This is a genomic window from Ruegeria sp. N4 (assembly GCF_056531425.1).
Window position 1 is genome coordinate 230,687 of the sequence record NZ_JBQFLT010000003.1, and the last position, 57,671, is coordinate 288,357.

Sequence of the window (57,671 nt, forward strand, 5' to 3'; positions counted from 1 at the left end):
ACATGGCCAGGAAGAGATCGATGCCGTGGTCGAGGTGCTGAAAACATCCACGCAAATGGGCCCCAAAGTGCGCGAGATGCAGCAGCAGGTCTCGGCCCTGTTTGCCAAGCGCCATGGTGTGATGGTCAATTCCGGATCATCGGCCAACTACCTCGCCGTGGAAATCCTTGACCTGCCGAAAGGCAGTGAGGTCATTACGCCTGCGCTGACATTTGCGACAACAGTGGCCCCGTTGGTCCGCCAGGGCCTGATCCCCGCATTTGTCGATGCGGCCCCCGGGACTTACAATATCGATGTGGATGCCATCGAACGGATGATCACACCGAAAACCTCGGCAATGATGATCCCATCTTTGATCGGCAACCTGCCCGATTGGCGCCGTATCCGCGAACTGGCCGATGCCCATGGTCTGAAAGTGATCGAAGACAGTGCCGATACGTTGGGCGCGACAATTGATGGAACCAGCACGGGTGTCTATTCCGACGTCTCAACCACCAGCTTCTATGGCAGCCATGTCATCAACGGTGCGGGCAATGGCGGCATGCTGTGCGTCAATGATGACGATCTGGGCCGCAAAGCGCTGTTGCTGCGCTCATGGGGGCGTTCGTCGTCCTTGTTTGTGGAATCCGAGGCCATCGAGAACCGCTTCAACGTGATGCTGGACGGTATCGAGTATGATGCGAAATTCCTGTTTGAAGACCTCGGCTACAATCTGGAACCGTCCGAGATCAGCGCCGCCTTTGGCTTGGTTCAACTGGGCAAACTGGACAACAATATTCAGGTTCGCGAAAAGGCATTTGCCGCGCATCGGGCGTTCTTTGCCCAGTATGAAGACTGGTTCATCCTGCCCGAACAACTGCCGGGTTCGCGGACCGGTTGGTTGGCCTTCCCATTGACCCTGCGCGAAGGCGCGCCGTTCACGCGCCGCGAATTGCAGATTTATCTTGAGAAGTCGGACATCCAGACCCGCCCCGTCTTTACCGGCAACATCCTGCGACAACCGGCCATGAAGAATGTCACGTGCCAAACCAGCCCCGACGGCTATCCCGCCGCCGATGCGGTGATGCGTGGCGGTATCCTTCTGGCGTGCCACCACGGTCTGGACGACGCGCAGATTGCCTATATGCATGAAACCTTTAACAAATTCGCCGAAACGCATGGCGCAAGGAAGGTCCCTGCATGACCGACGTCAGAGAGACCCAGGTTTCTCCGGAGATCGCCGCGCCTGCTGAGGGTTCAGCAAAGGCGCAGGCGGCACCGAAAGGGCATGCCGCGTCGTTCAATATGACGGTGCATGCCTTTCGGGGCGTAACCTCGCTGATGGTGTTCATTGCCCATCTGGCCGGGGGGACCGCACTGAACGCGTATGCAGATGATCCTTCTGTTTTCGCGGGTCTCGAACACTATTGGAACTTCGGAACCAATGTAGTGTTTTTCTTCTTTATCATCAGCGGCTTCGTTATCCTTCCCAGCTCGATCAAATATTCGCCGGGCGGGTTCGCTGCGCGACGTCTGATTCGGATCTATCCGCTGTTCTTTGCCATGACGATGTTGTTCATCGTGTTGAACGCGGTCACCAACACGGCGCCGGAACTGAAGGACCCGTGGAAGATCTTTCTGGCCTTAACGTTCTTGACCAATTTCACCAATACCGGGCAACTGACCCCCAACGCCTGGAGCATTGTCTATGAGATGTGGTTCTACCTTCTGACTGGGCTGGTCATGGCATTTGCCATCCATCGCCCATCGAAGATCGGTCTGGCGCTGTCTGTACTGGCTGCGGTGGCCTTCACACTTTATTTCCCGGCGACGCTGTTCTTCCTTGGTGGCGTGATGATCCGGCTGCTTGCAGATCGGGGCATGCTTCCAACCGGCAAGCTGGTTCCGGTTGGCGAGATACTGGCCTTTGGTGGCGCGGTCTATTTCCTGCAACTTGGCAAGGTTCTCTATATCCCGTCAGATTTCGTCGATCCGAATGTGACACTGACCATCGTGTTCTCGGTCTTGTATTTCATGCTGGCCATATCACCGGGCAGCATCAGTGGCCGCGTTTTCTCCAGCAAATGGATCTTCTATCTGGGCACGATCAGCTACAGCATGTTCCTGACACATCCCTATGTGTACCTGCCAATGCGCATGGTCTTCGAAAAGATGGGGTGGTTCGGTTCGAACTTTCCGCTGTCGGTTTCGATTTTCATCCTGGTGACAATTCCGCTGGGCGTACTGGTCGCGCATCTGGCGCACATAACGGTCGAAACCTGGCTGTATCAGAAGGTGTTCAAGCAAAAGGTGTTTTGATCCGAAATCATCGGGTCGCATTCGCCGAAAAGGAGGAAAGGAAAAAGACACAAGCACAGATTGGCAATACGCCCCGAAGGCAACGCTGTGTTTGAACCATCTGCTAAGCAATTCTGTGGCGCAGAACTTCCTGAGATACCATTTGCCGGACACATAACCGCAAACGGTACGCAACCTAAAACAGATAGCTGTCGCGCTTTTTGCGCATATTGAATTGAAATGAAGGTAGTGTGATGAATATGCAGAGTGTACGTCCAACATCCCGCACAACGTGCCGGGCCTGTAAATCAGAAAATCTGATGCTGGTATTGCCGATGGGCAATCACCCTCCGGCCAATATGTTCGCCAAAACGCAGGACTTGTCGGAACCGCAACCCGCATTTCCGCTGAACACGCAGGCCTGTCTGGACTGTGGCTTGATACAGGTCGCCGATCAGGTTCCGGCTGATTTCTTCACCGATTACCTCTACGTGCCGTCTGGCGCGGCCACGATGCATACCCATTTCGCAGGGCTCGCCCAAGTGGCGGTTGATCGTGCGCAAGGCGGTATGATCGTGGATATCGGCTGTAACGACGGGCTTATGCTGTCCCACGCAAACGGGCTGGGTGGCAAATGTCTGGGGATCGATCCGGCGGCGAACCTTGCCAAAATCGCGAATGAGCGTGGCGTGCGGGTCCATGTTGATTTCTTTAACCCGGAAACCGCCAAGACTGTGCGCGAACAGGAAGGCCCTGCAAGCGTCATCACGACAACAAATACCTTTAACCATATCGACGACCTGCACGGTTTCACCGCCGGTGTCCTTGATCTTTTGACCGACGATGGTGTGTTCATCATCGAGGTGCCTTGGGGCAAGGCCATTCTGGAAACCAATGAATTCGACAACGTGTATCACGAGCACGTCTCGGAACTGAGCTTGTTGTCCATCGTCAAGCTTGGGGAAGCGGTGGGTCTGGACGTTGTCGACGTGACCAAACTGCCGGTCCACGGCGGTTCGATGCGGGTGTTCATGCAGCGCGCGACTTTGAACAAAACGCCTGCGCCCATCGTGGCCGAAATGCTGGCCGACGAAGCGGCGGCAGGTATGACCGACCGCGCCAGTTACGAAGAGTTCGCCGACCGCGTGCACGAGCTGCGCGACAGCCTGCTGAAAATTCTGGCCGACCTGAAAGCCGACGGCAAGACAGTCGCAGGCTACGGCGCACCGGCCAAAGGCAACACACTGTTGAACTATTTCGACATCGGGGTTGAGACGCTTGATTTCCTGGTCGACCGCAACCCGCTGAAGCAGGGGCTGTATTCGCCCGGCAAGCTGATCCCGGTTCTGCCGCCCGAAGCGGTTTTTGAGCGCAAGCCCGATTACCTGCTGGTGCTGGCCTGGAACTTCTTTGACGAGATCCGCGAACAAATGGCCGAGTTCGAAGCTCAGGGCGGAAAATTCATCGTCCCGCTGCCAATGCCGGTTATCCTTCCCTGAGGATCCGGCGATGGCACGTGTCCTCATAACAGGCGCATCAGGGTTCATCGGATCGCACCTCACTCGGGCCTGTCTGGACCGGGGGGACGAGGTTGCGATCCTGACACGGCCGGGATCATCGCTCGGCCGTCTCGGGACTGCTGTGTCAGACGTTGCGACGTATCGCTGCGCCTATTCTGACGAGCACGCGCTGCGCGACTGCTTTCAGGATTTTGCTCCGGACACGGTGTTTCACACAGCGGCACGAACACGGTTTTCGAACGCGCCAGACCTTTCGGACTTGGATCACAGCATCGACGAAAACCTCAAGAGTTTGACCCGTCTGATCAAGGCGGCCGCGACCTGCGCGTCGCCGCCTCGGGCCTTTGTCCGAACCGGTACCATCGCAGAATACGGTGATGTGCCCTTGCCTTTTGCAGAAACAGAGCGGGAACATCCTATAAACGCGTACGGAACATCTCTACTAGCGGGCACGAAATACCTTGAGATGGCGGCGTCCAGATTGCCCTTTGTCGCCGTGACCGCACGTCTGGCGTTGACCTATGGGCCGGGACAATCAGAAGATTTTCTGATCCCTCAGGTTATTGAAAACCTGCTCAGCAACAGACCCGTTCACCTTCGGCGGCCCCATGACAGGCGGGATCTAATCCATGTGGATGACGTCGTTCAGGGCCTGACAGAAATTGCAGACGCCCCTGAAAAGGCGGGCCCGGTCATCAACCTGTGCACGGGCCATGCGCCCGAAATGTCCGAGGTGGTTCAGCATCTAAGATCTTTGGCCGGAGCCGGTGAAAGCATGCTAAAATGCGATGCACCGGTTGATGAGCCAAATGTCCTGTTGCCCGACGCAAGCCAGATGAAGGCGCGATATGGTTGGCAACCCGCGATTTCACTGTTGGACGGCCTGACACGCACTTTTCAATGGGCAAAGCAGTTTAAAGCATCATCAGCGACGGCGGGAGCGCGCGCATGACACTGGTATCCATTCTAATTCCGGCCTTGAATGAGGAAGACAACGTCAAAACGGCCTATGACCGGGTTGTCAACGTCTTCGACAATCTGCCCGATTACGAGCCCGAGATCATCTTCACCGACAACCATTCGACGGACCGCACCTTTGACATTCTGTCCGAGATCGCAGCCGAGGATCACCGGGTCCGTGTCATCCGCTTTGCCCGAAACATGGGGTATCAATCGTCGGTTCTGACTGCGTATCGGTCTGCCAACGGCGCATGTTCGATTCAGCTGGATTGCGACATGCAGGACCCGCCCGAATTGATCCCGATGATGTTGGACTTGTGGCGGCAGGGCAATCACGTCGTCTATGGCATTCGCCGCAGCCTGCCCGACGGTCCGATTGTGGCCGCAGCCCGGCGGGGTTTCTATGCGTTGATCGACATGATCAGCAATGACGATCTGCCCAGAAACGCGGGTGAGTTCCGCCTGACGGATCGCCGCATTCTGGACGAGCTGCGCCTTGTAGACGACCGCTCGCCCTATGTGCGCGGATTGATCAGCGGCATGGGATTTCAGCAGGTCGGGTTCGAATATGATCGCGATGCCCGGACCGCAGGCGAGTCAAAATTTCCGTTCAAGGCAATGCTGTCGCTGGCCATTGACGGGTTGATCAACCATTCGCTGCTGCCGTTGCGACTGGCCTCGATGATCAGCCTGACCGTGGGCCTGATGACCTTTTTGCTGATGATGGGCTACATCATCGGAAAACTGTTCTTTGGGCAGGATTGGCCCGGCGGTTTTGCGACGACAACGATCCTGTTGCTGCTGTCGATGACCCTGAACGCCATGTTCCTTGGTATCCTGGGCGAATATATCGGCCGGATCTTCCTTCAATCCAAGGACCTGAACCGTCCGTTGATCGAGAAAGAGGTGAACGCGCCCCATCCGTTGCACACCATCCCGGACACCCAATCGCAACACGCAGATTTGCCAGATAGCGGAATAAGTGGCCGTCTGCACAACGCGGCTGAGTAATCCATCATGAAGTTGTTAATGGTTCAAGGCGGTTTTGGTGCAGGTGGGGCGGAAAAAAACATCGCGATGATCGCCGAGCATCGGTTGAGCCTTGGGGATGAGGTGCATATCGTCGGGATGGCAACCCCCGACAACAGTTCGTATTTCGACTACCCCGAGGCGACGAACCTGCATGTCATTCACCCCGGCCACGGATTCTCAAAGCTGGTGCAATTTCGGCGGTTGCTTCATATCCGGCAGACTGTGCGGCAGGTGCAACCTGATCTGATTATGTCGTTCCTGACCAAGATCAACGTGCTGACCCTGTTGGCAAACACGGGTCTGAACGTCCCCGTTTTGGTGTCAGAGCGTAACAATCCGCAAGCGCAGCACGCCCATCCGATCTGGTTGAAAGGGTTCAATACGCTGGCCCGCTCGGCCACGGCCATCGTGATGCAAACCGAACGCGCCCGTCAGGATTTACCTGACGCTTTGGCGAACCACACACATGTCATTCCCAATCCTTGCGCGCCTTTTTCGGATGTCACGTTGGGGGAGGGGGCCGCAAACATGGTCGCCGTGGGCCGGTTGGAATGGCAAAAGGGGTTTGACCTGTTGCTGGATGCCATGCCCGAAATCATCAGCCGGGTGCCTGACGCCAAATTGACGATTTTTGGCGATGGCCCAAAACGCGATGAGCTTGAGCGTCAGGTTCAACGGCTGGGTCTGACCGACCGTGTTCAATTGCCCGGATCAAGCGCGCGACCCGGCGCGTGGATGCAGGACGCAGATGTGCTGGTGTTCCCGTCGCGGTTCGAAGGGTTTCCCAATGTGGTTGCCGAGGCAACCGTTTCCGGCTTGCCGGTTGTGGCCTTCGATTGCGCCTACGGCCCGCGAGAGATTGTCCGGGACGGAGAGAACGGTATCCTCGTTGCTCCGGAGGACACTCCGGCGTTGGCGAACGCAGTGGCAGGGCTGCTGACGGACAAAGACAGCCTTGCGAAAATGCGGCAATCTGCGGTGGAAAACCGGTACTGGCTGAAACCCTCTCGGGTGCTGAGTGACTGGGATCAGGTCATCGATCAAATTGTTCCAAGCCACTCGATATTTCAGGAAAACTCGATCACGTCCGGCAACTGATCGAAGTCAATGATCCTTACCTGCGCGGCATGCGCCTGATCCGGTGGGTTGGGATCATGCACCGCGCCGTCTCGCAAAACCTGCACCGTTTGCCATCCCATCGCGTTCGGCGTCACAAAGTCTTTGGCCGGATTATCCGCGACATAGACCATTTTTGACCCGCCGGGGGCCAGGCTTTCCATTTCTTCAAATGCGCGGGGATGCGGTTTGCCAAACCCCTCGGGCCATGCGCCGGTGGGGCGAATATGTGCGATGTGCTTTTCCAACCCCAGCGCGGCGATCTTGTTGCGCTGCATCCGTTCCGGCCCATCGGTAATCAACCCCATCGGATGGCTTGCGGCATTCAGAAACCGATCCGCGTCCGGGCTGAGCTGAATTTTTGGAACGTGAAGCCGGTATTCCTGCACCAGCCGACCAATGAAGTCCTGAGTGTCTGGTAGCCCAAGCAACGCACAGGCGGTATTGAAGATTTTCCGCCTGTCTCCGTTTTCAAAAGTGTTCTGGCAGGCGGGTGCAAATCCTGAAACGCCGTAATGTTCTGCGACCCAACGTTCGAGATGCGCAAACCCGCTGAACGCAAAATCGCGTTCAAGATACAGGGTATCGTCCAGATCAAAAACCAGCATCAATCGATATACACGGCGCTGTCATATCGCATCATGCGGACCCCGTCGCGCCAATCGTTATGGGGGGACGATGGCAATCCGCCCACCTCTTCCAGCAGCCATTGCGCAAACGGCGCGCCTGCATGGTCTGCCAGCGGGTATCCACCCCCAAAACGCGCGTTTATTTCGATGACGCATGGCCCCAGTTTCGGGTCGTCAATGATCTGAAAGCACGCCACCCCTCGCAGGTCGGGCAGCGCGTGCACAATACCCTCGGCAATTTTGTGCAGGTCAGCGCGGCGTTCCGTGCGGCCCTTTTCGACCTCGCCCGCCCTGATCTGGATCCGTTTGTGCGGTATCACTGTTTGCAAGCGGCCTTCCTGATCGACAAACATGTTAATCGTGTATTCCGGTCCGCTCAGATTATCCTGAAAGATCATGGGTTCGGGGAAAACGGCGGGCACTTCGTCTATTGAATTGAAAACCTGAAGCCCGCGGCTGGCGCTGCCACCGCTTGGTTTCGCGAAAGCTGGCCAGGACACACCGTCTGGATTTTCAAGAATTCCCGCGTGATCCAATGTGCGCGGAACGGGCACTCCGGCCGCTGCCAGAACGGCAGAGGTTTGATGCTTGTCCCGAACAACCTCGATCACATTCGGGGGCGAGACATGGACATGCGCGCCTGCGGCGGCGAATTCGTCCAGCGCCACGGACAGGGGCAACAGTTCGGGATCAATCGTGGGGACCACCAGATCCACACCATGATCGCGCACGATCTGTAAAACAGCAGGGATGTAACCGAGATCGTCGGTTCTTGGCACTGCAAATGCCTGATCAGCCAAAGTGCAGGCGGCGCTTTCATCCGGGTTCAAATCACATGCAAGAATTTCGAGATCACACTCAAGGCGTTCGGCGGCCGCACGAAAGCAGTTCAGCAATCCAACGCGACGACCAGCGGAACAAAGAAGAAGTTTCAAGGCGCGACGAGCCATGTTTACCTATAAAATATCAAACAACTACGCAGACCTACAGTTACATGGTTAAGGTAATTCTGTGAACGCTCATCGCGCCGTTGAGGCGAAATATTTTGCGCCCGTGCGGTTGTGATCAACCGTCGAAACATCCCGCCACCCTACCGGCATGTACCGAACCGGCCAATAGGTTCGGATGACCGCGAAACATAGTGCAGATCGGCCAAAGAACCGACTTAAATGCGCACATAAACAAGCACTTGACTAGAATTTTACCGTTTCTACGGGATTCCCCTAATTCTCGTGCAGGGTTTATCTGTGTAAATTGAGGCCAACAAAGTTTTACAACCGGTGAGGCCGCAAGGCTAAATCACTCACTCGTTGAATGGCCAGCATTTGGGGTGCTGGCCATTTGCTTTTCCAGCACCAAAAACACGCATTTCTGGCTTTTGTATACTTGCCTGCGCAGGAAGGCACGCAAGGTCGCTGGGGTTGGCTGTGACCATCCACTTGCACGATCCGAATGGCCTGGAACTCGGCGGGCACGACCGGGATTCCAAAACAAAAAAAGGGCCGGTCTCAGGACCGGCCCAGTGAGTTCAGCTGAACCGAGGGATCAGTTCGAAGCTGCGTTCAGTTTTTCGTTCTGCTCGCGCAGCGAGTCCGAAATGATTGCGTACCATTCGCCGGACTCGCGCATTTCGTTCAGACCCTTGTTCATCATCGCGATGTATTCGCGCGCGAACGGGTTGGTGCGGTGCGCCAGGAAGCTCATCGACGACAGGGTCGAAACATATGGGTTTTCGATGATGTCAGCCGAGGTCAGGCCCATGTCGTTCATGGTGGATGCAAACAGATCAACTTCGAACGCCGCCACATCCGCGGTGCCGGTCAGAACCGCATCCAGACATTCACGCGCAGAGCTGGGCTGAACGACGGTTGTGTTCTCACGGTTCAAGCCAACTTCTTCCAGAACAACCATGCTCCAACCCGCCATCCGGCAAATGGTGGACCCTTCAAGATCGCTGAAATCCGTTGCGCTTGCATACTGGCTTTCAGGCAGAGTGAAGAAGCCGCCGACGACGTCGTAGACCGGAACCGACGCAACAAACTGGGTGCAGCGCGCCGTTGTTTCAGCCGACCATTCGTATGTGCGGTTTGTGCAATCCGGAACGGTCCAGGCGATCGAGATATCAAATGCCCCAAGCGGCAACAGGGTCTCCAAGTGCGAGCTCCAGTCGTCTACGAAGCTGACCGAATAATCGCGGCTGTTGCCAGCCCGCTGCAGGCTGGTGGTTGCCAGACGGGTCATGATGCCGCCGCCGCTCAGCGCCTCGGTTGTGAACGGCTCCCAGCCGTTACCAGCAACCATTTTGATCGGCGGGGCGTAGACGTTAGAACGCTTGACGCTGGCCGCACGCTGTTCTTCCGCTGCGATGATTTCCTGCGCCGATTGGCCGTTTGGCAGGCTGCCATCTTCACAGGGCAGAGCAAGAACCAGGCCGGGCTCAAGCGCGTTGGGGTTGTTGATGATGTTGCGGTTCGCGTTGAAGATCGGCTGATAGTTCGAGGTGCCATAGGCGGCAATCGCGATGGTCGCCATCGTGTCGCCGTCTGCAACGGTGTAGTTGGTGCAGGCCTCTTGCGCAGCGGCGGCACCCGCGCTGAGCGCGGTAACGGCGCCGGCCGACATTACAACTTTCTTCAGATTAAATTCAAACATGTCCACTTCCTCCAGACTATTCGTTTGTCAGGCCATTTGGGGCCTTAGCCATTTTCCATTTGATGCCGCAGTGCAGACGACACGATGTCGCGCCATTCGCCGGATTGCTGCATGATTGTCAGACCCTGATTCAGCGTCTCAAGGATCGCTTCCCCATCAGGATTATCTTTGTGGGTCATGACGTTAAGCGACTTGATCGCCGCAAGGTTGGGGTTTTCGATGATGCGATGCTCGTAGCCCAGCCGCGAGATTGCCTCGACCGCCAGATGGGCTTCGATTGCGACGATATCCGCGCGCCCTTCGATGACCGCGTGAAAACAGTCATCCGGCGAAACGGGACGCATCAGGCTGATGACCGGCTCGTACAGACTGACGGCATCCATATGCGACAGCGACCAGCCTTCGGGGCGGCAGATGGTCGTGCCCGCGAAATCGGAATAGGTCAGCGTTTGTTCGTAGCCCGATCCTTCAAGGGCAAAGAACGTATCCACAACTTCGTAGAACGGGTTCGAGAAATTGTAGGTTTCACAGCGTTCACGGTCGCTTTCAGACAGGGCTGCCGCCTCTTCGCAATTGGGGCGCGACCATGGGAAGGTTCCGTCAAAGGCCAGCGTTGGCATCAGCAGGTCCAGATGCGAGGACCAGTCGTTGACGAACTGAATTTTATACGCCTGCTCGGGCGCGGCGCGCAGCATCGCAGTTTCGACCAGACGAGTGTAAAGCCCACGGTTCGGCAATTCCTCGTCGGTGAACGGCGCGTAGTTGCCGCCTGTGATCAGCAGAATCTGCCTGTCGCGGATCTCGGGGCGGTCGTCCGACCGGGCCTCTCGGATCAACGCGGCACCTTCGGCGCGGGCCGCTTCAATCTCTTCCACCGCCGACGCTTTGGCCGCCGAAACGGCGTCTTCGCTGGCTTTCTTGGCTTCGGCCTCGGCCGCTGCAACGCGGGCTTCGGCATCGGCAATCGCCTTCGCGGCACGCTCTTCTGCGGCTTTCACCAATTCCGATGCCATTTCGGCGGCCAGACGTTCCGCCTCGGTTTCTGGCGGCGCAACCGCACGGCCGACTTCTTCGAGGCAGGGCAGGTTCAGAACGTCACCGACACGGATGATGTTGGGGTTGGACCCGATGACATCGCGGTTTGCATCGTAAATGATGCGAAAATCCTCGGTCGAATAGACCTGGATCGTCAGCTCTCGCAGGCTGTCGCCGCGCTGAATCTCGTAGGTCGAACATGCCTCTTGCGCCGAGGCCGCGCCGGTGGCGGCGGCAAGGGCAAGGCTTGATATGATTAGGTGCTTTCTCATGGGTCCTGTTGCTTTGCCTGTTAGGGTCGTGTCGGTTTCGCGATTGCGATTGTCAGGTTGTCCTGATCTGGATTGGCCTTGGCCAGAACGGCCCGCAGCAACGCGTCCGCAATTTCCTGTGCCAAAGCGGTTTTGTGTTCGCGCAGAACAGCTTCGATTTCGCTGTCCGAGAGGGTCTGCAACCCGTCGCTGCCAAGGATCACAACATCACCCGAGCTCAGCGTCAGCGGCGTTTCAGGGCAGTCAACCTTGGGGATCGCACCACCCATGACAACCGAGGTCAGCTGATTGCGATCCGGATGGGACTGCGCCTGCGCTTCGGTCAGCTTCCCTTCGGCCACTTGTGCATCGATCACGGGGGCCATCGAATGGTCTTCGTTGACCTGTGTCAGAACACCTTCCCGAAACAGATAAAGCGGGCTGTCACCGATTGAAATCCAGTACATCCGCTGGTCGAGGAAAAGCGCGCCCAGCAACGTTGACCCCATATTGAAGCCGCCGCCTTTTTCTTCGTTGTGGTTCGCAATCGCCGTGTTGGCCAGCATCGCAGCCAAGGGCAATGCATCAACCGCTGCGGGCTCGACCAGGGTTTCACCGCTCAGCTCCGCATCCAGCGACTCGCGCCAGGATGCGATTACCAGCTCCGAGGCGACCTCGCCCGCTTCGTGACCGCCCATGCCGTCAGCAATCACGATGTAACCCGCGTCGACCGCATCGAACATCCGCGCAGCCACGGCATCTTCCTGCGTGTCTCGCTGACCCTGGTTCAGGATCAGCGCAATATCATATGCCGGAGTCGCCAGCATCTATTACGAATCCCGCCAGTCAAAGCCGTCGTCGCAGAAGGCTGCAAACCGGATCGAGGTTTCGCTGATGCGGATCAGGTCGCCGCTGGACAGCGCCACAGTGCTCAGCACCGGCTTGCCGTTCAGGCGTACAAGGTTGGCCTTGCCGCCATGGCCCAGATAGCATTTGCGATCTTCCGGATCATAGGCAATCACCGCGTGGTTCGAGCGGGAAATCCCCGTATCGCCAAAGTCCAGCTGGATCGCCTGATCGTCGTTGCGGCCAATCTGCATCAGGCCTTCTGTCAGGGTGATGCTGGCCCCACGTCCGGGCCCCGAGGTGACAACCAGCCACCCGACAGGGAAGATCTCTTGCGGGGCCTCGGTTTTAGCCACCGGCTCAGCGGTTTCCATCAGGTCCTGAACATGCGTGTCGGCACGCTCGAACCCAAGGAACGTGGTCTTGACGCGCGAACGGCGGTCCTGTGCCGGGGCGGGCTGTGGCGCTGCCTCAACTTCCTGCGCGACTTCAGGCGTGGCTTCAGCCACCGGGGCAGGGGTTTCAACGACCGCTGCCACTGGTTCTTCCGCGACCGGTTCCTCAACGGGGGTCTGCACCGGTTCCTCAGCAATCGCTTCCGGCTCAGAGGGTGCTTCTTCGATTGGCTCAACCGCGTCTTCGGTGGTCAGACGCAGGGTCACGATCTGCTCGTCCGCGACCGGGGCGGGCGTTTCTTCCTCTGCACCCATATCAGCCGTTTCGGCCTCGTCTTCCACGAAGATCGACTGCTCAACCGGTTCCTCAACCTCTGCAGCATCTTCCTCAGCAAAGTCCGGCATCTTTTCTTCCGGCATCAATTCATCCGTTTCCTCATAGGATTCGGATGACATATTCCCGCCAGCCAGCGCCGCGCGCAGGGCGTTGAAATCTGCGATGGGCTGTTCCTGCTTTTCCTCGATGGGATCTTCGCTGGCCACCGCTGACGTGGTTTCCGTGGTTTCGTCTTCTTTGGCTTTGCCGGCGCCTTCGAGAAGCCGGCTAAGAGGGCTTTTGTATTTGAACATGGCGTCGACACCTTCAATCTCTTGGCACGCAACATGTGTGCCGGGGCCTGCAACATACCTCTGCGCAAGACAGCACAGCGGCGTTCATCATATTGAAAAACCTGGAAAACTCTTACCTTCTGCGGCGGGCCGGTCCCCGTCAGGATGGCCTGAAACGCGGCCATCCTCAGCAAATACACACTGGCAGATCACATTCGAACCGGTCAGATCACTCCTGCGATAGCGGCATCACAGCGGCCGTTTCACTTCCGTTCCGTGTCACAGTGAAACGGGCCTGGGATTTTTCTTCGGCAACAAGCGCGGCCAGCAACTCGTCCAGGCTCTCCGAACCATTGAGTGCGACACCACCCTGCGCCTCGCTCAGCAGAACATCGCCTTTCTGCAGGTCGCCCGCAGTCTCGGCTGGAACGTCTGACACAACGGTCTGCCAACTCTCGTCACCCGTGCTGCGGATTGTGAACATATAGCCGTTCTCCAATCCGACCGAGCGGATGGCGGGCAGGGCCAACAAACCGTTCTGCGCCCGTGTTTCACCCAAGGGGCGATACCGGGCCGCAACACGGATATAGCCGTCCGGGTCAACATTGAGGTTGTCGAGAACATGCGTTGCAAAGGACGCATCACCCCGAACCGGGCTGCCATTGAGCGTAAAGATCGTCGAACCGCGCTGAACCCAATCACCGATGACCGACATGTCCTGATTCTGATCAACGCTGGTTATCGAAAACGTATGCCCGGTCGACGCGCGACGGCGCGAGATCGAGAAAGGAATATCCACATCCCAATGCGAGAACGCGATCTGGTTCTCGGCCAGATCCACCGGACCAGCCGGTTCCGCAACAGCGGTCTCGGCGGGGGCCGGATCATCGACCGCCGCGTCCGGTTCTGCGGCGGCTGCTTCTGTGGCAGCCGCTTCCGCAGCGTCGGAACTTGCCTGCTCGACAGGCGGCTCTGAAATTTCTTCTGGTGTGGGTGCGGCCACCGTTTCGGAGGCGGCTTCGGGTGTGTCTACAACCGTTTCCTCGGCGGGTTCAGACTCAACCACTGCTGGCTGTGTATCTGTGGCAACCGCAGACGCAGTTTGCGTGTCATCCGCTTTGTCGCCACCCGACAAGACAAAGAAGCCACCAGCGGCAACTGCCAATGCAACCACAGCCACACCGGCCAACAGCTTGCCACTGCCGCCAGACCCGCTCTGAACCACGGTGTCCACCGCGACCGGAGTGTCTTCTTTTGCGGCGAACTTGGCCCGTTCATCGTCTTTTTTGTCTTCGTTCCCCAGCGCAATATCGGCATTCCCAGCCAGCAGCGCCGTCACGACCGCTTCGGCATTTTCGGTCTCGGCCTTGATCCGGGCTTTTTCCGCCTCTTTATCCGTGCGATCCATCCCGACGATGACCGAAACCGGGCGGTAGGCAAATGTATCGAACATCACACCGGGGCCACGGAACATCCGCAACCAGTCCAGCGCGCTTTGCAGGCGGTCGGTGGCGTGAACCTCCATCGCCTTGTCGATTGCCTCAAGGAACCCTTCGGGGTAGCCGTCAAACCGACCGGCCAGCGGCGCGTAGGGATCATCCTGCCCATTGTTGAAGGCGTTCAGGCGGGATTGGCCATCAATTGGGCGCTCTCCGCTGATCGCGTGATACAAGGTCGCGGCCAGAACATAGAGGTCACTGCTGGGGCCTTGTTCGGCCCCGCGCACGTAGAACTCGTGCGGAGAGTATCCGTCCTTAATCACCCGCAAGGTCAGCAGCGCCGCGGACTTGTTGGCCGCCTGTTCCCGTGCGGCGCCAAAGTCGATCAGAACCGGGTCGCCATTTTCGTCAATCAAAATGTTGTCCGGCGAAATGTCCCGGTGCAGCATGCCGCTTTGGTGAATGAACGACACCGCCGACAGCATCTTTTCGGTCACCTGAACGATAAAGTCCGGGCCGCTTTCGTTTTCGGGGTTCTCGACGTAATCCAGCAGGTCACACCCCCGGATCAGGTCCATCGCGATATAGGCGGTGTCGTTGTCTTCGAACACCTGATGCACATCGACGATATTGGGATGCACAAGCCGCGCGTGGTTGCGGGCTTCCTGAATGAACAGGTCGATGATGGCGCGCAGGTCGTCTTTGTATGCCGGATCGTTCGGCGCCACCAGATCACCGTTACGGCGGCACAGGGCACCGGGAAAACACTCTTTGATCACCACGTCACGCTCCAGGCTGTCGCGCGCCAGATAGGTGATTCCAAATCCACCATTGCTGAGATATTTCAGGATTTCATACTGCCCGCGCAAAAGCTTTGCGCCGGGTTGAAGTCCTTCGATCTGAGGTTCGTCGTGCGATGCACCGACCGCCTGGTTGTGGCTCATTTCATTCCGCCCGTTCTACTCGTTTTGCGGTACAATAACCGGGCAAATCGCCCACGAACTCACAACCAAAAACAACCGCAGGACACTTGAGAACGGTTAGACGTTTCAAATTTGACTTTATTGGGGCCGCCTGATGGCTTCACTATGGATCGTTTTTGCGTGATATCTATATTTAGATGCCGCACTATCCCCCAACACAATATGTTGCCTCTATGGCTAAGAAACATGAAAACTGACGCCCCGATTTGAGACGCTTGGTCTACGATTTCGAAACAATTAAGAATCGGTTTTCGCTGTTTTCGAATCGCCGCAATGCAGCTCAATCTATGCGAGAACGGCTCAGGTGCCGGTTTTTGGCTGCGCCGCAGCAACCGTGCTACCAGCCCAGGCGAGGTTATCGCCCAGCTGCACCAGAATGCTGATCGCATCCTTCAACGGCGCATCACCGCTTTCGAATTGCAGCAACAGCAGCAGGTCCGTGGCCTTTTCGAATTCGGCCGGAATCCAGTCAGCCTCGGGGTCGATTTCACCGCCTTGCTCCAGCCGTTCGGCGAAATCTTCGACGATTTCCTGACAGCTTTGCAGAAAGGCCGCAGGTTCAATCGATGAGGACTCGCGCAGGTCTTCATAAATGCTGGCAATTGCCGCCAGCCAATCTTCAAGAATCGGATTGTTCAAGGGCGGCAGGGCAGAGCCCAGCGTCGCTTGCATCGATGGCGCGTCTGACTGTTCAGGCTCGGCATCAGGGCCTTGCAGGGCTTCGAGATAAGGCAGGAAGTCCCGTTTCAGATCGTCGCGCGCAGCGTTCAGGTCGTGTTTGCGTCGGTCCGAGGCAGCCTCGAGAACCTGTTCGGCCAGATTCTGACCACCACAGGTTTCCCACAGGTCAAAGTCCGGCTCGGGCTCCTGCGCCATGGCGCGGACCGCGACCGGGGTGCCAATCGGAACAACCGCGCGGAACAGGCCGTCCTTGTCCTTGTTCAACCGCGCCAAAACCCGGTCCAGCGCGTCGCGCACGGGCGGCAGGTCGGCATGGGTCACGGCAAGCAGGCTGTTGTCGCGCAGCTCGGCGGGAACCTGTGCCCACAAATGGCGCTCGGTCTCGCGCCAGGCGTTGGTTCCGTTGGTGCACCAGATCGCGCAGTCCACGAATTTCAGCAATTCGAGCGTTTGCTTGTACGTATCGTCCAACGCGCCCGATCCGGGCAGATCAAACAGTGAGATTTCCTTTAGGGCAGGGGTGTTCAGCCCAACCGAGATGAAATCAGGCTCATCCGCTGCCGCCTTTTCCAGCGCGATGCCGGAGTAGGTTTTGGGCTGCCTGTCCCACCATCCAACGGTTGTCTCGGGCACGTCCGCATAGGCAACGATCACCAGCGGCAACTTCAGGTGCTGCGGACCCGTGGGCAGAATATCCGCCCCGGCCAGCATATTGGCGAGGCTGGATTTACCGGCCCCGAACTCTCCCGCGAAACCGATATTGACCGCATTCGACAGACGTTCTGCATGGGCCAGGGCGCGCGCGCGCATATCTTCCAGCGCGGCATCGGGCTCCATGTTTTCTGTCGCGGTCAGAAAGCGCCCAAGCTGGCGCACTTCCTGTTCGGTTCCGGGAAAGTCGATCATTCCGCAGCCTCTGCCTGTCTTTCTTCCGCATGGCCGGGTCCAAAGATGGTCTCCAGCTCATCCCTGATGCGCCGCGCCCGGTCAAAGGCTGTTTGCGCCTCGGCAACGGCATTGGTTTCGCCTGCGCCGCTTCTGTGTTCAAGATGCCCGGCCAACAGGGCCAGGTAGTGATCCAGAACGGTGTTCAGCCGTTCCAGCAAATCATCCCGCGTGGTGTCGATCAGATCGTCGCCGATCAGTTCGAACTCTTGCACAATCATCCGCTCGGCCCGTGACACCACGCTGTTGCGCGAGATCAGGCGCGACAGCCAGTTTACACGCAACTCAACCGTGATGCCACGGGTCAGCGCGGTTGTGTCCGGGCGGAACCAACGCACGGCACTGGTGTTCATGCGATTGTCGACCGGTTCCTGCCAACCGGGCAGGGCGCGCAGCGCCGCATTGCACCGCATGTCGATGGCGTAAAGCTCGCTGAGCATCCGTTGACGCACCACTTGCGAGGCCCCCTGAACCAGTTCCCGCATCCGGTCGCGCAGAGGGGTAAAGTTCAGCTCGGTATCGCCTTTGGCCAGCAAGGGTGACTTCCCCTCGGGACCACGCACAACGACCGAGACCGCCTCGGCCACGGTGTCATCCATCACGCCGCGCAAGTTCGACAGGATGTCGTCCATGTCGCGGGTAATGTCCTGTGTTTTTTCTGCGATGAGACGGCGCAGTTCGCCAAGAGTCTTGTCGTTTTCATCCGCACTGGCCGTCGCATCGCCGGTTTCGTCCTCAAGCGCGCGCAGATGCGCCTGCGAGCGTTCGAACTCGCCCTGCGCAAAGCTGTTCAGGTGCTGCCACGCCATGCGCAATTGCTCATCCCGCGGCCCGTCAATCAATGCCTGCGTCACGTGACGGCGCAGGTCCGGCAGGCCCGATGCGATCATGGCCGCAAAGCGCAAGACAGCCTCGCGACTGATCGGGCCGGGGCCTTGCTTGATCTCTTCCACCCCGTCCAGATACTGCCGCATCTGTTCGGGGTGCGCGCGCAGCCAGGCCAGAACGGCATCGTGGTTGACGCCGGTTTCATCGCCTGTCAGCGCGTAGTGCGCCCATTGTGCGCTGCCCATCAGCACATCGATATTCGAGTTTCCAAGCGCCTGTTCCAACCCGTCCAGAACGTCGGCGCGGACCTTGGTGGCATCGTCGGCACCCCCACCCAGTTCATCCACGCGGTTGATAAAGACCACGATCTGCCCAAGCTCCAAGGCCTGCATCAGGCGGAACAGTTTCAGATCGGCACGCGACAGGGCCTGATGAGCCGACAGAACCACCACAAAGAAATCGGATTCCTTGAGGTACTGGCGCGAGATTTCTTCGCGGATCAACAGCGGGTCGTTGACCCCCGGCGTGTCCGTCACCGTGAGTGGGAAAGGAAAGTGACCGATATCAAAATAAACCTCGGCCTTGCGGGTGATGTCGCTGTAAAGACCCCGGTCGCTGCCGGGATCCAGCGGGCCATCCTCGGTCGGGTCATCTCCGGCGCAGACATAGCGCGCCAGATCGTCCGAGGTCAGCTCTTCCAGATCGTGATGCTGGCCCAAAAGCTGTTCGTAGCTGTCACCCAGACGCCGCTGCGCGCGGGTTTTCATCGCCTCGACCTGCTCTTCGATCATCTCGCGCTTATAGCTGTCCTCGTCATCGGGGAACATGTTGCGCAGCTCTTCACCCTCGGCGATCAGCGATTGCCACTGGTGATTGTCGAAGAAATGAAACTCGGCCCCTTCGGTCCGGCCCGAGGGGTGGCCAAAGTGCATATCCGTGATCACCGTGGTCCACGGGTTCACATCCGAGGGCAGATATTCGGCCTGCCCGGTGAACCCGTTGATCAAACGGGATTTGCCCGCCTTGATCTGCCCGACAAAGGCAATCGACGGTTTCAGATTGGACAGATCGCCGACAATGCGCGAGATGAACTGACGGGTCTCGTCATGGCTCGTCTCATTCATGTCCTCGGCTATGCGGATTAACTCGCGACGATTGGATTCACTCATACTCGTTACCCTGATAAAACTACACGACTTGAATTATTAGAAAATTTGAATGTTTTGGAGGCGATCATCCGTCCGCCTCCTGCAACGCAGTCCAAAGATTGACAACCGCCCCAAGTTTTCGGGCTTCATGCACGGCGATTGCGATCTGCTGACCGTCATTCACAACGGCCAAACCAGCACCCTTGCCGCCGGACGGGCGCATGACGATCAGTTGGGGATGATCCAGCGCGGGCTGAGTGTCCTTGTCCCATCCAGCCAAATCGGCCGCAAACTGCGCCAGCAGCGCCTGATCCGGAGACAACGGCCCGCCTGGGGCGCACTCTTCGGCCATGTGAGAGATATCGCCGTCCTGCGCCGAGGCCAGAACGGACCCAAGCGCAAAGCGTTCTGCGCCTGCAAAAAACGTCTGGGCGAGTGTGCCGGTTGATTGCTGCTCGGGCAGTTCGGCAACAGGTTCTGAGTCATCGGGTACCACCGAAACAATCGGTTCCGCCGGAAGATCGATCTTGGCACAGGCGTTTTCGATTTCCCGCAGGGTGACGCCGACATCGTCAGCCTCCAGCGCCCTGTCCGGTTGCAGAGACAGCAACTCCAGCGGAGCAGGGGCAGATGCAATATCCGTCACCAGCCGCGCCATGTTTTCAATCAATTCGTCACGCGCCGCTGTATCGAAGTGGGGCACGGGGCCCGAGACAACGCGGAATACATCGGTCACGCGCGAGCTGTTCACCTCGATCGCCAGACAATCGCCATTGACGGCCGTGAACTCCAGACGGCGTGGCAGAATCGTGCCACGGATCACCCGCAAGACCTCGGCCCGGCGCGCAGCAGCCGTGTCCCCCGCGATCACCACCGCCGGGGACAATCGGGCAACAGACGACCGCCCGATATCTTCGAGCATGTCGAGTATGTCCGTGTCCATCATGCCGTGACCCCCTCTGGTCCCGTTCACACTGCGGCCGCAACCGGCCCCAGGCTTAGATGCGATTTCGTCAACGCCAGCCCGACATTCGCGCTGTTGCGACAGATGTAGCAGACCACATGATCGGGATATTCCCGGGTCCGCAGAAAGATGTTCAACCGGTCTTTCGAGAACACCGCGATTTCCCCAAATCCCGGATTGTCCTCGTCTTCTGTTCCAGCCTGACGCAAAAGCGCCTCAAAACCCGCCACCCCGCGCCCCTGAAACAGGTTCGCCACGGCGATTGCCAGTGAATCCAGATCAACCGCGCCGTCTGGATCGGCCGTGCTGGTGCCCAGCAGCATCCCCGTTTCCATGTCGATATACCCGGCTGCAATGCAGTCGGGTATCGTTTCAATCGCGGTGTTCAAGGCAGCCTGAATTGACATTTAACTAACTGTTTTACCTCACTAATAGGCGGTTAGCCCAATCCGTTTTCGATTACAAGACATGCCATTCCGCCCCGCTGTTATCGCTGGTTTTAGGGATCGAGCGCAGCGTTTCCCTGGCTTGCTTAGCATTATGCTCGACCGCGATCTGATCGAACTCGGACAGGAAGGACTGAAAGACCTTGATCAAGGCTTCTGCGTCCGTGGGTAGATCCTCGTTTTTGGTCACTTCCTCCCACATGGCTGCGGCGCTTAAGGGCGCGCCAACCGCCACTTCGGTCAGATCATTCAGATCGACCACATGGGCTTCGGGACCATTGACCAAATCGGCTGATGCCTTGATCTCGACCAGACCGCTGGTTTCGGGCTCGGGCTCGTATTCCTCTGCGCCCTCGTCCTGTTGTTCGGCCATCAGTGCCGTGATCGAGGATACCGAGACCTCGATGCTGCGCTCTTCAGGTTGCGCCTGATCTTGCGCAGGGTCTGCAATCGCTTCGGGTGTTTCGTTCAACGTATTCGTCAGTGATGACAGCAGATCCTCGGACTCATCCGATGCGTCGTCTGCCAGGATGTTTTCAACTTCATCATCCAGTTCCGCGTCATCCAGAAGATCATAGTCTTCCAAATCGGCCTCGGGATCGGGAACAGCTTCGATGTCCAGCGGATCATTGGCCGTGTCCCGGAAATAGGCGCGCAGCTCGTCCTCATTGCTTTCGTCAATCTCGGGCGTCGACTCGGGCACCATTTCGGCGCGCAAACGCTCGGCCTCGGCTGCGTCGATACGTGTGCGATCCGCATCTTCGGGGCGACGTTCCACCCGCGCGGGACGAACCGGGAAGCTGGTCACGACCGAGGCATCTTCGCCCGCATCCGTCAACGGGTTCACAAGTTTGAGCGGGGCCGAAGCATCGGGCGCTGCCGTTTCGGTGGTCTTCGACGGGCGCAGCGGCTGCACCTTGGGCGCGTCGGACAGGCTTTTGTCGATCTGATAGCGCGCCAGTTGATCGGCGCGGTTGTCCATGATTTGCTCGGTGATCTCCAGAAAGCTGTCGATCATCTTGCCGCCGCCGCTGCGCGACCACATCTCGGCATCCCCCGTCTTGTCGCGCGCTTCAATCGCATCACGTGCGGAAAACAGAATCGAGCGGTTGAACAGATGCCCGGCCTCGCGGTTCACGCGGCGCAGAACCTTTTGACGGTCTTTGGCGCTTAGCGCATCTGCCCGTGTCACCAGCAGCAGCGAATTGTGCTGCAACCGTTCGGGCAAGGACACCCAGGTCGCCCGTTCGGTCTCGCGCCAGGCCTGCGTGGCATGGGTACACCACAAAACCCCATTGGCCTGACCAACGGCACGTTGCCATACATCGGTCGAGATCTTGGGGTCCGAGATACCGGGCGTATCGATCAGATCGACCGCCTCCAGAATGTCAGCCTCAAGGAAGATGCGAATGAACTGCGCATCGTTGACGCCGACGGTTTCCAGCTGATCCAGTTCGATTTGTTCGGTGCTGCCATCATGCCGTTTGACATAGGCCGGACGATTGCCCCAGCTAAACCAGACCGGAGGCAACTGCGTTGCCGTCACCTGCGTCGGCAGGGTGTGCGTGCGCAGCAAAAAGTTCATCAGGGTCGATTTCCCGGCGCTGAATTCGCCCATTAAGGCGAAAACCGGCTTCCGGCGCGACCAATGCTCGATACGCTCCCATGCCTTGGGGGAAACGAAACGGTTATGTGTGTCTTTTGCCATTTTTCTACTTATGCCGCTTCGTTGCTAAGGTCTTTCAGGATGTCGCCCAGAATCTCGTCCCGCGATTTCTGCAATTGCAGATTCGCCATCAGAGCCGGAGTCTGCCCGCCTTTTTCAGCCGAGGCCGAGATATTCAGCAGAGTCTCTTTCTGCTCGCGCATGAAATCAGCCAGCCCGGCGCGGACGTTTTCCAGAACCGCTGCGATCTGGTTTTCCTCGATATCCTTCGTGATCGAGTTCGCCTCGGAGGCGATCAAACGGGTATAGTCGGCGGCATAGGCCTCGAACCCTTTTCGGCGTTGCCACCACCTGCGCCACCAGGTGCTTTGCAAGTCCAGCGCGATGGTGCGACCGATGCCCAATGGGGGTGGCACGCGGGGTACGATGGGCGCTTCGATACTGAACTCACCCAGATGGTTGCCCAGCAGCTTGTGATACAGCGCCTCGACATCCGCTGTGGCCGCGGAATAGAGCGCCCCGGCCTCTTTCTTCATGGACCGGGCAAAGCTGAAATAGGCCGCCTTTTGCAGCGTTCGCAGACCCGCCGGATCGTATTGCCAGGTGCCCTGTTCGCCATTCTCCTCAAGATGCGCGATCAACGAGTCGGTGGCGCGTTTGACAAAATTGGCCTCAGCCGCGTTCAGACGTTCCAGAACCTTGTCGCGCAGCGAGGCGGTCAGGTCGGCGACTTTCTTTTCATATTCCGAGGCCACAGTGGCAATGGCGTCCTCGGGCGAGGCCCCATCCAAATCGCGAACAACGCCTTCGCCACCCGACAGGGTCTTGGCAACGGCCGTTGCGCGGATCTGGCTGGCGATGTTGCGCGCGCGGTGGCGTACCCGGTCCAGCAAACGCGCACCTGCGCCTTCGGCGATGCGTTCATTCATCGCCAGCAGCAGGTCCGGCAAGCCAGACAGCGCCCAGATCTTGTCCAGCGAGGGGGCCTGATCGCCAAACCCGGCAGCCAGATAGAACGTGTTCAGTGTCTGGCGGGATTCTTCGGTCAGAATGTCCGGGTTGCCGGTCAAAGCAGCTTCGGCCCACAGGGCGCTGCCGAACACAACGCTGGTATTGGCGTCAATATTGTTCTGTTTCAGGGTGTCCTGAATGCGATCCCGAATTTCAGGAACCTGATTAACCGGGTCCGCCAGCTCATCGATCCGGTTCACAAACAGAATGATCTGGCGGTTTTCGAACTGCGCGATGATCCGCATCAGCGCCATGTCCATGGTGGTCAGCGCCTGGCTGGCGGCCAGAACCACAACACAGACCTCGGACCCGCGCAGGCTGCGCAGGGTGATCTGTTCGCGCACCATGAAGGTATCGTTCACACCGGGCGTGTCGCACAGCTTCAGCGAGATCGGATATTGCGGGATATCCATGAACAGCTCGGCCGATTTTGTCACATCGGCAAAACGACCCGTTTTCGGGTCGATATCCGGATCGTCCTCGTCGCCCAGACAGACATAGCGTTGGATCAGTTCTTCGTCGAAATAGTCGTATTGGTGGCTTTGACCCAGAATCAGGTCGAAATGCTTGCCCAGACGATCTTCGGACTTGGCCTTCATCTCGGCGATCTGACGGCGGATATCGTCCATCTCGTCATCGGCACCGGCCCGGTTCGCCAGCTCACCCAGACGGCCGCCACTGACCATCAAATTGTCCCATTCTTCCTGCTCGAAGAACGTGAACTTGGATTTCGTATCACCGGGGGAGCGCGTGTTGATATTCAGCGTCGTCACCACCGAGGTCCACGGGTTCACGTCCGACGGCAACAGCGCAGGGCGGCCTGCCAGAATATTCACAATCGAGGACTTACCTGCCTTGACCTGCCCAACCATGGTGATGCTGGCGGTGAAATTCTCCATCCGCGTCTTGAGCGTCGCCAGCCGGGCCGAAGACCGCGCATCGGCCACCTCTGTCAATTGGTCGATCTGTGCCGTCAGAGACGACATTGCCGAGGTCATCGGCGCAAGGGCTTCGTTTCCGACAGACAAAAGGTGGTCATTGCGCGCCATGGGTCAGCCTCCGGTTCCGGTGGCAGCAATCTGCGGCTCATGCGACATGCGGCCCGCAGGAAGGCTGGTCAGGGTGTCGATACGGGCGATCAGGTCCAGCGCGTTCCCCAGAATCTCGGCCTCGGCGCGAGGGGAAATTGTTTCATAAGCCACGGAATCGGCCAGAACTTCGATGGAGCTAAAGCGGTCGCCATTTTCAAGGCAGGCCACGCGCCGGCCCGTCGGGAACCCGTCGGACTTGGCAGCGGGCAGGGGCATACGCGCGTTGGCCAGCAGGTAATGCTCGCCCGAATGGGTGCGCAGGGAAATGCCAAAGCCTGTATCGGGATGATCGCGGTTCAGGGTCTTGAGTTCACCCAAAAAACTTTCACGAGCAAAAAAGATCGCATCTTGCTCGGCGGCAGCGGAGTTGTTCAGATTGGTCACGGCAAAGAACCTTGTACTGGAGTTGAGCGGAAAACTCGTACGGTGCCAAGGCGGCGAAAAAGACTCATTAACTCCTGCGCTCAACAAGCCCGGCCAAGGCGGTGTTAATTTGACGCGAATAAGATTTTTTGGTGCTTGAAATGTGGCGCAAATGTGATGCGGCGTGCGCAGGAATGCTTCAACCTTTGAGTGTATTACGGGGTTCCGAAGATTTTTTCGGCCGAGTAGAACGCTGCTTTCAAACCTGACGCAAGGTGAGGTGGAAAAGATGCGATTGGAGTTTCAATCATCTTAAAATATTGTTTTATTTATATTATTTCCGGCCACGTCGAATTTTCTTCGCCCAAAGCCCTGGCAGACAACACCGCTCTGGGCTGGAGGCTGTCCGCGACTTAGGGTGAAAAGACGTTCCGTTTTGCACCCTCAGTGTTGACTGACACAACGTAAACGCGTTTTCCCAAGGCGAACACTGACGAACCATTGTGTCGCCGATCAGAACAATTGTGGCACCCGGAATCCGTCGGCTCATCGACATCAAGATACGTTCCAAATCGTGGAATTTCTGCCAGAGAAACTTACTCAGCCGTCGCTGGGATCGAACGCCAAGCAGTGTCTTTCGCGGCCAAAACCCCTGCCAATCAGAGGGGTTTGGTCCGATCATGACAAACTTGCCTTCGGATCAAATTTACCCCTCGCACTCGGCCACAAGCTTTGTTATGCAGCGCCTCAGTCCGGCACGCAGGTGCCCGGTTGCGGGTGTGGCGAAATTGGTAGACGCACCAGATTTAGGTTCTGGCGCCGCAAGGCGTGGGGGTTCAAGTCCCTCCACCCGCACCATCAAAAATCGAAACAACAATCCGATACGGCCGTCCTGAATTGCCTTCGTGCATGAAATCGCCGGGTGATCACCGGATCTGCAACACGCCGCAGCCCTAGCGCAGGGCAATCTCGGACAACCCAAGCTTGCCCAGCAGAATTTTAACAATACCAACCACGTCGTATTTGTCTTCGACGCGGGCCCGTGACGCCGCGCCCATCTCGGGGACAAGGCTTTCATCTTCGACAAACCGAAGCATCGCCTGCGCCAGATCATCCGGGGAACGTACCGGAGTGACAAATCCCGTGACGCCTTCGACAACCGGATCGGGGCATCCCGGCGCGTCAGAGGTTACGATGGCTCGCCCGGTGGCCATGGCTTCCAGCACCGTCCGGGACAATCCTTCGCGGTAGGAGGGCAGCACAAACACCGAGCAAGCAGCCAGATACGGGCTCACATCGTTTGTTTCACCAAGGTATTCCACGATGCCTTCCGACCGCCACATCTCAAGATCCTGCGGCTGAACCGAGGCGGGGTTCGCATCAAGGGGACCCAGCAATTGACACCGGATTTCCGGATGGATGGCGCGCAGCTGTCTGGCAGCCTCGACATAGTCGAAAACGCCCTTGTCGCGAAGCAACCTTGCGACCATCAGAAATACAGGAGGTCCTTTCGGCGGAGGTGAGCTGGGAAAGTTTGAAAGGTTGACGCCGGATCCGTGAACAATGGTCACTTTGGTCTCAGGCCCAACCAAGCGTTTGGATCTGAACTCGGCCGCATCATCCTGGTTGTAAACAAGAACCTCTGGCACGCGTTTCAGCGCATGTCGGTACAGACGCACGGCACCGGCTTTCAGAACCCGCTTGTGCAGCTTGTGTTCCAGATCCACAAACACATAGCCCAACCCCGTACACATCGGCAGAAACTGTTTCACGCCCGCCATGCGCGCGGCCAAACCACCGTAGATGATCGGCTTCATTGTATAGGCAAACACAGTGTCCGGAGAATACGAGCGCATCGCCCGCACCAATCCAAGCAGTGTCTGCACATCCTTTGCGGGGCTTGTGCCCGTTCGATCCATCGGAACGCGCAGAAACTCGACCCCAATCTCGGACAGGCGGGCCTGCGTTTCGGGGTCATCATCAGGCGCGCAGGCCAGAACGTCCGCACGCTTGGCCATTTCCTTCAACAGATCAAAGCGGAAATTCACCAGTGAAGATGTCAGGCTGGCAATCACCATCACTTTGGGCAGTCTTCCGCTGCGGCACTGGCTCTGACCGTTGGACGGATCCATCAGATCCGAAACCGCAACCCCGGACTGCTGGGATATCGCAGATGATTGACTTATTTTCCGTGTCAAATCCGGCATTCCTGTCGCCCCATCAACCCGCAACCGGTTCTGTTCTCAGGGCAAGACTGGCCGCGTCCGCCATCGTCAAAGATGGCCAGTCATACTCGGATTTCAGTACTTCATATTCGCTCAGAATGCGACTGAGCATTAAGATGTTGTCTTCGGTGTTCACGCCAAAATTGTGGGGGTGAAACCAAAGATGGAACAATTGCCCACCCTTGGCCGCGCTGCGCATTTCGCGCCGGATTGCGCTGGTTTGCAGCCGCGCAGCACTGGGAAATCTGTTTGAATAGGGTCTTAAAAACCGGCTGGCCGGAACGTTGCACAAACCAGCCTCGCGCTTTGCATCGACCGACGTTGTGTGCGGTCTGGGGACATAGCTGTTGGCCAACCTTGATGCGCGGCGCATCAAACCTTCGTCGCGTCGCGCGCTTGGTGTATCAAAGCCAAACGGGCCCGGACCGCGGAACACATCGATGCCTCGGTCACGACAGACGTCCAGCGCCTTGTCACAAACCTGATTTCTGGGAAACACGATGCTTCTGGGGCGGCTCTGCACCCGGGCCGAGGCTGCAATCGACGCATCTAGATCGGCCTTGAAGGCATCCTGATCCAGCGGTTCTTCCAGACAGAAGTAATGCGAAAATGTGTGCGTGCCAATTTCCTGACCCGGGCAATCAGCGACCTGCCGGACCAGCGACAGGCCAAAATGATAGGGGTCCTTTTTTTCGTTTTCGCCCAGCTGTTCGAGAAAGGAATATGTCGTGTTTCTCTTGTCGCGAAATTTCGGCTTGCGCTCGGGCAGGGCGGCCAAAAGCTCATCCCGGTCGTCAAAAAACAGGAACCCGACGGTTGCCCAGGTGGCCTTGATCCCGAAGCTGGAAAACAAGTCCAACAGTTGCGGGACAACGTTTCGAACGCCAAGGACGTTGGCGCCGTAGCTTTCCACTGTTTGCGAAGGATAGACGCCCCACATCAACTCAAAGTCGAGTGAAAGAACAAATCCCCCGTTGGATTGTGACCCCGATAACACCAGCTTTTTACCCGTTTAACTTTTACTAAAATACAAAATCGTTCTGATAACCGTCGGTTGATAGACGCGACACAAGAACGCCTAACACGATTAATTGCTAACACGGCCCGGAAAAACTTGCTATACATTCCGAAAATGAATTTTAACCATTGCAATAGTTAAGAATGTCCAATTCACACAGCGACAGCACAAGCATCCCCGATACGATTATCATTGGCGCGGGCCCGTCGGGCCTGAGCGCGGCGTTGGAACTTCAGGCAGCCGGGCAATCATCGATCATTCTCGAACAAGGGACCGAGGTTGGCGGCCTGATGCGGTCCCCCCGCTGGGGGGACTTCATTCTCGATTTGGGGCGTAAAGAGCTATACGCCCGGTTTCCCGAGATTGATGATCTTTGGAGCCAAATGCTTGGCGATGACTACAGGGATTACCCCCACCGCGTTGGCAGCTTGTACCAGGGCAGGATCGTTGAGATGTCTGGCGGGTATCGGGGCGCAACGCGCGGCATGCCTGTAACATGGCTGGCGACGGGCGGGGCTGCGATGCTGAAGGGTTGGGTCAAGGGAATGGTCAAACAACCCCAGACATATCAGGACTTTTGGTATTCCCGCGTTGGCAGCAAATTCGCAAAATTGCTGGCCCAAGGGTATTGGGAAAAGTTCCGCGGTGCCCGATGGGCTGACATGCCGCCACCCGAGGCGGATCCAACCGGGAACGGCACCAAATCCGGGCGTTTGGCCTCTGTCAAACAGGCTTTTACGATGGCGCGACGTGGGGGCGTTTCAAAACAGCTTGCCTGGCGACACCCGTATTTCGGCACCGGTCAACTTTTTGAAAAGCTTGCGGCCACCTATGACGATAAAGGCGGCCAGATACAGTTCGGAGCCACGGTCACCGATCTGAAACCGATCAATGGCGAGCAGGTGCTTGTCCGTTGGATCCAGGATGAGGTCGAGCACGAAGCGACGGTTCGCAACGTTGTGTCCAGCATGACAATCGAAAACCTGTGGGGCATGCTGAAAAAGCATGCCGACAGTGAAGTCCAGACCCCACAGCCCAAGCCCGAGGCGGATCGGTCAGTGCTACTGGTCTACCTGTTCCTGAAGGCACCTCACAGTTTTCCGCACGCGTGGCTCGAAGTGAACGATCCCAATCTGGATTGCGGGCGCATAACCAATTTTGGGGCCTTTGGTGGCGGGATGGTTCCCGAAGGGCAGGGCGTTTACTGCGTTGAGTATTTCTGTGCCGCGAACGCGCCCATCCTGCAGCTCAGCGAGGAAGATCAGGTCAAAAAAGCGATCTCGGAACTCGAAGGCGCAGGCCTTGTGAAATCCAGCGACATGCTGGGCTCAAAAGTGATTCATTTCCCGCGTACCAATGCGGCTGCCAGTTGGCGTGAACAACAGACGAACTACCGAACCGCCGTGTTTCAGGAAGTTAAGAAGTTTTCTTCAATCTACCATGTGAACCGTCCCGGAGCCGATTGGGCCAGCCTTACCGGCATACAAGCCGCCCGCGCGATTTCCTCGCAAGATCGCAACGGGTTTGATCTGATCGCTGACCCGACCATTCGGCAAACGGATAACATACCGACCGAGGCCACATCTTCACGTGTTTAGGGTGTTCTGGCTGCAATCTGTCTGAATTTGTTACAGCAACGGCTTTGTTTTTGTCAGTCCAAGATAAATTAACATAATCCTAGTTATAAGTCTTTCAGACCAACTCAAGATTACCCAACAGAATTGACGTCATGTCCGCCTCGATCACCCCATCAATGGCGACCACATCCACACCTGTTTCATAGTCGACATTGGACGCGGTAATGCCGGAAAGATCCGCGTCGGCATCCAGGAAAACCCATTTCGCGTCATGTGCTGACGGTTGCCCAACAGCCACTTGCAGAATCGCCAGCGCATCCAGCGCGTTGATCGTACCGTCCTGTGTAATATCAGCAGCGATCAGGTTTTCCGGCGCGGCGGGCCCGAATGTCGGTTCAAGCCCGACCGCAATCCGCAACACCTGAAGCGCGTCCAGCGCTGTGATTTCGGCGCTGGCGGTCGAATACCCTTTGGTGATGTCCAACTCGCCAGCGTAGGTCCCTGCTGGCAGGCCCAAGTCGAACCTGCCATCCTCATCCGCTGTGGTGCTGATTGTGCTGTTGCCGTCGGGTGTGAAATGCAGTTCTGCATCTCCAAGCCCCGGATTGGGCCCCCCGGAATTAATTGTAACACTGCCCTGAATACCGTCGGAACTTGGCGGATCGGTCACACCAAAATCGCTGAAATCGACGGGGATGTGGTCCGGCCCGCCAAAACCGGCACCAAAGATTTCATTGCTTGTCAAAGGACCGCCCGACGCTGATGTGAGTTGCACAACCTCGTCGCGATAGGTGATCTCGGCCCCGTCGGCGGTTGAGGTGACGGTCAGCTGCGCGGGGGATCGCAGCAACAGAAAATCAAACAGGTCCAGCCGATCCACACCCGCCTGAAAATCCGTGATCGTTGTCGGGCCGCTGCCCGATTGCATGACAAAGATGTCGGCCCCTGCCCCGCCCGCCATGGTGGTCGCCCCTGCCCCGGCGATCAGAATGTCATCACCCGCACCGCCCGACAGAGTCGTGTTCAGTATGCCACCGCTCAGCATATCATCCAGCGCGGTGCCAGTAACGGTTCCAAAACCCTCGCTCACCTCGCCCAGATCACCGACGGACACCGTAAAAAGGTTCACGCCCGCGTCGATCTGGCTGGTGACAAGAATCTGTAACTCATCCCCAACATGCGCAACGCTCAGGCTTTCGACGTTCTGCAACCCGCTGTCCAGAGTGTCGGCGAAACTGTCCAGATGCACCAATTGCCCGTTCGGCGTCATGGTGAACAATGTGATGCCGTCATCACCGCCGCCAGCAACCACAAACACCCGCCCGTCCACCTCGATCACCGACAGATCCTGTACCGAGGCGAACCGGGTATCCAGCGAATCCAGCACATGGTCGGTGGGAATCAGACTGCCATCGCTGTGCAGCTTCATGACGCTTAGTGAGTTGCTGCCCGACCCGGCAACAATCACCCAGGATTCGCCAAAAGCTTCGACAACCTCTACCGCCGTTGGCGTCGCGATGCCCAACGTTGCCGTGGTCGCACTGTTGTCGACAGCGCTCAGCGTACCGGTCCCTGCGACCGTGTATGTTGTGATGCTGTTGCTGGCGGCGTCGGTGGCGGTCACGATCTGCTCTGCCCCAACCTGAATCGCCTGCATCGAATCGGCAACCCCTGTGATGAGACCGGCAAGGCTCAGAGTGCCGTCGCCATTGATGACATAGGTCCCGATCTGGCCGGTATCCTCATGCGCCATCGCCAAAAGGTCGGTCGCGCCGACGGATAATTGCACCAAAGCCGACAGATCCCCTCCGCCGCTCAGGCTTCCTGTTTCCTGCAGATCACCGATGGTGCCATCCGGGTTCAGATCATAACCCACAAGCCCCGTGGCGGTATCTATATCCAACGCCAATTGGTCGGTTCCAGCCAAGGAAACAGGCGTTCCCGAGCGCCCCACCTGAAACGTGATTGTGCCGCTGTAATACTCGGTGTCGACCAGCTGAGGGATGGACCCATCCACCAGGTGCCAAACCGCGATCCCCCCTGCCGGGCCCGTCACGGTGTAGAGATACGTGTCCCCGTTAAACGTTTTTAAAGCCGTATCGCCGATACCTGAATCGAGCGCCGTGCTCCCCGTTGCGACCAAAGTTTCGAATTGCAGCATCATTGCCATCACCCCACCGCCACCCTTGGCGTTGCGAACAGGATCAACTGATGCCCGGACCGAAACCAAAGCAGGAATGTGGTGAAAACGAGGAGTTCGGCTTCAGTTTAGTTCAATTTTTTCGGGTTCGATCGCCGCAGAAACCAAGGGGAAAGACAGATGAGCAAAAGCCTAAACGGGGCGCACTGTCCCCCTTCCGAAACCGCGGAAAACACATGTGAGGGTAAGATGACCAAAGCACCTGAGTCCCAATCTCATCCGGGCGCAGATCGCAAACAGCACATTCGTCAGTGGATCGACGGCAAGATGAAACGCTGGGCCGGGCGCGGTCTGGCGGGCGGTCTGGGTTCCACGCTGATGGCGCTGCCCGCCCTGTCTCAGGCCACGATTGAAGAGCTGTACGCCTTTCAGTTTGCCGAAACCATCCCCGGCGTGCAGTCGGCCAAGCTGTTGAAAAACGGCGACGTCCTGCTGAAAATGGCGGATGGCCGCAGCTTGATTGTCACCGCTGAAAACGTTCAGATTCTGGACAGCGGCGCGATCATGATTGCCGAGGCAACGGTTGCCGAAATCGCTCAGTTCAGCATTGCCGAGGCTGGCGGCGCTGCCGCAGGCGGCATCAGTGGCGCAGGGGCGGCCTTGGGTGGTCTTGGCCTTGCCGGAGCCGCCGCAGCAGCGGGCGGCGGAGGCGGCGGCGGCGGCGACGACACCGAACCTGCGCCAACCGCCCCAACTCCTGCGCCGCCGCCTGCACCCAGCTACCCAAGTCTGAATCTTGCCGATTTGCAGGGTACGGCGCTCAATAGTGCCAGCACCGACGTCACCGCGCCCGATGGGACCAGCACGGTCGAGGTGACAATCGGATCACTGGTGACAACAGCGACACCCAACGCCGATGGCAGTTGGAGCATTTCCCTGACCCCATCTGAGGTCAGCGGCCTGCCGCAGGGGGTCTCAGAGATCACAATCCGCAACCTGGATGGCACGGGTGAGGAATTGTCGACTGAGACCGTCACATTCGACATCGATACCGTGCCGCCCACCGTGTCGGTGACCGGCTTCTCGGACGGCGCTGTTCTGAACAACGCCGAGCAGGCAACGGACTTGACCATCACTGGTACAACCGATGCAGAAAACGGACAAACCGTCACGGTTTCCCTGAATGGGCAAACCTACACCGGCACGGTCTCTGGCGGCACGTGGAGCGTCACCGTTCCTGCGGTGGACCTCGCGTCGCTTCCAGACGGTGCGACGATTTCGGTCACAGCAGATGTCTCGGATCAGGCCGGGAACCCCGCGCCTCAGGCCAGCAGCAGCTTTGATACTGATTTCAGCGCGCCAACCTTGACACTGGATCCGGTCGCCGGGGGATCGATTGATCTGGTCGACACAACTGGTGATCTAACCCTGACGGGCGCCACCACAGCCGAAGATGGCCAGACCGTTACCGTCACGCTGGACGGACAGACCTACACCGGCACAGCGACCGGCGGCGGCTGGAGCGTGACGGTCCCTAACGCTGACCTGTCCAGCCTGACCACAGGCGTTCCCGCCGACATCAGCGTGACGGTTGACGATACAGCGGGCAACCCTTCTGTCCCCGTCACGGTATCGGTACCGGTCGATCTGACAGGTCCATCAATCAATATCTCACCTCTTGCCGTTGGGTCCGTTCTGAACGCAGTTGAGGTCGGGTCGGATCTGACGATTTCCGGCACAACCGGGAATGTCGGCGACGGTCAGACGGTTACGGTCACATTGGACGGGCAAACCTATACCGGCACAGTCTCTGGCGACACCTGGAGCGTCACTGTCCCAACCGCAGATCTGACGGCACTGGCGGACGGGGGCGACTTCACCATCACGGCTGATGTTTCGGACGCAGACGGACTGGCCGCCCCGCAAGCGGATGTAAACCTGTCGAAGGATGTCACCGCGCCGACACTGAGCATCGACAGTTTCTCGGACGGGGCAGTCATGAGCGCTGCGGAACAAGCCACAGACCTGACCATCTTAGGGTCCACATCAGCTGAGGATGGGCAAGTCGTTTCGGTCACTCTGAACGATGTGACATATACCGGAACCGCCTCTGGCGGAGGGTGGAGCGTCACAGTTCCCGCAGCCGATCTGGCAATCCTGTCGGACGCTGCGACAATTTCCGTCATAGCTGACGTGTCCGATGTTGCGGGCAATCCGGCGGTTCAGGCCAGCAGCAGTTTCGACACGGATTTTACTGCGCCCACGATTGCAATATCCACCCTCTCTGACGGGGCCGTTGTGAACGCCGCCGAACAGGGAACCGATCTGAGCGTATCGGGAACATCCGACGCACCTAATGGAACCGTCATAACCGTAGAGATCGCCCGCCCCGACGGCACCGTGGACGTAAGCGGCACCGCAACCGTGTCCGGGGGGAGCTGGACCTTCACTGCCCCGGCCTCCGATCTGAGTGGGCTGCAAGACGCTGTGACCTATGACGTCACTGCGTCGGTCGAGGACGCGGCTGGAAACGGCAACCAAGCAACCACAACCTTTGCCACCGATTTCTCGGCACCGTCCATCACGATGGATGCCCTGCCGGTTGGCGCAACGCTGGACGTGATCGAGCGCGACAGTGACCTAACCATCTCGGGCACCACAACGGCTGAGAACGGCCAGACCGTTTCGGTCACGCTGGGCACCGAGACATACACTGCAACCGTGACCGGGGGCACCTGGACCACAACCGTCCCGGCCTCGGACCTGGCAGCCCTGTCGGATGCGGGGACTTTCCCAATTGCGGCAACGGTGTCGGACGATGCCGGGAATGCCTCAGCCCCGGCCACAACCTCCATCACCACGGATTTCCGACCGCTTTTGAACCTGAATTCACTTGGCACCAACGGCTCTGTTTCGCTGGCCGACGCGCAAACATCCGGCCTTGTTGTCAGCGGCACGTCTGTTGGGCTAAGCGCGGGTCAATCGGTTGACGTCTTGCTCGGAAACAGCTCTGTCGGAACCGCAACGGTCGCTGCCGACGGGACCTGGTCTCTGACGGTTCCGGCCGCCGAGTTTTCGGGCACCGAGGCCGGTGATGACCTGAGTTTCACCGCTCAGGCAACTGTCTCCGGCGGGCCTGATCCTGTGCCCGCAACCGGCGAGACAACGGCGCATGTTCCCGCGGCGTATGTCATCTCGGAAATCGGGCAGTCCGGATCAGTAGTGACCTTTGCGATTTACGCCGACAGTGATCGCGATATCTCAAGCGGTCTGGCGATGACTGCAGATCTTGAGTTTGACTCGTCCGTTGTCACATACGACACCGGATCGGATACCGAGAATGGTGAGTTCGACCTGTTCCTGGCCAGCCCGGGAACCGGCGACGTCATTCGATTTGGCGGCGCGGCAACCACGTTCACGGACCTGTCGCAACCGCTGGTCACCTTCACGATGACGGTGCAAGACCCGACCCAACCCATTGAACTGACGATCACCACCCCGGATGGAGGACCGACGTTTTTTCAACTGGGAACAAACGGTGCCGATACCCTGACCGCCGCAGGCATCGACACAATTGTGCGCGGAGGCGACGGCGATGACATGATCGACCTCAGCGATGCGGGTCGCGATGTCGTCGTGTTCGAGGCTGATCCGGCAGAAAACGGGGTTGATACGATCACCGGGTTCTCGCTTGGCTCAGAGGCCGATGTCTCGGACGCTTTGATGTTCAATGGTTTGGATGTGCTGACGTTGCGCGGCAACGGCACAAATTTCGAAACCCTTGCGACAGGCGATGCTTTGGGCGCGGATACCGGGTTTGTCGGCCTGACAACAGTTCTGACAGATCTCACTGCTGGTTCCATCGAAGCCGCAGTTGAGAGCTTTTCGGGCGCGCTGGCGGGGGATGAGCTCTATGTGCTGGCAACCGACGGTACCGACAGCGCCTTGGTCAAAGTGGACTATTCGGCACCGGATACAGCCTCGGTTGAAACTGTTGCGATCTTTGACGGGCTGGACGATCTGAGCGGGCTGACTGCTGACAACATCCTGCACACAGACCCCACAGGGGCGACCGCATAGGTCGTCCCCGCAGGGCACAAATCTCGGCAAAAGGCTGGAAACCAAACAGAACGAGGGGGCAGTTATGGTGCAGAACGGCTTAACTCCGGTCACGCGTCTCAACTTCGGGCATCAGTATTGGCGGCGATTCACATCCTTTGAATTTGCCCGGCATCTTCCTGAATGCCCGGTGGTTGAGCCGGAAATCCTTCAGGCCGCGGCCGCTTTTCCAATCGCGTTTCGCGTCGTCTCGGGTGAAGTCGAAACAGTTGCCTTACTGTCTTTGCACGCCGAGGGGTCAACGCCATTTGTGTCGGACGAAGGAACCTGGTTGGCGCAATATTTGCCGTCAGCACTCCGCTGCCCGCCGTTTCAAGTAGACCTGACAGACGCGCAGTCCGAACCCCAACCGGCGGGTTGCCTGATGGTCGACGAAACCCTTGGGCTTGTCACTGACGACCCGCGCGACGAGTGTTTTTTTGAAACGGACGGCAAGCTGACACCCGAGTTGGCAAAGGTGCAGCGTTTTCTTTGCCAACGCGCCGCCGCCAAGCAGAACACACTGACTTTGTGCCGGGTCATTCAGGGTATGCATCTATTTAGACCCTTGGATCAGCTTACCAGTGTCGAGTGCCCGGATGGTTTGCTGGGCGTCAGCTTGCAGGCCGTGCACTCTCTGCCCCAAAGCCACAAATCGCTTCTGACCAATAGTGGTGCCTTGCGGCTGATCCATGCTCATCAGGTGTCGCTGTCTCACGTTGCCTGGCTGACGCAAGCACAGCGTCAGATGGTAGATCGCGCGAGTGGGCGCGCCTCATCCGAGATTTCCGGATTTTTGGACGCTGTTGTCGGTGCGCAAGCCAAAGAACACGCTTTTGGCCTTAATCAACCGGAAGGTGTCCAAGCACATGTTTAAATTTATTGTTCAAATCGCTGGCTGCATTCTCATCGCACTCCACGTGTCCGGCTGCACGCAGCCCCCCGATTTGTCGGGCGTTGAACTTTCGTTCTCCGGGGGCACCGCTGGTGCCGGGGCGACCAAACCCTCTGCCCCGCTGACGCAAAGCGCCTTCGGCCAAAGGATTCGAAACGCCGTCGAAACAAGCCCGACGCTGGCGCAAAGCGAAACGCGAATGGAAGTTGCAGCCGCCAATCAGGATGCGGCAAGGGGGGCGTTTCTGCCTCAGGTCTCATTGGGCGTGAACGCGCGGTCCGAGCGGATCGACTCGGACATTGCGGATGTATCGCCTTATCTGCGCGTATCGCAACTGGTGTATGACGGTGGCGCAGCAAGGGGTGAACTAACCGCCGCCAAGGCTCGGGTTTACGAAAGCCATGGCGATCAGTTGCAGACGGCAGCAGCTACCGCGCTTGCCGCCATCGAAGCCTATGTGGTGGTGCTGGACCGGCGCGAAATTCGCGACGTCAATTCGCAGAATGTCACCGCGCACGAAGATCTTGTCCGCCAGATTTCTGAACGCGCGGCCAGTGGTGCCGGGTCTAACGCGGATGTGTTGACGGCCCGTTCGCGCATGGCAGATGCCCGCACCCGCCTAGCCGATGCGATCGCCCAAGTTGACCGGGCCGAAGCCCGGTTCCGCGAGGTGTTTGGGACCCCGGCCGGGCCCTTGCCGCAGCCCATTCCGGCACCCGATCTGAACCGGACCGATGCGCAGATCGTGATGAACAGCCCGCAGGTCCGCCGGGCAGACGCAAGCCTGTTGGCTGCCAAGGCAGAATGGACCGCCGCGCAGGCGCGTCGGCAGCCTGACATTCGGGTCGCTGCTTTTGCCAATCAGGACACGGATCGCGACGCAAATTTCGGTGTGGATCTGTCCTTCAACTATGAACTCGACAGCACCGGCCAAAGGCGCGCCGCCATCAAAGCCGCGCAAGCTCGGGTCAAAGACGCAGAATTCGCGCGCGAAGCGCTGATCCGGGAAATCACGCGCGAGCTCGGGTTCATCCGCTCGGACCAGAAAGCTGGGGCCGAACGATTGCGCGCGGCCAGAATCGCGGTCGAGGCAAATGCCGAAAGCGTTCAGGCAACGCGGGCGCAATTCACCATAGGCCGTCGCAGCCTGATCGAAATCCTGGATGCGCAAAGGGATTACGTGAACGCTCAGGAACGTCTGATCCTGGCCGAACAGAGCTTTTTCCTGACCAACTATGCCGCGCTTAGCCTGACAGGCGACATACTCGACCTGCTGGGGCTGTCCTTCAACACTTGGGGCACACCATGATGGATCACAGCGACAGGCCATCGACCCAAGAGCAGGTATCGGCAATTGAAGCCTGCATGCTGAACATCGCCGAAACGTTAGAGCGGCCCATCACTCTGGCCGCACTTCATTCGGCGCAATCCGGACAGAATGGCGATTTGAGCGTGCGAGACATTCTCAGCGTTGCCCAACGGGCCGGGCTGCAAGCGGGATACGGTGCCCAGAACCTCAAAGCCTTTGACGACACCCTTGTCCCCGCGATGCTGTTACTGGATGGGGGCAAGGCCGTCACCTACCACGGGCGCGCGCCCGGTGGGGCCTTGCTTATCTTCGATCCCGAAATCGGTACAGGCCTGTGCGAAGTGGCCGAACAGGCTCTTGCAAAAGCCTATACCGGATACGCGATCCTGTTCCGGCGCGATCACAAGGCGGAGTTGAGCACAAACACCCCCGGCCGTGCCGGCCACTGGTTCTGGTCCGCTCTGGCGGCCAACCGGTGGTCTTATATTCAGGTAGCCCTTGCCGCAGCGCTGGCCAATCTGCTGGGCCTTTCGACTTCTATATTTATCATGGTGGTCTATGACCGCGTTCTTCCCAACGAAGCAACCGAGTCCCTGATCGCATTAACCATCGGCGTGGGCTTGGCCTTGCTGTTTGACTTCATTCTCAAGCTGCTGCGGGCGGGTTTCATTGATCGGGCAGGCCAGAATGCCGACCTGTTCATGGGGCGGCGCGTTTTTGATCACCTTCTCAACATCCAGATGAAATCGCGCACCGGTTCGACCGGTGCAATGACAAGCACGGTGCGCGAATTTGAAACGTTGCGCGAGTTTTTCACCTCGGCCACGTTGGTCGCTGTGGTGGACCTGCCATTCATCGGCCTGTTCGTCTTTGTCATTTATCTGGTGGGTGGCGATCTGGCGCTGATCCCTGCGCTTGCCGTCCCTGTTGTGTTGCTGACCGGGCTGGCCGTGCAACCGATCCTGTCACGCATGGCCGAAAAAAGCCTTAAGGATGGACAATCAAAGCAATCCGTATTGGTCGAGGCCGTAACGGGTTTGGAAACCATCAAAACCACGGCCGCCGGACGGCAGATGCGCAATCGATGGGAACAGGCGATTGAACGGCAATCGGCGCATGGTGCAAAAAGCCGGGCGGTCACTCAGTTCGCTTTGAACCTGACGGGGTTCACGCAGCAGGCGGCTCAGGTTCTGATCGTGTTTTATGGTGTTTTCCTGATCACCGAAGGTCAGGCCAGCATGGGCGCCTTGGTTGCATCCGTCATGCTGACGGGCCGCGCGTTGGCCCCTTTGGGCCAACTGGCCCAGACGCTGACACGGGTGAATCAAGCGCGCAGCGCCTATCGCAACCTGAACGCATTGATGCAGGCCGACAGCGAGCGGCCCGAAGGCCGCAGCTGGATTTCCCGAACCAGCGTCAAGGGTGCCATTTCCTTCAGCAATGTTCACTTTGCCTATCCCGATCAGAGTGAAGACATCCTGAACGGCGTATCTTTCACCGTGAACCAAGGTGAAAAGGTCGCCATTCTGGGGCAAATCGGCTCGGGCAAAAGCACGATCGCGCGGCTGATTTTGGGGCTCTACACGCCCCGAGTGGGCTCGGTCATGCTGGACGGTCTGGATATCCGCCAGATTGATCCCGGTGACCTGCGCCGCAATGTCGGTTCGGTTTTGCAGGATGTGTGGTTGTTCTCAGGCTCCATTCGGGACAATATTGTCAGCGGATCGATCCGGCCCAGCGACGCGGACCTGATCGAGGCTGGGCGTGTTGCCGGGGTAGAGGATTTCGTCGCGCGCCACCCCGGAGGATATGATCAACAACTGGCAGAACGGGGCGAGGGTTTGTCGGGCGGGCAAAAACAGGCCATAGCTCTGGCGCGCGCGCTGATCGGCAAACCGCCCGTATTGCTGCTGGACGAACCAACCAGCGCGATGGATGTAAAGACCGAGGCGCAGGTAATCCAGCGTATGAAAGAGGTAACCAAGGACACGACTATGATCATTGTCACCCACCGGACCAGTTTGCTGGAACTGGTCGACAGGGTGATTGTGATTGAGGGTGGCAAGATCGGCGCGGACGGACCCAAAAGCCTGCTGGCTCAGCACGCGCGTCGGGTGGGGAGGCATCTGAATGTCGCAGCATCCTGATCTGGCCCAACTCGCGCGTGAAATGCGCGGGCGCTCGCCGTTGCGCGGATCATTGTTGCTGATCGTGATCCTGGCCTGCCTGCTTGCGGCGGGGACATGGGCCTATCTGACAGAGCTCGACGACGTCACGCGGGTGGACGGGCGCATTGTGCCGTCAGGCGATCTGCAAATGATCGAAGCGACCGAGCCCGGGGTGCTGCAGGCGCTTCACGTGCGCGAAGGTGAGGTTGTCGAAACAGGCACTTTGCTGATGGAACTCGACACCACGCAGATCGAAAGCCAGCTGAGTCAGGAACAGCAGCGTGCCTATGGTCTCATGGCGCGCGTGCAACGTTTGCAGGCCGAAATCGAAGGAACAGATCTTCGTTTTGACGCAAAGCTGATCACTGGTGCACCAAATGTCGTGAAGTCGGAAACCGCCTTGTATCAGGGTCGCCAAGCTGAACTAAGCGCCGAAGTCGCGATCCTCGAACGTCAAAGGCAACAAAAACATCAGGAATACGAAGAAGGGCTGGTCGATCAGGTGACCGCGGACGCAACGCTGAAAGTGTTGGCCGAAGAGCGGGCAATCATGGCCCCTTTGGTCGAACAACGGATGGAACCTGCCACCACCCTGCTGACCTTGCGCCGCAGCGAGGCGGAATGGCAGGGTCGCAAGGTTCGGGCCGAGGCGGCGACAAGCCGGTTGAAAACCGGGCTGGACGAAATCGACGACCGTATCAAAGCCACGCGCAGCCGGTTTCGAACCGCGGCCCTGACTGATCTGGCGCTGGCCACAGCCGAACTTGCGGCGCTGGAGCCTGCCCTTCCCGCCCTGCGCGACCGGGCATCGCGGGCGCAGGTACGCTCACCCGTTCGGGGGATCGTAAACCGTATTCATCGCACCACGATTGGCGGTCTGGCCCGAAGCGGCGAGGATCTGATCGAAATCGTGCCGCTGGATGACTCGTTACTGGTCGAAGCCTATGTTCGACCCGAGGACATTGCCTTTCTGCACGCAGGCCAGCCGGTGAAAGTGAAGATCACTGCCTATGATTTTGCGCGTTATGGCGGCCTGGATGGGGAAATTCTTCGCATAGGCGCGGATACAATCACCCGGTCCGAGCGCAATGACGAAGAGGTATTTGTTGTTGAGATCAGAACCAGCAGCACCATGCTGGACGCGCAGGGTATTGCGGTCGAGATCATCCCCGGCATGATCGCCGAAGTGGACATCCTGTCCGGCAAGAAATCCGTTCTGGACTACATTCTGCAGCCTGTTGTGAAGATCAAAGATCAGGCGCTGCGAGAGTAACTTGGGTTTCGTTAAAGACGATGGTCGATTGCGCCATTCCCCTCCGGGGAAATGGAAGTTATTTCCAGGTTACATCACCCACAAAAATATATCCCGCGCCGTAGATAGTTTTGATCAATCGCGGGTTCTTGGGGTCCTCTCCCAGCTTGGTCCTCAGCCGAGAGATACGAACATCCATGGCGCGGTCGAAACTGTCACCGGCACCGCCACCCAGCGATTCCTGCATCTGGGCGCGGCTGATCAAACGTTTGGGGCTTTCCAGAAACAGGCGCAGAACCTCGCCCTCGGCATGGCTGAACGGTGTCTCGACGCCTGAGCCATCCTCAAGAACATAACGATCGAAATACGCCGTCCATCCGTTGAACGTCGCGACGTCGGAATTCGGCGCCTGCCCGCGCGGAGACCGCAGCCGGGCGCGGATGCGCGCCACAACTTCGGTCGGGTCGAATGGCTTGGTAATGTAGTCATCCGCCCCAAGTTCCAGCCCCGTGACCCGGTCCTGTACCTGAGCCCGGCCCGAAATGATGATGACCGCCGCCCCTTGTTCAAGCGCCAGCCTGTGGACCAGTGCCAACCCGTCCGTATCCGGCAGGGACAAATCCACCAAACAGACATCCGGTGTGACGCGTTTCAACGCAGCCTCGAACTCGCGTGCGCGGGAAAAGCTTTGGGTGCGGAATCCGGCCTCTTCCAGCGCATCGGTCAGGATGCGACGGATCTCGGGTTCGTCATCCAGAATGGTCACCAACGGCTGGGTCATCAAGCGGCCTCGGTTCGGATAAGCGCGGACAATTGCGCCTGCGAGAAGGGTTTACTCAGCACGGGCGCTTTGGCAAGGGCCTGCCGATGCAGCGGGTCGGAATAAGGCAAAGAAGTCATGAGGATACAGGGCAATTCCGTTGGAAGCTGCGCCAGCATGTCCAGGCCCGTAGCGGGCCCTTCAAGCCGAATGTCGGACAGCACCATGACAATCCCTTCGACATTTGCAGTCAACGCAAGCGCCTCATCGGCCGAGGTCGCCTCGATCACCGAATGGCCAAGATCGATCAGCATATCCCGGAACTGTCCGCGCAGGTCATCGCTGTCTTCGACCAAAAGCACCAGACCATCCTGTTCAGGGGGGGCAGGCCGGTAGGGCAGCCGCAGCACGACCGATGCGCCAGAGGGCGTATTGCGCAGGTTCAGATCACCGCCTGCCAGCTTAACCGTGTCGTAAACCATCGGCAGACCAAGGCCCGAGCCATCGCTGCCTTTGGTGGTGAAGAACGGGTTCAGCGCTTTGTCCAGCGCTTCTGACGAAAAGCCGGGACCTGTGTCTGACACCGTGATCTCGACCCAGATATTGCCGACCGTGTGGGCGCTGATCGTGACCTGACCAGACGTGCCGCAAGCATCCCGCGCGTTCAGCACAAGGTTCAGCAACGCGTCCTGCAACATACCCGGATCCAGCATAAGGGCCTGATCCGGCAAGGTATTGACAACCGACAGGCCAACACCGCGCGGCAAAGACGGGGTGGCGACAATCCGCAAATCCTCGAGCAGACGGCGCATATCGGTGGCTTTGGGCTGCGGCGTGCGATTGCCCGTCATATCGGCGATCCGGTTCAGCAACTGACCACCCCGCCGCGCCGTTTTCTGGGTTGCGGCGACCAGAGCGCGGGCGTCCTCGGGCAGGTCCATCTTGGTCAGCTGGGACTGCATCCCAAGGATGATCGTCAGCAGGTTGGAAAAGTCATGCGCCAGCCCGTTGGTCATCTGCGCGGCCATCTCGCGGCGGCGGGTCTGTTGCAGGGCAACGCGGGCCTGCGTTTCTTCGGTTATATCCACCGACATGACGTAAACACCCCCTGCCCCGTCCGGCGTGAATGAGACTCGGATACGGCGGGAATCCTGATCTTCGGTGAATTCAAAAACAGACGTATTGCCGTCATACGCCCTTTGCAGATGGCTTTCGACGCGGGCAAAGGCGCTGGTCCCCAATGCCTGCGAGATATGCAGACCCAGAATATCCGATGGCCGCCCGGGCATGACCGAACTGAGACGCCGGTTCGAGTAATCGTATCGTCCTTCGGTGTTCAGATGAGCAATATGGGCCGGCATCATTTCGGTGGTCATCCGCGTGCGGGCTTCGATTTCGGTCAGCTCGCGCTTGGCCTCTTCCAGCGCTGTGATCGTGGCCGCCAACTGGCGGTTGGTGGCTGACAATTCCTCGGCGTGGGTCAACAATTGGCCGGACAGTTCCTCGGATCGGGCGCGCAGCAGGTTTTCAGCGCGTTTTGCTCCGGTAATATCCGTGTAAACGGCCACCCAACCACCTTGCGGCAATGGCGCACCTTCAATCGAGATCACCTGACCATTTGGACGCACGCGCTCCATATAGTGCGGTTCGAAGGCCAGAGCCTGATTGACCCGCACCTTGACCATTTCCTCGACGCTGTCCTCGTCGCCGTATTCCCCTCGACTGGCCAAACAATAGATGGTGTCGCGGAACAATGCGCCCGGTTGCACCAGTTCGTCGGGAAGGTCGAACATCTCTTGAAACCGGCGGTTGCTGAGAACCAGCCGCAACTGGCTGTCATAGATCGACAGGGCCTGACCAATCAGGTTCAGCCCGGCGGTTGTCATCGCCTTGATGCGTTGTTCCGAAATGTCCAAAATCACCCTCCCCCGCAGGTTATCCGTAGCACCAGACAGCCCGCAGGTGTAGGGGGCTGATTACCCGTGCAGGGGTTTGTTGTTGGCGGCCCTGTAGGCTTCGACATATCCACGCGCGACGGCCCGGACGGCGCGGCCAATCTGCGAATAGGCCTCGTCCGGAAGGTTGGCAAAGGACACGCGCGCCGACCAGCCCGGGGCGTCAAACCCGCTACCGTTCAGCAGGACGATGCCGTGATCCTCGGCCAGTTTGAACGCAATATCCAGCGGGTGGACGTTCTGCTTGATCCAGTCCACGACCTCTTCGCCGACATATTTCCGCAGCCAGAATTCGAAGTCGATGATCCCGTAATAGGCGTCATAGTTCTCGCCTGCATCGACATCGATGCACAAAGCCTCGGTCAGCATTTTGAAGCGGCGATGGACCAGTTCCATGCAGGCGGCCTGATAGTCTTTCTTGGTATCCACCAGCTCGACCAGCGAAAACAAGGTCATCATCACCTGCTGCGGCAGGGACAGCCCCGCCGTGTGGTTCAGCGCCACATCCCGGCTGTCTGCGACCAGACGGTCGATGAACCGAATGTCGCGCGGCGTCAGGCTGAGCGTGCCATAGCGTTTGTCCAACGTCTCTTTGATCTCATCAGGATGGTCAGACAGTTTCAAGTCAAAGATATTGTCCTGCGCGACCGCGATCACGCCCAGTCGCCAACCAGTACAGCCGAAATATTTCGAGTAGGAATAGACCCCGATCGTATTGCGCGGCACGAATCCCATGACCGAGGTGAAATCGTGCACGAAGGTGCCGTAAACATCATCGGTCAGCATGATCAGATCGGGTCGGTCATTTTCGACCAGATCCGCCAGTTTTTGCAGCGAGGCCTTGTTCAATGCAACCGATGACGGATTGCCCGGATTGACCAGAAAGAAGGCTTTGACCTTCGGGTCCTTCAGCTTTTCCACCGCTGCATCGGTCAGTTGAAAACCGTCCTCTTCATCGGTTTCGACATGCACGGATTCGAGGCTGTAATCCTCAAGCTCGGGCATCTCCAGATATGGCGTGAAGATCGGTGTGCACAGGGCGATGGTGTCACCGGAGTTGAGCAACCGGTTTGCCTTGAGCGTTTTGAAAATGTAGCACATGGCCGCCGTGCCGCCTTCGACCGCAAACAGATCGAATTTCGCATCCGGTTGATGGCCGGAACACATGGCCCACATCAGGTATTCATGCGCGATGATCGCGTTGTGTTTCAGGATGCGATCCGGCACCGGGTAATTGTCGCCGATGATGGAATCCGTCAGCTCATGCACAAACGCATCCGCGTCAAAGTCGAAGGCGAAGATCGCGTGTTTGACCACCTCCAGCAGCGTATCGACGCCCGGCGTTTCGGCGTGCGCTTCGGCCCATTTCAACAGACGCTCATGGCATCCGTTCTGCGCGGGCATCCCGCCCAAACCCGCTGGGTGGTTCATGACGCGTTTGGCTTCGGTCACAGCGAACTGACCCAGTGCAAAAAACGCCTCGCGCGGGCGGGTGGCGATCCAGTTGGGGTTGCCACGGCCTGCGTTCAGAAAGGCCGAGTTCGACTTGTGCGCCTCGTCCGAGGCCAGTTTGATCAGCTCATCCTTGATCTGAAAGGGGCTGAGCGCTTCGTAGTCATGCAGTTTCAGTCTGTCCATGAATCCAACCTTTCCAAATCAGCTGAGGATCAAAACGACGACCATACCAAAGATGGTCAGCAGCGTGTTTCCGATGGCATAGGGCATCCCGTATCCCAGCGCGGGAATTCGGCTTTGGGCCGCTTCCTGTATCATCCCCAGCGCCGCCGTGGTGGTACGCGCCCCGGCGCAGGCCCCGAACAGGATGGCCGGGTGAAACTTGAAGACGTAATGCCCGACATAGACCGAGAAGATCATCGGCAAAGACGTCGCTACGATCCCCCACAGCAGCAAGGCAATACCCGCCTGTTGCAGCCCGGCGATAAAGCCCGGCCCGGCGGTGATTCCGATCACGGCAATAAAGACATTCAGGCCTAAAGTGTTCATCAGCCACAATGACGGGCCGGGAATGCGACCAAATGTGGGATGCACAGTCCGCAACCAACCCAGCAAGAGACCTGACAGCAATGCGCCGCCCGTGGTCGACAGGCTGATCGGAAACCCGCCCATGGTGATGGCCAGCGTCCCGACCAACCCACCGAGGAAAATGCCCCAGCCGACAAAGGCCAGATCAGTTGTATCTACGGGCCGGTCGGCATAGCCGATTTCGCCAATCACAGCCTCGACATGACGTTTGCTGCCCAATACCGTCAGAATGTCACCGCGATGCAGCACGGTGCCCGGCAACAGAGGCAATTCAACCATGTTGCGCATCAGCTTCGAGACATAGACGCCGCGCGCCATGGACAGCTTGCCCAACTCCTCCAGCGTTTTTCCGTGCACCTCTTTGTTGGTGATCAGAACATCCAGCTTTTCGGACGGGATGCTCAGCAGTTCCGGCGCGTCAGCCTCTTTCAGCTTGGCTTCGAGCAATCCCACAAGGTCAGCCCGTCGGCCCGAGAACATGACCGTGTCGCCCGCCTGCAGGATCGTATCATCCTCGACCTCGACAATCTGGGCGCCACGTTTGATCCGCTCGGCATAGATGCGGACGCCGGGCATAAGGTCTTTGACGGGTTGGCCCAGAAGATCGCTGCCCTCGGGGATCACGAAGGCGCGGGATTCGATGGCGCGATAGCCCGAAACGATCCCCTCGCCCGTGTCCACTGCTGCCCCACCGCCCAGCTTGGCCTCGTATTCCTTGCAGGCGGCGACCAGATCGACGCCGATCAGACGCGGCCCGATCTTGGCCAGAATGATGGCCGAGCCGATGGTGCCGTAGATATAGGTGACCGCATAGGCAATCGGGATCTGGTTGGCATAGGTTTGCGCCTGCTCGGACGACAGCCCCAACTGGTTGATCTGATCCGTCGCCACCCCAATCGCAGCCGAGATTGTCTGCGATCCAGCATAAAGCCCGGCGGCAAAACCAAGCTCCAACCCGGCAATCTTGGCGGCAAAAACCGGGACGATCAGGCACAGGGCCAGTACGCTGAGCGCAAACAGAACCTCGCGCGCGCCATCGGCCTTGAGCCCTCGGATAAACTGCGGCCCGACGCCGTATCCGACGGCAAAGATAAACATGATGAAGAAAGTGGATTTGACGGCAGAGTCGACCTCGATATGCACCTGCCCGATCACGACAGCAGCCAGCAGAGTTGCGGTTACGGTGCCCAGACTGAACCCGAACAGCTTCCATGGACCAACCAGAAACCCGATGCCGATGGACAGAAACACCGCCAGTTCGGGGTAGCTGCGCAACACATTCACAAACCAGTCGATCATCGCCCATCTCCTGTAACCACGTCACCCCAGAGGCCGGGATACCGTTCATATGAGAAGCCGCAGGCCTTCACACAGGACAATCAACCAATCAAACCGTCACGCTGCCTGGCGGAAAAGAAATCAAATGCATCAAGTCAAGGCGACGATATCGTAAGATATGAATTTGTCTAGGATTTTTCCGAACTCCGAGGCTTAGTACCTATTACGGGACCTTGCGCCCTCATGCGTGATGGAATGCAGCGAAAGGGTGTGATCCATGTTCCGCATCCGATGCCGCAGCATCTGCCGACACAACCGGGCAAGATCATCTGCATAGGCCGTGTCACCGGCGACGTTCTCGAACTCACCCTTGCCGTGATGGTCGAACAGGATCGGCGGCAGGTCGGCTGCAAACTCAATCAACGTGAAGCGATCATCGCGCAGGATGCCCAGACATGAATCGCTGTTGCCCGTCCCCAAGCGCTGTTGCCAAAGGGTCGGGTTCTCTGGCTCGGAAAAATCAAGCTCGCTGAAGGAATAGTTTCGCCAATCGTCGGGCACATTGCCCTGCAATAAGGGTATCAGGGACCGACCGTCCATCTCATTCGGGGCGGATTGCCCGACCCATTGCAGAATGGTCGGCGTGATGTCGATGGATTCAGTGGGAACCGTCACCTCAGCCCCCGCCCGCGCCTGATTTCCGGGCGTCCGGATCATCAGCGGTGTGTGATAGGCCGCGTCGTAGACCGTCATTTTGCCCCAGCTGTGCCGGTCGCCCAGCATCTCGCCATGATCCGCAGTTAGTACGATCAGAGTGTCGTCATATTGTCCGCTATCTTTGAGGTACTGGACCACGCGGCCAATGTGGTGATCCACCTCGGTCGCCAACCCAAAATAGATCGAGCGCAGGGTCCGGATGTTCTCATCCGTTGGTTCGACCGCGTCAAAGCCGTGAACAAACTCTTTCTCGGTGTAGACGTCCAGCTTGGGGCCAAAGAACGGGTGCAGGGATTTTTCGGCCTCGGGCGTGGCCAGCCGGTCAGGCAAAGGCACGCTGTCCGGGTCATACATGGTGTTGTACGGCGCTGGGGCCACCAGCGGAGGATGCGGGCGGATATAGGTCAGATGGGCAAACCAGTTCTGATCGTGATGCGACGCGATACCTTCAAGAAACGCGTCGGTCAGAAAGGCCGTGTCACTGTCCTCGGCCCGATACATCGCCGGGTCGTTTAGTTTGGGCGGCCCACCCGACGGCGAAACCGGCTTGTAGACGTCCATATAACTGTCGAACGCATAGCCCTTTTTCATCAGATGCGCGCGCCAGGGATAGGATTCCTCCAACCGCATCTCGACAACTTCAAGGAAGCCTTCCATCGACTGTTCATAGGTCCGCAGGATCGGATCATTCGGGTCGTAGGCACGCGGGTCTGCCGGGGTGTCGGTATAGCCGAACAGCATCGGCAGATAGCCAGCCTTGCGCATTTCGGTCGCGATATTGGGAATATCGTGGCGCAGCGGCGTACCGTTACGGACCGAGCGGTGGTTCATCGCGTATTGCCCGGTCAACAGCGATGCGCGTGACGGGCCACAGGGGTTGGTCACCGAATAGTGCCGTTTGAACGTCACCGCCTCGGCCATGAAGGATCGCAGATTTGGCAGGTTTACGTGATCCGCCAACGCTCCGAACAGGCAATCTGCCCGAAGCTGGTCGATGATGATGAACATAACTTTCCCAGCCTGACCCATGTCGCGCACCTCGATTCCGCACCCGAGTTTCTGGTGCGGACTGTGTCGCGGAACGACTGACCTCGCAAGAACTTAGTCGAGCTCGTACTTGGTCTCGTAATTTTCCCTCAGCGCCGAGTCCTGATCTTCTTTGCGCAACAGGCAGTTGCCGATCGACAGAACCTCGATATCCGTACCCATGAAGCAGCGGAACGCATCGGTCGGAGTGCAGACAATCGGCTCGCCCCGCACGTTGAACGAGGTGTTCACGACCAAAGAGCATCCGGTCAGGTCTTTGAACTTGGAAATCAGCGCGTGATAGGCCGGGTTCGTGTCCTGATGCACGGTCTGAATGCGGGCAGAGTAATCCACATGGGTCACCGCCGGGATCTCGGATCGTTTGACGTTCAGCTTGTCGATGCCAAACAGATCGTTTTCCTCATCCGTCATCTGGCGGCGGATTTTTTCCTGAACATCGGCCACGATCAGCATATAGGGGCTGTCGCCGTCCAGCTCGAACCAATCCGCGACGTCCTCGCGCAGGACAGACGGCGCGAAGGGGCGGAAGCTTTCGCGGTATTTGACCTTCAGGTTCAGGGTTTTCTGCATCGACTCGGATCGTGGATCCCCCAGGATCGAGCGTGCGCCCAAGGCGCGTGGCCCGAACTCCATCCGACCCTGAAACCATCCGACCGCTTTTCCGTCCGCCAGCGCCTGCGCAGTCTGGTCGACCAGTTCACCGTTTTCGTAGGTAGTGAATTTGGCCCCCGCGCGGGTCAGTTCCTTGGCAATCTCATCATCTTCGAAACGTGGGCCCAGATAGGCCCCCTGCATCTGATCGCCCGAGGTGACCTGTCGTGGGTTCCCCAATTCCTGATGCCACGCAGCACAGGCGGCCCCTAGTGCCCCGCCTGCGTCCCCGGCGGCAGGCTGAACCCAGACGTTGTCAAACGCGCCGTCCCGCAAAATCTTGCCGTTTGCCACGCAGTTCAGAGCCACACCGCCCGCCATGCACAGATTTCGGATGCCGTGTTCGCGCGCCAGATCTCGGGTGATACGCAGCATGATCTCTTCGGTCACGGCCTGAACGGATGCAGCGATATCCATATGAAACTGCGTCAATTGATCGGTTTCGGGCTTGCGCACCGGCTGGCCAAACAAATCCTCAAGCGCCTTGCTGGTCATGGTCAGACCGGCGGTATAATTAAAGTACGTCTGGTTGAGCCGGAACGAGCCGTCCTCTTTCAGATCAACCAGATGTTCGAGGATCAGATCCTTGTATTTCGGCATACCGTACGGGGCCAAACCCATGACCTTGTATTCGCCGGAATTGACCTTGAACCCGGTGTAATAGGTGAAGGCGGAATAAAGCAGACCCAGCGAATGCGGGAAATGCAGTTCCTTGACCATCGTCAGCTCATTGCCGCGCCCGATGCCAACCGTTGTCGTGGCCCATTCACCGACACCATCCACCGTCAGCACAATCGCCTCTTCAAAGGGTGAAGGGTAAAACGCGCTGGCGGCGTGGCTGACATGATGTTCCGAGAACAGGATCTTATCGACGGTAAAATCGGGATCGATTTTGCGAAGCTGCTTGTTCAGCAAATCCTTCAGAAAAAGCTTTTCGCGCAACCAGACCGGCATGGCCATTCGGAACGAATTGAACCCGCGCGGCGCGACTGCGATGTAAGTTTCGATCAAACGTTCGAATTTCAGAAACGGTTTGTCGTAGAACACAACATTGTCCACGTCCGCCAATGTGATGCCTGATTCGGCCAGCACGTATTGGATCGCCTTTTCCGGAAATCCGGGGTCGTGTTTTTTGCGGGTAAACCGCTCTTCCTGTGCGGCGGCCACGATCTGGCCGTCGCGCAACAATGCTGCGGCGCTGTCGTGATACAGCGCGGAAATGCCCAAAATGTACGTCATAAGATCAGAACAGCGTGTAGACGAACGGCGCAATGGCCGAACCTTGGCTAAGGACGATCAGCCCTCCGAATACACCCAACATGACAAAGATGGGCAGCAGCCAAAACTTCTTTCTGACCCTCAAAAACGACCAGAGCTCGGAAACGAATGTCACGTCTGGTACTCCCTTCTTTAAAACTGTTGTTTCATGCTGCCAGGCTGGTCCTTACGGACGACCCAATAGCTATCTGCACTGCTGTCTAGCCTTTCGGACAAAAGGTCTTTGCCCAACAAACGCGCCACAAGGCCAAACGGCACAAAGGTGGTGATGAAGACCAGAAACATCACGACAGGCGCGACAATGGCCCCCAACAGCATACCAAACTTGAACCAAAGCCGGTTCGGTTTGGCCAAAACCTGCGGGGCAAGAAAGGTCAGCGCAAGGATGATCCCTGCAATAGCAAGCAGTATCCAACGCGGAGACCCGCCGCCAAATACAGGCCACAGGGCAATGATCAGAAAAACCGCTGTGAAGACAAATCCGAACCCGCGCTCGGACCCGATTTCGACATCAACATTCGCGTGATGGTCAGACATGACACACAACCAAACAACTAAAACTCAACCACATGTAATAAGGTAGCATTACCTTCGGTTGAAACAAGTGAATTGGGTCACAATGCGACCGGGAATCTGCCCTCTGACGCCAAGCAGTGTCACACCCAGGCCATTCTGATCCCCCAAATCCCCGCGAAAGCGCACAAAGCCGTTGCAGCCCGTGGGCGTTTTCCGTCACATGTCCTCATGACGCCGCCCAAGATCACCTCTGAGCGCGAAAGCACCGGCACACATGTGCGCATTTCGGGCGCGCTGTTGACGCAGTCCTTGGAAACGGTCGAACGCGACTTCGCCGCGGTTCAGCCAGTTGGCGGCGACGTGACCGTGGACCTGTCGGAAATCGAGGCGTTGGATACCGGCGGGGCGTGGTTGGTGGCGGACCTGTCGCTGCGGTTCACGGCCAATGGTGCGCAGCTTCAGTTTCTGGGGTTGAAACCGGCACATGCCGCTTTGATCGATACCGTATCGCACAACATCCCCGACAAGCCGGGGCGGCTGGCCAAACCCAGGACCTTCGCCGATTGGGTCGAGAGCGTTGGTCGCAGCACCTTCGGGGCATGGAAGGATACGCTGTCGATCCTCGGGTTTCTGGGTCTGACCCTGCACCGGCTGGCCCGCACGATTGCAATGCCATGGCGGTTGCGGCGGGCGGCCCTGTTCACGCATATGGAAGAAACCGGGTTCAAGGCCCTGCCCATCGTGGCGCTGATGGGGTTTCTGATCGGCGTTGTTCTGGCCTTTCAGGGCGCCACGCAGCTGAAACAGTTCGGGGCCGAAATTTTTGTGGTCGAACTGATCTCGATCTCGGTTCTGCGCGAGTTGGGGATTTTGCTGACCGCGATCATCGTCGCGGGCCGGTCAGGCTCGGCCTTTACCGCCTCAATCGGGTCGATGAAGGTGCAGGAAGAAATTGACGCCATGCGCACGCTGGGTCTGGACCCGATCGAGGTTCTGGTGGTGCCACGTGTTCTGGCCCTGCTGATCATGTTGCCGATTCTCGGCTTTGTCGCCGACATGGCCGGGCTGTTCGGCGGCGCGTTGATGAGTTGGATCGATCTGGGCATCAGCCCCGGCATGTTCATCACGCGCCTGAACGAAAGCACCGATGTCTGGCAACTGGCCGTTGGCTTGATCAAGGCCCCGTTCTTTGCGCTGGTCATCGGGGTCATCGCCTGCTGGCAGGCCATGCAGGTCAAAGGGTCGGCGCAAAGCGTTGGGCAACGCACCACCGCCTCGGTCGTGCAGTCGATTTTCATGGTGATCGCCATCGACGCGTTGTTTTCGATCTTCTTCTCAGAGCTGGGGATCTGACATGGACGGCACCGTGCAGCATCAGACAACCCCGGTGGATGCACAACGCGAGGCGGTGATCCGTGTGCGTGGGCTGCGCAATCAGTTCGGGCCGCAAGTGGTGCATGACGACCTGAACCTTGACGTATGGCGGGGTGAGGTTCTGGGCATCGTCGGCGGCTCGGGCACCGGTAAATCGGTACTATTGCGCACGATTGTTGGGCTCAACACACCGGCGGCGGGCAGTATCGAGGTTCTGGGCGTCGATGTGCTGAACGGCCCCGAAGAAGATCGCCGCCGCATTGAACGCCACTGGGGTGTCGCCTTTCAGGATGGCGCGCTGTTTTCTTCGCTGACTGTGCTGCAAAACGTCATGGCCCCGCTGCGCGAACACACTGGCATCAGCGAACGGTTGATGGAGTCGCTGGGCGCATTGAAAATCAGCCTGGTCGGACTGCCACAGCTGAGTTGCGGCAAGTTCCCGTCGGAACTGTCGGGCGGTATGCGCAAACGGGCGGCACTGGCGCGGGCGCTGTCACTGGACCCCGAAATCGTGTTTCTGGACGAACCCACCGCCGGGTTGGACCCCATCGGTGCGGCTGCTTATGATGCCCTGATCCGCGAGTTGCAGCAGGCGCTGGGACTGACCGTCTTTATGGTCACGCACGATCTGGACAGCCTCTATGCGATCTGCGACCGGGTCGCCGTGCTTGCAGAAAAGCGCGTGCTGGTCGAAGGTCCGATTGAAGAGATGATCAAGGTCGATCATCCTTGGGTACAGGAATACTTCACAGGCCCCCGCGCCCGCGCGGCGCAGGACAAAGGGCAGGACAGGTAGAGGCGATGGAAACCCGGGCGAATTACATTCTGATCGGCGCGTTCACCCTTGCGGGCATTCTGGGGGCCTTCGGCTTCTTCCTGTGGCTCGCCAAATTCGAAGTGACCCGCCAATACGCCTATTACGATGTGCTGTTCGACAATGTCTCGGGCCTGTCGGCGGCGGGCGGCGTCAGCTATAACGGCCTGCCGGTCGGGCAGGTTATATCCTTGAATCTGGATGAGGACGATCCGTCGAAGGTTCGTGTGCGCATCGAGGTGGACGCCGATATTCCGGTCACCGAAGAAACCATTGCGCAGTTGCAATCGCTGGGGGTGACCGGGGTCGGCTATGTCGAGCTAACCGGCGGCTCCACCTCGGCAGCGCGTTTGCCGCAGGACAGCGTGATCAAAAGCAAACGCAGCACCATCCAGTCCCTGTTTGAAGGCGCGCCCAAAGTGCTGGACGAGGCCGTGACCCTGCTACAGGAACTGAACTCGGTCGTGGATGAGAAGAACCGGAAGGCCGTATCCGACATTCTGGAAAACCTCGCCTCGGCCACCGGTCGGCTGGACAAGACGCTTTCGGATTTCGAATCCGTCTCGGCCAATATCGGCAATGCGGCGCAGGATATCGGGGTGTTCACCAAAAAGCTGGACCCGTTGATCAGTTCCGCTGAATCCACCCTTGAAACCGGAACGGACACATTGAAATCGATCAAAACCGCTTCCGACACCGCAAAAGAGGCGCTGGATGAGGCCAAGGTGACCCTGACGACGACCAACCGCGTGATCGAACAGGATATCCGCCCGTTCATCGAACGCGGCTCGGATCTGGCCGAGAACCTCACCCGGTTGTCGCAGGAGGCTGGCGCATCCCTCAGCGTGATCACCGAGACTGTTCTGAACGCCAACACGACTCTTGGATCGATCACCTCGACCATGGACTCGGCCAAGGGGGCGCTGGCCTCGGCAGAGCGGGCCTTTGACTCGGCCAATCAGGTGATCGAGACCGACGTCGCCCCGGTGGCGCAGGATATTCGCCGGGCCGCCAATCAGGTGACCGAAACCGTCGCAGGCATTACCGACAAGATCGACAAGATCTCTGACGACGTGCTCAGCGCGTCGAATTCCGCGAAAGAGCTGCTGGGCACTATCGACGGGGTGGTGCAGGACAATCGCCGTCAGGTGTCTGATTTCCTGCGGGTTGGATTACCGCAGTTCATTCGGTTTATTGAAGAATCCCAGCGTCTGGTCATCAGCCTTGATCGCCTGGTCGACAAGGTCGAACGCGACCCGGCACGCTTTTTGCTGGGCACCCAAGCATCGGAGTTCCGTCAATGATAAGGCCCCTTATTCTATCCCTGGTGGCTGTGATACTGGGCGGCTGCGCCGGTTTGGGCACGTTGCAGCAGGCCTCAAAACCGAACGACCTGTATCTTTTGACGCCGAAAAGCACGTTCGCATCCTCGCTGCCGCGTATCCAGAAGCAGATCGTGGTTGAAGAACCCACCGCAACAGCGGCTGTGAACACCGATCAGATCGCGGTGCAACCAACCCCTTTGCAGGTTCAATACCTGCCCCGCGCGCGATGGGTGGATCGGGCTCCGCTGATCGTGCAGGCGCTGCTGGTCGAAAGCTATGAGAATTCAGGCAAGGTTGCGGCTGTTGGTCGTTCAACCGTGGGTCTTCGCGCCGATTATGTCATCGCGCCGGATCTACGCGAATTTCAGGGCATCGTGGTGTCCGAGACCGAAAACGGCAAAACCGTCCGCATCGAAGTCCGTATGAACATCAAGATCATCGATGAATATGAAGACAAGATCATCGCCTCAAGCTCGTTTCAGGAAAACGTAGTGGCCACCAGCGATCAGACGCCCGATCTGGTCAATGCCTTCGACGTCGCGTTGGGACGAACGATGCGGGACGCGGTGGAATGGAGCGTGCGCCGGATCAATACGCACGCTGCCAATAACCCCCGTTCGACCGTTAACTGACGCCGTCAGAACTGCGCGGCTGACGCGCGCTGCCAATCCGTTGCATATTCGGGCGGAATCGTGTCGGACAGAAACGCGCCTTCATCGACCAGCGTGTATAGTTCGGCGTAGGAATACTCTCGTTCGTCCGCTGTACGGCGGCGGATGTCAGCGAGCGTCAGTTCGGACACTGTCTGTTTCCCCATCGCGCCCAGCAACTCGCGGAAGCTTTCCAAAGTGGCATCATGATAGCGATGCACCCGCTGGCGTTTTTGCGGAACATTCACTGCGCGGCCCCGGATCGGGTCCTGTGTGGCCACGCCCGAGGGGCAGCGATTGGTGTTGCAATGCAGCGCCTGAATGCAGCCCACCGCAAACATCATCGCGCGCGCGGCATTACACATATCCGCGCCAAGGGCGAATTTTTCGACCATGTCATAGCCGGTGGCCACTTTGCCCGAGCATATGATCCGGATCTTGTCGCGCAGCCCGGCACCGCGCAGGCAGTTGTTCACGAAGATCAACGCCTCGTTCAGCGGCATCCCCAGACGGTTGGTGAATTCAACCGGCGCTGCCCCGGTTCCGCCTTCCGAGCCGTCAATTGTGATGAAATCTGGCAGAATTCCGGTTTCCAGCATGGCCTTGCAGATCGCCATGAACTCGGACGGGTTGCCGATGCACAGTTTGAAGCCGATCGGCTTGCCGCCTGACATCTCGCGCAGATGCTGTACGAATTCGATCAACCCGGTGGGGCCGTCGAAAGCGGAATGAACGGGGGGTGAGATCACATCCTGATGTTCGGGCACGCCCCGGATCTCGGCGATTTCCTTGTCGACCTTCGCGGCCGGAAGCACCCCGCCATGCGAAGGCTTTGCCCCTTGCGAGAGCTTGATTTCAATCGCTTTGACGACGTCTTTCTTGGCTTTCTCCGCGAACTTGTCCTTGTCAAACCCACCTTCGGGCGTGCGACAGCCGAAATAGCCGGTGCCGATCTGCCAGATGACATCGCCACCTTCGGCCAGATGATGCGGCGACAGCCCACCTTCGCCCGTGTTATGCGCAAACCCGCCATCCTTCGCCCCGCCGTTCAGGGCCCGGATCGCATTGGCGCTGAGCGCGCCAAAGCTCATGGCCGACACATTCAGGCGCGACGCGTCATAGGGTTTGTCGCATTGCGGCCCGCCCAGCATCACCCTTTCTTCGCTTTCATGCACATCCTTGGGCGCAAGTGAGTGGTTGGCCCGATGGTAGCCCACAGTCAGGATGTCATATTGGGTACCAAACGCCTGCGTATCGACCTGACCCTTGGCGCGGGAATAGACAAGGCTGCGAATGATCCGGTTGTAGGGCCGCCCGCTTTCGTTGGTTTCCACGAAATATTGCCGGATCTCGGGGCTGACAAATTCCAGCATGTACCGAAAATGCCCCAGCACCGGATAGTTGTTCAGCACGTTATGCTTGGTGGTCAGCATGTCATACATCCCGATCACGGCGTACGGGATCAAAATGACCAGCAGCCAGTGCGCCGGGGACCAGAAAAAGCCCAGGATCGCCACCAAGGGCAGACAGACGAAACTCAGAAAATAATAGAGCCTGCGTACAACCATTCCTGATCTCCTTGGGTGGGTTGTTGGTGGGGACGGTCTGAAACGCATCTGAATTAGACCGAAGGCGTTGACGCCAAAGTGAAACATCTTGGCTTTTGATTGCAAGCCCTTAGGTGTCGCGGAAAC

42 protein-coding genes and 1 tRNA gene (1 of these 43 cut by a window edge) are annotated in these 57,671 nt (G+C 58.3%); 17 read left to right on the forward strand and 26 right to left on the reverse strand.

Annotated elements, in window-relative coordinates; translation table 11 throughout:
- From ACR0LW_RS07525 to ACR0LW_RS07550, 6 genes are all read left to right on the forward strand, one after another.
- Window positions 1–1,183, forward strand: the 3' portion of a protein-coding gene (locus tag ACR0LW_RS07525; RefSeq protein WP_170453766.1) for a DegT/DnrJ/EryC1/StrS family aminotransferase. Its footprint begins 26 nt before the window's first position; only the last 1,183 of its 1,209 coding nucleotides appear in the window; its start codon lies beyond the left edge, outside the window; it ends in the stop codon at window positions 1,181–1,183.
- On the forward strand, window positions 1,180–2,298 hold the full coding sequence (locus tag ACR0LW_RS07530; RefSeq protein ID WP_170453765.1) for an acyltransferase family protein: 1,119 nt from the start codon (window positions 1,180–1,182) through the stop codon (window positions 2,296–2,298). The genes ACR0LW_RS07525 and ACR0LW_RS07530 overlap by 4 nt, the downstream gene beginning before the upstream one ends.
- A 239-nt stretch (window positions 2,299–2,537) precedes the next feature.
- Window positions 2,538–3,776 (forward strand): class I SAM-dependent methyltransferase, encoded by a 1,239-nt coding sequence (locus ACR0LW_RS07535; protein WP_480626714.1) that lies wholly within the window; start codon window positions 2,538–2,540, stop codon window positions 3,774–3,776.
- 10 nt (window positions 3,777–3,786) lie between these two features.
- Complete coding sequence (locus ACR0LW_RS07540; RefSeq protein WP_480882107.1) at window positions 3,787–4,749, forward strand: NAD-dependent epimerase/dehydratase family protein; 963 nt, start codon at window positions 3,787–3,789, stop codon at window positions 4,747–4,749.
- Window positions 4,746–5,768: a glycosyltransferase family 2 protein gene (locus ACR0LW_RS07545; protein WP_170522875.1), complete on the forward strand. Its 1,023-nt coding sequence runs from the start codon at window positions 4,746–4,748 to the stop codon at window positions 5,766–5,768. Before ACR0LW_RS07540 ends, ACR0LW_RS07545 begins: the two co-directional genes overlap by 4 nt.
- Before the next feature lie 6 nt (window positions 5,769–5,774).
- Window positions 5,775–6,887, forward strand: a complete 1,113-nt coding sequence (locus tag ACR0LW_RS07550; RefSeq protein ID WP_480882109.1) for a glycosyltransferase family 4 protein — start codon at window positions 5,775–5,777, stop codon at window positions 6,885–6,887.
- Here ACR0LW_RS07550 and ACR0LW_RS07555 read toward each other — a convergent pair.
- From ACR0LW_RS07555 to ACR0LW_RS07620, 14 genes are all read right to left on the reverse strand, one after another.
- On the reverse strand, window positions 6,857–7,513 hold the full coding sequence (locus ACR0LW_RS07555; RefSeq protein WP_480882110.1) for an HAD family hydrolase: 657 nt from the start codon (window positions 7,511–7,513) through the stop codon (window positions 6,857–6,859). The two genes, ACR0LW_RS07550 and ACR0LW_RS07555, sit on opposite strands and share 31 nt — an antisense overlap.
- Window positions 7,513–8,469: an ATP-grasp domain-containing protein gene (locus tag ACR0LW_RS07560; RefSeq protein WP_480882111.1), complete on the reverse strand. Its 957-nt coding sequence runs from the start codon at window positions 8,467–8,469 to the stop codon at window positions 7,513–7,515. Before ACR0LW_RS07560 ends, ACR0LW_RS07555 begins: the two co-directional genes overlap by 1 nt.
- Window positions 8,470–9,079: 610 nt before the next feature.
- Window positions 9,080–10,186 carry a transporter substrate-binding domain-containing protein gene (locus ACR0LW_RS07565; protein WP_170453758.1) on the reverse strand — a complete coding sequence of 369 codons (1,107 nt, stop codon included), beginning with the start codon at window positions 10,184–10,186 and terminating at the stop codon, window positions 9,080–9,082.
- A gap of 44 nt (window positions 10,187–10,230) precedes the next feature.
- Window positions 10,231–11,493, reverse strand: a complete 1,263-nt coding sequence (locus ACR0LW_RS07570) for a type 2 periplasmic-binding domain-containing protein (RefSeq protein ID WP_480882112.1) — start codon at window positions 11,491–11,493, stop codon at window positions 10,231–10,233.
- A 20-nt stretch (window positions 11,494–11,513) separates the two neighbouring features.
- The gene (locus ACR0LW_RS07575) at window positions 11,514–12,299 is read right to left on the reverse strand and encodes a PP2C family protein-serine/threonine phosphatase (RefSeq protein ID WP_480882113.1); all 786 of its coding nucleotides are present in this window, start codon (window positions 12,297–12,299) and stop codon (window positions 11,514–11,516) included.
- A gap of 3 nt (window positions 12,300–12,302) precedes the next feature.
- A complete protein-coding gene (locus ACR0LW_RS07580) occupies window positions 12,303–13,343 on the reverse strand; it encodes an FHA domain-containing protein (protein ID WP_480882115.1) in 1,041 nt (346 codons plus the stop codon).
- Between the two features lie 208 nt (window positions 13,344–13,551).
- Complete coding sequence (locus ACR0LW_RS07585) at window positions 13,552–15,705, reverse strand: serine/threonine-protein kinase (protein WP_480882116.1); 2,154 nt, start codon at window positions 15,703–15,705, stop codon at window positions 13,552–13,554.
- Window positions 15,706–16,044: 339 nt separating this feature from the next.
- On the reverse strand, window positions 16,045–17,331 hold the full coding sequence (locus tag ACR0LW_RS07590; RefSeq protein ID WP_480882117.1) for a dynamin family protein: 1,287 nt from the start codon (window positions 17,329–17,331) through the stop codon (window positions 16,045–16,047).
- Window positions 17,328–19,367 carry a dynamin family protein gene (locus tag ACR0LW_RS07595; RefSeq protein ID WP_480882118.1) on the reverse strand — a complete coding sequence of 680 codons (2,040 nt, stop codon included), beginning with the start codon at window positions 19,365–19,367 and terminating at the stop codon, window positions 17,328–17,330. The genes ACR0LW_RS07590 and ACR0LW_RS07595 overlap by 4 nt, the downstream gene beginning before the upstream one ends.
- Window positions 19,368–19,431: 64 nt before the next feature.
- Window positions 19,432–20,292, reverse strand: a complete 861-nt coding sequence (locus tag ACR0LW_RS07600; protein WP_480584582.1) for a hypothetical protein — start codon at window positions 20,290–20,292, stop codon at window positions 19,432–19,434.
- A gap of 23 nt (window positions 20,293–20,315) precedes the next feature.
- Window positions 20,316–20,717, reverse strand: coding sequence for a hypothetical protein (locus tag ACR0LW_RS07605; RefSeq protein ID WP_480882120.1), 402 nt, complete (start codon window positions 20,715–20,717; stop codon window positions 20,316–20,318).
- Between the two features lie 52 nt (window positions 20,718–20,769).
- Window positions 20,770–22,464: a dynamin family protein gene (locus ACR0LW_RS07610; RefSeq protein WP_170622132.1), complete on the reverse strand. Its 1,695-nt coding sequence runs from the start codon at window positions 22,462–22,464 to the stop codon at window positions 20,770–20,772.
- An 8-nt stretch (window positions 22,465–22,472) separates the two neighbouring features.
- A complete protein-coding gene (locus tag ACR0LW_RS07615) occupies window positions 22,473–24,482 on the reverse strand; it encodes a dynamin family protein (protein ID WP_480882121.1) in 2,010 nt (669 codons plus the stop codon).
- Window positions 24,483–24,485: 3 nt separating this feature from the next.
- The gene (locus tag ACR0LW_RS07620) at window positions 24,486–24,908 is read right to left on the reverse strand and encodes a hypothetical protein (protein WP_170453747.1); all 423 of its coding nucleotides are present in this window, start codon (window positions 24,906–24,908) and stop codon (window positions 24,486–24,488) included.
- 752 nt (window positions 24,909–25,660) lie between these two features.
- Between ACR0LW_RS07620 and ACR0LW_RS07625 the strand changes: the two genes are divergently transcribed.
- A tRNA-Leu gene (locus ACR0LW_RS07625) sits at window positions 25,661–25,745 on the forward strand.
- Window positions 25,746–25,840: 95 nt separating this feature from the next.
- On the opposite strand, the gene ACR0LW_RS07630 is transcribed toward ACR0LW_RS07625, so the two are convergent.
- Both ACR0LW_RS07630 and ACR0LW_RS07635 read right to left on the reverse strand, forming a co-directional pair.
- Window positions 25,841–27,019 (reverse strand): glycosyltransferase family 4 protein, encoded by a 1,179-nt coding sequence (locus ACR0LW_RS07630; RefSeq protein WP_480584574.1) that lies wholly within the window; start codon window positions 27,017–27,019, stop codon window positions 25,841–25,843.
- Window positions 27,020–27,107: 88 nt separating this feature from the next.
- Window positions 27,108–28,025, reverse strand: coding sequence for a polysaccharide deacetylase family protein (locus ACR0LW_RS07635; protein WP_480882122.1), 918 nt, complete (start codon window positions 28,023–28,025; stop codon window positions 27,108–27,110).
- A gap of 248 nt (window positions 28,026–28,273) precedes the next feature.
- On the opposite strand from ACR0LW_RS07635, the gene ACR0LW_RS07640 reads away from it, so the two are divergent.
- Window positions 28,274–29,728 carry an FAD-dependent oxidoreductase gene (locus ACR0LW_RS07640; RefSeq protein WP_480882124.1) on the forward strand — a complete coding sequence of 485 codons (1,455 nt, stop codon included), beginning with the start codon at window positions 28,274–28,276 and terminating at the stop codon, window positions 29,726–29,728.
- A 94-nt stretch (window positions 29,729–29,822) separates the two neighbouring features.
- Here the strand turns inward: ACR0LW_RS07640 and ACR0LW_RS07645 are convergent, their stop codons facing one another.
- On the reverse strand, window positions 29,823–31,877 hold the full coding sequence (locus ACR0LW_RS07645; RefSeq protein WP_480882126.1) for a dockerin type I domain-containing protein: 2,055 nt from the start codon (window positions 31,875–31,877) through the stop codon (window positions 29,823–29,825).
- 219 nt (window positions 31,878–32,096) lie between these two features.
- Between ACR0LW_RS07645 and ACR0LW_RS07650 the strand changes: the two genes are divergently transcribed.
- From ACR0LW_RS07650 to ACR0LW_RS07670, 5 genes are all read left to right on the forward strand, one after another.
- Window positions 32,097–35,927, forward strand: coding sequence for a beta strand repeat-containing protein (locus ACR0LW_RS07650; RefSeq protein WP_480882127.1), 3,831 nt, complete (start codon window positions 32,097–32,099; stop codon window positions 35,925–35,927).
- 64 nt (window positions 35,928–35,991) lie between these two features.
- Window positions 35,992–36,822, forward strand: coding sequence for a SapC family protein (locus ACR0LW_RS07655; RefSeq protein ID WP_480882128.1), 831 nt, complete (start codon window positions 35,992–35,994; stop codon window positions 36,820–36,822).
- Window positions 36,815–38,149, forward strand: a complete 1,335-nt coding sequence (locus ACR0LW_RS07660; RefSeq protein WP_480882129.1) for a TolC family protein — start codon at window positions 36,815–36,817, stop codon at window positions 38,147–38,149. The genes ACR0LW_RS07655 and ACR0LW_RS07660 overlap by 8 nt, the downstream gene beginning before the upstream one ends.
- Window positions 38,146–40,296: a type I secretion system permease/ATPase gene (locus tag ACR0LW_RS07665; RefSeq protein WP_480882130.1), complete on the forward strand. Its 2,151-nt coding sequence runs from the start codon at window positions 38,146–38,148 to the stop codon at window positions 40,294–40,296. The genes ACR0LW_RS07660 and ACR0LW_RS07665 overlap by 4 nt, the downstream gene beginning before the upstream one ends.
- Window positions 40,280–41,590: an HlyD family type I secretion periplasmic adaptor subunit gene (locus ACR0LW_RS07670; RefSeq protein WP_170453740.1), complete on the forward strand. Its 1,311-nt coding sequence runs from the start codon at window positions 40,280–40,282 to the stop codon at window positions 41,588–41,590. Before ACR0LW_RS07665 ends, ACR0LW_RS07670 begins: the two co-directional genes overlap by 17 nt.
- 58 nt (window positions 41,591–41,648) lie before the next feature.
- On the opposite strand, the gene ACR0LW_RS07675 is transcribed toward ACR0LW_RS07670, so the two are convergent.
- From ACR0LW_RS07675 to ACR0LW_RS07710, 8 genes are all read right to left on the reverse strand, one after another.
- A complete protein-coding gene (locus ACR0LW_RS07675; RefSeq protein WP_170453739.1) occupies window positions 41,649–42,350 on the reverse strand; it encodes a response regulator transcription factor in 702 nt (233 codons plus the stop codon).
- Window positions 42,350–44,245, reverse strand: coding sequence for a hybrid sensor histidine kinase/response regulator (locus tag ACR0LW_RS07680; protein WP_480584556.1), 1,896 nt, complete (start codon window positions 44,243–44,245; stop codon window positions 42,350–42,352). Before ACR0LW_RS07680 ends, ACR0LW_RS07675 begins: the two co-directional genes overlap by 1 nt.
- 60 nt (window positions 44,246–44,305) lie before the next feature.
- Window positions 44,306–45,922 carry a bifunctional aspartate transaminase/aspartate 4-decarboxylase gene (locus tag ACR0LW_RS07685; protein WP_480882131.1) on the reverse strand — a complete coding sequence of 539 codons (1,617 nt, stop codon included), beginning with the start codon at window positions 45,920–45,922 and terminating at the stop codon, window positions 44,306–44,308.
- An 18-nt stretch (window positions 45,923–45,940) separates the two neighbouring features.
- Window positions 45,941–47,626 (reverse strand): aspartate-alanine antiporter, encoded by a 1,686-nt coding sequence (gene aspT / locus ACR0LW_RS07690; protein ID WP_480882132.1) that lies wholly within the window; start codon window positions 47,624–47,626, stop codon window positions 45,941–45,943.
- Between the two features lie 192 nt (window positions 47,627–47,818).
- The gene (locus tag ACR0LW_RS07695; RefSeq protein ID WP_480882133.1) at window positions 47,819–49,351 is read right to left on the reverse strand and encodes a sulfatase-like hydrolase/transferase; all 1,533 of its coding nucleotides are present in this window, start codon (window positions 49,349–49,351) and stop codon (window positions 47,819–47,821) included.
- A 72-nt stretch (window positions 49,352–49,423) separates the two neighbouring features.
- Window positions 49,424–51,259 carry a carbamoyltransferase family protein gene (locus tag ACR0LW_RS07700; protein ID WP_480882134.1) on the reverse strand — a complete coding sequence of 612 codons (1,836 nt, stop codon included), beginning with the start codon at window positions 51,257–51,259 and terminating at the stop codon, window positions 49,424–49,426.
- A gap of 4 nt (window positions 51,260–51,263) precedes the next feature.
- Complete coding sequence (locus ACR0LW_RS07705; protein WP_170453733.1) at window positions 51,264–51,413, reverse strand: DUF5989 family protein; 150 nt, start codon at window positions 51,411–51,413, stop codon at window positions 51,264–51,266.
- A gap of 17 nt (window positions 51,414–51,430) precedes the next feature.
- Window positions 51,431–51,835, reverse strand: a complete 405-nt coding sequence (locus tag ACR0LW_RS07710; protein ID WP_170453732.1) for an SxtJ family membrane protein — start codon at window positions 51,833–51,835, stop codon at window positions 51,431–51,433.
- Window positions 51,836–52,042: 207 nt separating this feature from the next.
- On the opposite strand from ACR0LW_RS07710, the gene ACR0LW_RS07715 reads away from it, so the two are divergent.
- From ACR0LW_RS07715 to ACR0LW_RS07730, 4 genes are read left to right on the forward strand one after another with little or no spacing between them, the layout of a single operon-like run.
- Window positions 52,043–53,167: an ABC transporter permease gene (locus ACR0LW_RS07715; protein WP_480882135.1), complete on the forward strand. Its 1,125-nt coding sequence runs from the start codon at window positions 52,043–52,045 to the stop codon at window positions 53,165–53,167.
- Between the two features lies 1 nt (window position 53,168).
- A complete protein-coding gene (locus ACR0LW_RS07720) occupies window positions 53,169–53,984 on the forward strand; it encodes an ABC transporter ATP-binding protein (RefSeq protein ID WP_480882137.1) in 816 nt (271 codons plus the stop codon).
- Between the two features lie 5 nt (window positions 53,985–53,989).
- Window positions 53,990–55,306: an MlaD family protein gene (locus tag ACR0LW_RS07725; RefSeq protein WP_480882138.1), complete on the forward strand. Its 1,317-nt coding sequence runs from the start codon at window positions 53,990–53,992 to the stop codon at window positions 55,304–55,306.
- A gap of 23 nt (window positions 55,307–55,329) precedes the next feature.
- Entirely contained in the window at window positions 55,330–55,959 is a 630-nt protein-coding gene (locus tag ACR0LW_RS07730) for an ABC-type transport auxiliary lipoprotein family protein (RefSeq protein WP_480882139.1), read from the forward strand.
- 5 nt (window positions 55,960–55,964) lie between these two features.
- Here the strand turns inward: ACR0LW_RS07730 and ACR0LW_RS07735 are convergent, their stop codons facing one another.
- A complete protein-coding gene (locus tag ACR0LW_RS07735) occupies window positions 55,965–57,545 on the reverse strand; it encodes an FMN-binding glutamate synthase family protein (protein WP_480882140.1) in 1,581 nt (526 codons plus the stop codon).
- Window positions 57,546–57,671: the final 126 nt, after the last annotated feature.

Excerpts from the sequence above, each read along its gene's own strand:
- ACR0LW_RS07720 (WP_480882137.1), top strand. The coding sequence starts at position 53,169 with ATGGACGGCACCGTGCAGCATCAGACAACCCCGGTGGATGCACAACGC.
- ACR0LW_RS07535 (WP_480626714.1), top strand. The coding sequence starts at position 2,538 with ATGCAGAGTGTACGTCCAACATCCCGCACAACGTGCCGGGCCTGTAAA.
- ACR0LW_RS07655 (WP_480882128.1), top strand. The coding sequence starts at position 35,992 with ATGGTGCAGAACGGCTTAACTCCGGTCACGCGTCTCAACTTCGGGCAT.
- ACR0LW_RS07695 (WP_480882133.1), bottom strand. The coding sequence starts at position 49,351 with ATGGGTCAGGCTGGGAAAGTTATGTTCATCATCATCGACCAGCTTCGG.
- ACR0LW_RS07700 (WP_480882134.1), bottom strand. The coding sequence starts at position 51,259 with ATGACGTACATTTTGGGCATTTCCGCGCTGTATCACGACAGCGCCGCA.
- ACR0LW_RS07540 (WP_480882107.1), top strand. The coding sequence starts at position 3,787 with ATGGCACGTGTCCTCATAACAGGCGCATCAGGGTTCATCGGATCGCAC.
- ACR0LW_RS07660 (WP_480882129.1), top strand. The coding sequence starts at position 36,815 with ATGTTTAAATTTATTGTTCAAATCGCTGGCTGCATTCTCATCGCACTC.
- ACR0LW_RS07665 (WP_480882130.1), top strand. The coding sequence starts at position 38,146 with ATGATGGATCACAGCGACAGGCCATCGACCCAAGAGCAGGTATCGGCA.
- ACR0LW_RS07715 (WP_480882135.1), top strand. The coding sequence starts at position 52,043 with ATGACGCCGCCCAAGATCACCTCTGAGCGCGAAAGCACCGGCACACAT.
- ACR0LW_RS07570 (WP_480882112.1), bottom strand. The coding sequence starts at position 11,493 with ATGAGAAAGCACCTAATCATATCAAGCCTTGCCCTTGCCGCCGCCACC.
- ACR0LW_RS07585 (WP_480882116.1), bottom strand. The coding sequence starts at position 15,705 with ATGAGCCACAACCAGGCGGTCGGTGCATCGCACGACGAACCTCAGATC.
- ACR0LW_RS07555 (WP_480882110.1), bottom strand. The coding sequence starts at position 7,513 with ATGCTGGTTTTTGATCTGGACGATACCCTGTATCTTGAACGCGATTTT.
- ACR0LW_RS07600 (WP_480584582.1), bottom strand. The coding sequence starts at position 20,292 with ATGATGGACACGGACATACTCGACATGCTCGAAGATATCGGGCGGTCG.
- ACR0LW_RS07685 (WP_480882131.1), bottom strand. The coding sequence starts at position 45,922 with ATGGACAGACTGAAACTGCATGACTACGAAGCGCTCAGCCCCTTTCAG.
- ACR0LW_RS07645 (WP_480882126.1), bottom strand. The coding sequence starts at position 31,877 with ATGGCAATGATGCTGCAATTCGAAACTTTGGTCGCAACGGGGAGCACG.
- ACR0LW_RS07615 (WP_480882121.1), bottom strand. The coding sequence starts at position 24,482 with ATGGCGCGCAATGACCACCTTTTGTCTGTCGGAAACGAAGCCCTTGCG.
- aspT (WP_480882132.1), bottom strand. The coding sequence starts at position 47,626 with ATGATCGACTGGTTTGTGAATGTGTTGCGCAGCTACCCCGAACTGGCG.
- ACR0LW_RS07710 (WP_170453732.1), bottom strand. The coding sequence starts at position 51,835 with ATGTCTGACCATCACGCGAATGTTGATGTCGAAATCGGGTCCGAGCGC.
- ACR0LW_RS07590 (WP_480882117.1), bottom strand. The coding sequence starts at position 17,331 with ATGATCGACTTTCCCGGAACCGAACAGGAAGTGCGCCAGCTTGGGCGC.
- ACR0LW_RS07610 (WP_170622132.1), bottom strand. The coding sequence starts at position 22,464 with ATGGCAAAAGACACACATAACCGTTTCGTTTCCCCCAAGGCATGGGAG.
- ACR0LW_RS07725 (WP_480882138.1), top strand. The coding sequence starts at position 53,990 with ATGGAAACCCGGGCGAATTACATTCTGATCGGCGCGTTCACCCTTGCG.
- ACR0LW_RS07580 (WP_480882115.1), bottom strand. The coding sequence starts at position 13,343 with ATGTTCAAATACAAAAGCCCTCTTAGCCGGCTTCTCGAAGGCGCCGGC.
- ACR0LW_RS07670 (WP_170453740.1), top strand. The coding sequence starts at position 40,280 with ATGTCGCAGCATCCTGATCTGGCCCAACTCGCGCGTGAAATGCGCGGG.
- ACR0LW_RS07530 (WP_170453765.1), top strand. The coding sequence starts at position 1,180 with ATGACCGACGTCAGAGAGACCCAGGTTTCTCCGGAGATCGCCGCGCCT.
- ACR0LW_RS07575 (WP_480882113.1), bottom strand. The coding sequence starts at position 12,299 with ATGCTGGCGACTCCGGCATATGATATTGCGCTGATCCTGAACCAGGGT.
- ACR0LW_RS07735 (WP_480882140.1), bottom strand. The coding sequence starts at position 57,545 with ATGGTTGTACGCAGGCTCTATTATTTTCTGAGTTTCGTCTGTCTGCCC.
- ACR0LW_RS07565 (WP_170453758.1), bottom strand. The coding sequence starts at position 10,186 with ATGTTTGAATTTAATCTGAAGAAAGTTGTAATGTCGGCCGGCGCCGTT.
- ACR0LW_RS07550 (WP_480882109.1), top strand. The coding sequence starts at position 5,775 with ATGAAGTTGTTAATGGTTCAAGGCGGTTTTGGTGCAGGTGGGGCGGAA.
- ACR0LW_RS07595 (WP_480882118.1), bottom strand. The coding sequence starts at position 19,367 with ATGAGTGAATCCAATCGTCGCGAGTTAATCCGCATAGCCGAGGACATG.
- ACR0LW_RS07545 (WP_170522875.1), top strand. The coding sequence starts at position 4,746 with ATGACACTGGTATCCATTCTAATTCCGGCCTTGAATGAGGAAGACAAC.
- ACR0LW_RS07675 (WP_170453739.1), bottom strand. The coding sequence starts at position 42,350 with ATGACCCAGCCGTTGGTGACCATTCTGGATGACGAACCCGAGATCCGT.
- ACR0LW_RS07650 (WP_480882127.1), top strand. The coding sequence starts at position 32,097 with ATGACCAAAGCACCTGAGTCCCAATCTCATCCGGGCGCAGATCGCAAA.
- ACR0LW_RS07630 (WP_480584574.1), bottom strand. The coding sequence starts at position 27,019 with ATGGATCCGTCCAACGGTCAGAGCCAGTGCCGCAGCGGAAGACTGCCC.
- ACR0LW_RS07605 (WP_480882120.1), bottom strand. The coding sequence starts at position 20,717 with ATGTCAATTCAGGCTGCCTTGAACACCGCGATTGAAACGATACCCGAC.
- ACR0LW_RS07640 (WP_480882124.1), top strand. The coding sequence starts at position 28,274 with ATGTCCAATTCACACAGCGACAGCACAAGCATCCCCGATACGATTATC.